We start from the raw sequence: 57206 nt of genomic DNA on the forward strand, positions 1-57206 counted from the left end.
GCGACGTCGTCTCGCCAGACAGATTTGCGCATCTGGAAAACCGCGAAGACGACAAAGATCGCAAAAGTCGGCAATGCGGCGACGATATTTATGTTGGCCCGCAGGCTGACATAGTAGCGCATCAGCACTTGCAGGAAGGCGCCGAGAAACTCGGGGAACCATAGATACACACTGACGAGATAGGCAGCGCAAACCGTGAAGATGACGACGTTTTCAGCCGTCAGGCACGCCATCAGCGAGCGTCTGCGCCAAGCGATAAAGAGGTACGGAAATATGATGCCGGTTGCCCAATGCGGTTTGACCAGAAGCAGCACGCTTCCAGCCAGGCCAACCGCTACGGCAAGGCCGAGAGGAACCGGCGCATGGGCACGGTTTTCAATCCGCCACATCATCAGGAACAGCATCGGCATGAACAACATCGTACCGATATGTTCGCGCTGGCCGAAAACATTCCCAGGCATGATGAGAAGCAAAACCGCCAGCGCGGGATAGATCCATTGCGTCTTCAGATCGACAAAGATTCGGCCGCGTTCGATGACCATCGCCGACAGCGCAATCGAAACGAAGAAGACCAGATAGATGAAGCACTCGATTGCCGATTCCGGCGAGATGCCGAGCCTGTGGGACAGCCACACCGGCCCAATATAGAGGGCCACGGAGAAAGGCGGGTTGGTTTCCAGAATGTCGACATAGAGCTTCTGGCCATCAAGGACCTTTTCGCAGATGACGATGAGCCAGCTGACGTCGGTATTGTCGCCGGCCGTCCACGGCATGAAAAAAGAGAACACCACCACGGCCGCGACAAGCCAGACCGGCGACAAGCTTCCAATCGAAGACGCAAAGCCGGTCGCGGTACTGATGTTTCGGACACTTCCCATGCTCATCGGACCGCCCCAGCAAAGATCATTTTTACGCAGTACGACGAAATCACGGGCGGGTGCACAGCTGCGCCTGCCTGACGTCGCAAGCTAGCCGGGATTGCCTAAAGTGCAGTTAATCGCGCCGTTACAGTCTGCGATGTTCGTCGGCATCGCGTCGAGAACTTGGTTGTCCGTGCAAGACTGTTGCACAGGCCGATCGATGCTTGGTGGGTGCTTCCGTCTTAGCGCAGCGGCGAAAAAATCGCCGAGATCAGATGGAAGGGCAGTGCGCCATAGGCTGCGACTGTCGCATCATCGTCCCATTGGCGGAATTGCCGGGAGGGTCGCGCCTCCAGCGTCACGGCGCGCCTTTCTCCATCAAGCGTCACCTTGCCGCGAAAATGCAGCACCCGTTCCCCGCCGGACCGGCTGATGGCCATGGCGCGCAGGCGCGCAATATGGTCGTCATCGACGTTGATCTCCATCTCGATGCGGCGGCGGACTGGTGGCACACGGATCTTGACTGTGATGTCCAGCATCATCTCGCCTGCCGTTGGCGGGCAAGGTATGGCCTGTGAGAATACCGATGGCGGCAGCGTTTGCGACGGCTCGTTGCGGGCTGGCCTGCCGCGCCAGGCCTTGGCTGGCGGCTCCTGCCGCAGCCGGCCGCTCTTGCGTCGCAGCCGCAACTGCTTGGCAAGGCCACGCGACAACCAGACCAGCCTGCCGAAATCGGTCCGCGGCTTGGCCTGCAGCACCGCCGACCAGCGCGAGAGACCGGTGCGGTCGGCCATGTCAAGCACGCGCCCCAGCACCTTGTCCGGCACCCCCACGCCTGTTTCAAGCGCCAAATAGGAGAGCGCTACAGCAGCGGCAACGGCAAGGCCGCGTCTGGCGACAACATCGAGGAACACATCCCAGTCTACATCGCCGCCGCGAATGGCCACCGCGCAATCGACCAGCCAGTCGCTGTGCGTGTGGGCATCGAGCCCGCCATGCGCGATGGCAAGCGCGATGCGGTCGGCCGGCGACGGCACCAGCACGCCGACGCCGCTGAATTCGGCGCTATCGGCCCGTTGCCAGATGGCCAGGTCGTCTTCCTCGCTTCGCTGCGAACCGTCATAGGCGAGCTGGTGCAGGTCGATGTCGCCGAGATTGCCCTTGAAGAAGTTCATCGAGCGCAGCGACGCCAGCCTTGTCCGCAGATATTGCGGGCTGACACCCGTGGCGATCTGCCAGTCGCCGTCGCGCAGCACGTCGAAGGCCGTTTGCATGTCCTGCGGCCGCACCAATATGTCGATGTCGTGCGCCACCCGGCCGCGCTGTGCCGAGGCGTTCAAGGCAATGCGGCTGGCGCCCTTGATGAGCATCACCTTGCATCCCGCATCGGTCATCGCCTTCAGCGCCGGTTCTGCTTCGCGCATCGCCATACGCGATTTGGTCCACAGCATCTTCTGCAGGCCGACAAGGCGCGGATAAGCGGAATGGCCGGCGAGCTTCCTGCCGAACCTATCGGAGATCGCGGCCAGCAGCCGGTGCTCGCGAAACGAGACATGATCGATATCGTTCTCGTCCAGCCAGCGGCCGGCGCAAGCGGCTGCGGCATCCTCGTCGGGAAGAAGTGCGGCCTTGAGCAACTGGTCTAGTCCGCCCGTCGGCCATGACCAGCCATAGTCCGGGAAGCGACGCTCGATACAGCGGATATCAGCCATCAGCCCGGGCCGGCTTTGTTGCGGGCCCGCCGCAGCATGGCGAGCCGTGCCACTTCGAGATAGCCGCGGTCGCGGGCCGCATCGCGTCCATAGGACAGGCTGCCCGGCCGTATGCGGCGCAGCGCCAGCGCCTCGTCCAGCATGTCGAGGGCAAGGCCCGCCTCGCGCGCCCGGGCGATCCAGTCGATCATTTCGCCACGGCCGCCCGGCGGATCGACGATCGGTCCAACCGTCTTGGCGACCTCGCGGCGGATCATCATGGTGGTCCGCGACCAGCCAGGCACGGCCGTGGCCTCGGGCGCGTCCGGCTGGTCGTTGCGGAAATTCCGCCAGTGACAGAAAACGCCCGCTGTCGCGGGACATCTCTTGAGATGCGCCAGCTGTCTCTCGATCTTGTCCGGCAGCCACAGATCGTCCGCATCGAGCGTCGCGATGAGCGGCGTCGACAACGCGGCGATACCCCTGGTCGTGGCGCTGCCAGGTCCGGCATTTGCCTGGCGCAGCAGCTGCACCGGCAGGTCTGTTCCGCCGATCGCTGAAGCCAGGTCGTCGGTCGAACCATCATCGACGATCACCACCAGGTCGGGCCGCACCGTCTGGGTGGCGACCGATCGCAGCGTCTCGCCAATCGTGCCGCTGGCGTTGAATGCCGGAATGACGACGCCGTATCCGCTCATCACATGAACTGCCAGTCAGCGAGATCCTTGAGTTCGAAGATGCCTTCGATCCGCCGCAAGGTCGGATCTGCCTTGCGGCGGGTCATCGACTTGTAGATTGCACGCATGAATTCACGGGACTGGACATCGGTCTGCCGGGTCATGTTGCCGGGATGGCGTCTATAGTAGAGGGCCACGGTCTCCGGCGTGACATATCTTGGTCCGCTTTCGAAGGTGCGCAAGAGGTAGTCGGTGTCCTCCGCCTGATGGAAGGCTTCGTCGAACACACCGATGCGCCCGACAAGCCGGCGCGTGAAGATCGCCGCCGACAAATGGATGCCGCGAACCGTGATACTGCGGCTGTCGGCGGCAGGCTCCAGGCGCTCGTCGTCGATCTTGTCGACCAGCATCATCCTTGAATAGGTGAGATCCAGATTCGGATCGTTGCGGAAGAGTTCGATATCGGCCGCAAAGCGTCCGACCGGCGAAATGTCGTCCGAATCGAGAAAGGAGACAAGGTCGGTCTCCGGCTTGAGCAATCCCAGCCCGGTGTTGCGCGTCCGGGTCACACCCATATTGGGTTGTTGAAACAGGCGGATGCAGGCGTTCTCCGCCATCAGCGAGCGCACCATTTCGGCCGATCCGTCGGTCGAGCCGTCATCGATGACGATGATGTCGAGATCGGCGGCATCACGCTGCCTGAGCAGCGAGCGTAGCGCCGGGCCCACAAAGGTCTCGCGGTTATGGACCGGCATGATCACGCTCAGCCTCATATCAGCCCCAAGCCTGGCCTCGATCCGACGACGTGCGGCATTACATCATCCGCCAATCAGCAGATGCGCTTTTCAGCTCGAAAATACCTTGAACCTCGCGCAGCGACGGGTCGGCCTTGCGTCGTCGCATCGACTTGTGGATTGCACGCAGATGATTGCGGACCCGGCTGTCATGTTCCTTGGTGACATTCCCGGCGTGGCGCCGGTAGTAGATCGCGACGGTGTCCAGCAACTCGTAGTTCGCACCCGTTTCGAAAACCCGCAGCAGATAGTCGGTGTCCTCGGCCTGTTCGAACTCCTCGTCGAATTGGCCCGTTCGCTCGACAAGGCTCCTGCGGAACAGGGCAATGCTCAGCGAAATTCCCCGCATCGTCATGGTGCGGCTGTCGACCGCAGGCTCCAGTCTCTCGTCGTCAATCCGGTCGGCCAGCGTCATCAGCGAATAGGTCAACTCCAAGCCGGGGCTCTCGCCGAAACGCGCAAGATCGGTCTTGAAGCGCCCGGCCAGCGAGATGTCGTCGGAATCCAGGAACGAAACGAACTCGGCGTCCGCAGGCAATTGCCTCAGCCCGGCATTGCGAGTCCTGGCGACACCCATATTCTCTTGCCGGAACAGCCGGATGCAGGGGTTCTCGACCATCATCGAACGCACGGCCTCCGCCGAACCGTCGGTCGAGCCGTCGTCGATGACGATGATGTCGAGATCGGCGGCATCGCGCTGGCGCACCAACGAGCGCAAGGCCGGAACGACATAGCGTTCGCGGTTGTAGACAGGCATGATCACGCTCAATTTCACGAAACAACTCGCGTCAGAAAATCCGCAAGAGTGCCGGCGATCTCCTCGGGATGCGTTCCCAGGGACAGACGGTAGCTTGGCAGCTGGCGGGTAAGATCGCCGAAGAAACGGAAGCCGCTTTCGCGCTCCCCCGGCATCTGCATGATGCCCGACGGTGCCAGTGCAATCATGGCGTCTCGACGCGACACTGGCACAATCGAACTCGTCTCGCCACCGCCGATATGTGGCACCACCAGCGCAACGATGTCCAGCGCTGCAGGCACCGGCCGGGGCGCGATGTCGGCAATGTGAAACGTGTGCTTGCCCTGCCAGTTCAAGGGGCTCTCGATCATCAGTCGCTGCTGCAGGCCCAGCCGTGCGAAACCTTGCGGGTCCTGCTTCAGTGTTGAAAACAGCGGCCGCGCGGTCACGCCGCCGGCGAGATCGATCAGCACATAGTCGTCGCCGACGCTGTCGAGCCCGTTGAGCAGGCCGGCGGCGACGGTGCCGGATTTGCCGGCGCCGCCCGCGCCGGCGAGCAGCACGCCCTTGCCATTGGCGCCGAGCGTGCCGGCATGGGTCAGCCGCATGCCGCGCGCCGCATATTCCCAGTGCAGGAAGGCACGCAGCGGTGCTGTCGGCTCCCAGGGCGGAAAAGCATCGGGCGAGGTCATCAGTTGGACGCCAATGCGGCGCTCCGGATCGTAGACCTGCCAGAAATCCAGATCGTGAAAATAGTGGCCACGCAGTTCGGCCCCGGCGAGCCGTTCGGCAAAGCCGTATTCGGTGAAATGCGCATCGCCCCATCGCGCCGGCTCAGGGATGCCGCCAATGCCGGGATGAACGGTGAAGATGCGGCATGTCGATGGCTCCGCCAGGTCGTCCTCGGCCTCCAAGAAGGCGTGGCCGAGCGCCTCGGCGAGCACACCGGGAGCGACATGCGCGATCAGCTCCAGCCGGGGCAGGCGGATCGTCCGCGCGGCCGGATAACATGCAGCGGCATCTTCAGCGGCGGTGATGAGATGCCGGGCGTAGTCCGGCAAGGTTTCGAGCGTGACGCGCGGCATCCTGCGCCCTCTATCTCAGACCCACCCGGCTCGTCAGGATGCCTGCTTGACCGCCGGCCAGCCGAGGGGTTCCTCGACCTCGTGGATGGGGTCCACGATGATCAAATCGGCGAGGTCGTCGTGAATGCTCACATCGAGCGGCTCGCTCGTGGCGGCAAGCTCGGCAGGCAACTCGCCCGGCAGCGGTTGCGCCGCCGTTTCCGAAGGCACCAGCAAACCCAGTTCGAGCAATTGCGATATGAAGTGTTCGAGTTCAGCCGCGCCGAGTGTCGAACCGCCGGCGGTCAGCCCGATCAGGGCCCGGGCATCGATCCCGGACGCGAGCGCCTGCCAGACCCTGCTGCCGGAATCGGAAAAGCCGAAATATTTGCCGTTGGCAAGGTTGAGCACCACGGCCTCGCCATCGAAGGATTCGAAGACGATGTCCCTGCTCGCAACCGCATAGGCGTCGCAATCACGTGTCATTGTTGCCCCGCTTCGCAATCCCCGCCCACCCGCAGGATCGCGTCCACTGACAACGCCTGTAAACGCTCGGTTCTTCGTTGGCAAGGTAAGCGGAGCCGGCAAGACTCCAGCCATTTGGGGGCCGGCTGGGAGCGCGAGCCGATCACGCCTCTATTTCGAGCGCCGACAGCGGCTTCGAGCAACAGGCGAGGATGAAGCCGTCATCGATCTCGTGATCGAGGATGCCGCCATTGTGGCTCATCTCGACAGCGCCGGAGACTTTCTTCACCTTGCAGGTTCCGCACAGGCCGAATTCGCAGGCTGCGGGGATCCGCACGCCCGAAGCGCGCGCCGTCTGCAGCACGGTCTGGCCGGCGACGCATTCCGCGTCGACGTCCGAAAGCGCGAAGCGGATCGGTGTTGCGGCTTCGACGGGAACAGCCACACTGTCCGGCGCAGCGAACGGCGCCGGGATTTCCTCCACCATCGGTGCGGCAAAGCTCTCCTGGTGGTATTTCGTCATGTCGAAGCCGGCGGCCTCCAGCATGCCGCGCACGGCGCGCATGAAAGGGTCCGGACCGCAGCAGAAGATTTCGCGTTCGCGGAAATCGGGCGCCAGCAGCGGCAGCCGGATGGCGTCGATGCGGCCCATATGGCCGTACCAGCCCTCGCGGCTCGACCGCTCCTCGATCATGAAGCCGAGCGACAGGCCGGGCATATGACCGCCGAGCAGTTCAAGCTCCTTGCGGAAGATGATCTCTTCGGCGCGCCGGGCGCAATTGACGAAGCCGACATCTGTCCACGGCGCGCAGTCGTTCAGCCAGCGCAGCATCGACATCATCGGCGTCACGCCGGAACCGGCCGAGATGAACAGATATTTGGCCGCCGGGTGGCTGTGCAGAGAAAAGTCGCCATTCGGCCCATAGGCCTTGACGTGCGAACCGGGCTTCAGGTGATCGAACATCCAGCGCGTGCCGATGCTGCCGGCCTGCGCCTTCACCGTCACCGCGATCGAGAACGGCCGCGACGGTGACGACGACAGCGTATAGGTGCGCATCAGCGGCCCGTCCGGCGTCGGCAGTTCCAGCGTCACGAACTGGCCCGGCTTGTAGCGGAACCAGGTCTGGTTGTCGGAGCGGAAGGTGAAGGTCTTGACGTCAGGCGCTTCGTCGCTGACGCCGATCACTTCCAGCACCTGCAGCCTGTCGTTCCAGGGCGCCATCTGGTCGAGATGGCGATAGAGGCCAAGATCCGTCATCGCATTCATCCCTCAACCTCTCAAGCAACGCTGCGCAGCGCCGGCCTGCCGTCGTCGGCAAGGCGCGGGCCGATGAAGCGCGCATACCAGTCGACAAACTGGATCACGCCGCCCTCGTGCAACTCGGAATAGGGGCCGGGCTCATAGGCCGGCGACAGGATGCCGAAGGCGTTCTCCTCGACGATGCGGCGATCCTGGTCGTTGGTCTCGGTCCAGACATGGGTGAGCTCGGCAAGATCGTAGTCGACACCTTCGACCGCATCCTTGTGGACCAGCCATTTGGTCGTCACCGCCGTTTCCGTCGCGCTGATCGGCAGCACGCGGAAGGTGACGGCATGGTCGATGAGGATATGGTTCCAGGTCGTCGGGTAGTGATAGTGCATCAACGTACCGATGCGGTCGGCCGACACGCTGTCGGAGAGGTTCTTCTTCACCGCCCGCTTGCCGGTCATCGTGTAGCTGACCGCGTCGCGCAGCAGCGGCGCCCTTGTGGCGCGGAATTGCCCGGCCGGGTCGATGCGGAACTTGCTCGGCAGGCCGGCCGCCTCGCATTTGGCCCAGTGCGCCAGCATCTCCGGATCGCTGTCGGCGCCTTGCACGCCGGTCACCGTCGGGGCTTCCGGGAAGGTCTTGCACAGTTCCGGGTGATTGCCGGCGCAATGGTAGCACTCGCGGTTGTTTTCCCAGACGAGCTTCCAGTTGCCCTTCTCGACGATCGTGCTCTCGAAGGCGATCTTTGCTTCGCTCAAGCGGTGCGGCTTGAGATAGGGTTCGATCATCGCCCGCATCGGCGCGAAGTCCGCCGCCTCCTTGGCCAGGCAGATGAAGATGTAGCCGGCCACGCTTTCGCAGGCGACCGGCTTCAGGCCGAACTGGCTCTTGTCGAAACCATCTGCCATCTGGCGGGCAAACAGTAACCTTCCGTCCAGCTCATAGGTCCACTGGTGATAGGGACAGACCAGCTTGGCGGCCATACCCTTGTCGGTGTTGCAGACGCGGCTGCCGCGATGGCGGCAGGAATTGTGGAAGGCATTGATCTTGCCCTGCTGATCGCGCACCAGCACGACCGGATAGTCGCCGATCTGCACGGTGATGAAACTGCCGGGCTTCGGCAGTTCGCAATCATGGCCGATGAACAGCCAGTCGCGATACCAGATCAGCTCCATGTCGAGCTTGAAGAAATCGGGATCCGTGTAGAAGGGCTGCTCGAGTGAGAAACCCTCTCTGCGGCTGTTCAAGAGCCTCAGCATATCGTTGCGCGCATCCATGTCCTGTCCTCTTCGTTCAAGGACTGACTATGGTGGTGATTGAGGAAGGATCGACCGCACGCCGGCTCGCGCCGGATATGCAGCATCCGCCTCTTGACCGCCCACCGCGATCAGTCGAGTTCAACTATCTCGGGCTGGTTTCCGGGCTCTGGAGTGTCCTTGCGGACGGTCGCGACACCTTCCCAGGCTTTCGCCCAGTGGTCTCCCGTTGCGACTTGAACTCCACCACCGTTGCGGGGGCAGCGCCGGACTTTGACCGGCTTCCCAATTCTCCGCCCCGTCGTCACGAAGCGGCACCTGAGATGGCCTGATCTAATCACGACAGCGGATGCGACATCGGCATGAAAGCGACATCGCATCCATGTGGCGCGACACGCATGCGAAACGATCGGGTCAAGGCGGCAGTCACGAAAATCGTCGCGGTCACGGCTGTACCTGCTGTCAGAATCGACCCGGAACGGGCGCTAAAAAGGTTAACGGTATCGAAAAGTAACTATTAGCAGATTCTAAAATCGAACCGAACGGTTCGTTTCTGTTGACGGTGCGTGCAGGACGGTGTGAACGCTGAGGCTCCGATACAGTTGGTGATCGCAGCGCTGGTTTGCCTAACAGTTTGATATCAAAAACAAAAATATATGGCCAGGAAGGCCTTGGCACAATTTCAAGTGGTGGATTCTTGGTCCACACGGAACAACTTCGTGATTGGAAACGGCTGGCTGGCTTTCCCACATCGGGGCTGTCCGAACGACGCGATTTTAATCCCAAGACACGCCGCTAGACGGACAGAAAAATACTGGAGTGCCCAAAATGAAAAAGATTGTTCTCACTGCCGCTGCCCTTCTGGCCATTTCCGGCAGCGCCTTCGCTGGTAGCGACCACTATGGTTCGAATGCCGCTGCAGCCGCGGCTGTCGACAGCCAGCACACCGCTTCGACCAAGAAGTCGGAACCGGCTGCTCAGGCGCCTGTTCAGGGTGCTGACCGCAACCTCTTCGGCAACAACTAACAGCCGATCCCGGCCAATGGCGGGTTTTTCGCCCGCCGCTCCGGCCGACCTCAAGAAATTCAGGAGACCTAACATGAACAAGTTCATCATTGCTGCCGCCGCCGTTCTGGCCATCTCCGGCAGCGCTTTCGCCGGCAGCGACAACTATGGCTCCACCGGCGCCAACCAGGCTGCCGCTGCTTCGAACGACAGTTCGTACACCGCTTCGATCAAGAAGTCGGCTCCGGCCACTCAGGCGCCTGCTCAGCAGGGCGCTGACCGCAACCTTTTCGGCAACAACTAACAACCGGTTCGCAGCGGGACGGCGGGCATACCCGCTGTCCCGGCGAAATCCAGAAATTCAGGAGACTTGAAATGAAGAAGATCATCCTTGCCGCCGCCGCCGTTCTGGCCATCTCCGGCAGTGCCTTCGCCGGCAGTGACAATTATGGCTCCAATGCCGCCAACCAGCCTGCGGCGACCTCGGTTGACAACTCGCGTACGGCTTCGATCCGCGGCAACGGCTCGCCCGTCTACAAGCTGCTCAATTCGTCGGGCGACGCGCAGAAGTCCGCGCCTCAGGGCAGCGACCGGAACCTCTTCGGCAACCACTAACAGCCGAAGCTAATTTTCCAAAAAGAGCGGCGGGCCTGGCCCGCCGCTCTTTTTTCGATCCGAAGCCTCAGGCCGCCTTTGCTTCCGGCTTTTGCAGCGCGAAGGAATGTCCGTCCGCATCGAAGATATGCAGGTCCTCGGCATTGGCGCTCAGCCGCAATGTCGAACCGCGCTTGACCTCGACATTGCCGGGCAGCTTGGTCACCAGCGGCAGGTCGGCACGGCCGATGTCGACATAGACCAGCTGGACCTCGCCGAGCTGCTCGACATAGTCGACCGTTCCCTCGAACAGATAGTCCGCGCCGGTGGCGACCATGAGGTCTTCCGGCCGCACGCCGAAGCTTACCGCCGCACCCTTCGCCGAGGCTGGCGTCGAGATCGGCACGGTCGCCTTGCGCCCGCCGACATGGCTGACGACAGTCGGGTTTCCGGTCTTGTCGATGGTCGCCGGCAGGATGTTCATGGCCGGCGAGCCGATGAACTGGGCAACGAACAGATTGCCGGGCTTCTTGTAGAGGTCCATCGGCGTGCCGACCTGTTCGATATGGCCGTCCTTAAGCACCACGATGCGGTCGGCCAGAGTCATTGCCTCGACCTGGTCGTGGGTGACGTAGATCATGGTCGTGGCGGGCATCGATTCCTTCAGCTTGGCGATCTCGATGCGGGTGGCAACGCGCAGGGCGGCGTCAAGGTTCGACAGCGGCTCGTCGAACAGGAACACTTTCGGATTGCGCACGATGGCGCGGCCGATGGCGACGCGCTGGCGCTGCCCGCCCGACATCGCCTTGGGCAGCCGGTCGAGATATTTGGTCAATTGCAGGATTTCCGCCGCCTGGCGCACACGCCGGTCGATCTCGGCCTTGTTCTCCTTGCCGATCTTCATCGAGAACGCCATGTTGTCGTAGACCGTCATGTGCGGATAGAGCGCATAGGACTGGAACACCATGGCGATGCCGCGCTTGGACGGCGGCACGTCGTTGACGACCTCACCGGCGATCTTGAGTTCGCCGGAGGTGATTTCCTCGAGCCCGGCGATCGACCGCAGCAAGGTCGACTTGCCGCAGCCCGACGGGCCGACGAAGACGATGAACTCGCCCGATTTGATATCGAGGTCGATGCCGTGGAGAATGTGCAGGTTGCCGTAGGATTTCTTCACTTGTCTCAGATTGACATCGGCCATTGGTTTCCTCCCAGTGATGTCTCAAAAACTCAGTCGATCCGTCCGAACCAGGCGCCGTAACCGCCGAGCTCGACCGAACCGGTGCTTGCCTGCCCGGAAAACCCGTGTCCCGGCAAAGGTTGCAGGGATCGGTTGCCAAGGTCAACCTTGGCCGGCTTGGCACCGAGGTTGAAGACACAGACGACCTGCTCATTGCCGGCGCGGCGCGTGAAGGCGACGGTGTCGCCCTCGCTTTCGATGAAGGTGATGTCGCCCTTGGCCAGAGCCGGATGGGCGCGGCGGAAGGTCAGGAAGCGCCGATAGTGCTCGAGCAGCGAAGCCTGGTCACCCTGCTGGACATTGACCGCCTGCGCCAGATGCTTGGCCGGCACCGGAAGCCAGGGCTTTGCCTGGGAGAAGCCGCCATTCTTGGCGTCGCCATCCCATACCATCGGCGTGCGGCAGCCGTCGCGGCCCTTGAATTCCGGCCAGAAGCGGATGCCATAGGGATCCTGCAGATCCTCGAAACGCAGTTCGGCTTCGCCGAGCCCGAGCTCTTCGCCCTGATAGATGCAGACCGAGCCGCGCAAGGACATCAGCAGCGCCGAGATGACCTTGAGATAGGCGATCAGGTCGGCTTCGCCGGCCGCCCAGCGCGAGGCCGGGCGCATCACGTCGTGGTTGGAAAACGCCCAGCACGACCAGCCGTCGCTGGCGACCTTGCCGAAGGCTTCCAGCACCGAGCGGACCTTGGCCGCGCTGATCTTTTCCGGCGCCAGGAAATCGAAGGAATAGCACATATGCACGCGCTTGCCTCCGGCGGTGTAGGCCGCCACGACTTCCAGCCCGCGCTGTGAATCGCCGACCTCGCCGACAGCGGCGGTCGCCGGATATTCGTCAAGCAGGGCGCGGAAGCGTTCGAGGAAACCGAGGTTTTCCGGTCGGCTCTTGTCGTAGATATGGTCCTGGTAATTGTAGGGATTGACCGCCGGCGCGGTCTGGTCGTTGCGCTCTTCCGGCGGCAGCGGCGGATTGTTCTCCAGGCACTGGCTGTGGAAATAGAAATTGATCGTGTCGAGGCGGAAGCCGTCGACGCCGCGTTCTAGCCAGAAGCGGGTGACATCGAGCAGCGCGTCCTGGACTTCGCGGTTGTGGAAGTTGAGGTCGGGCTGCTCGGCCAGGAAATTATGCAGATAATATTGCTGGCGGCTGGTGTCCCACTGCCAAGCCGAGCCGCCGAAGATCGACAGCCAGTTGTTGGGCGGCGTGCCGTCGGGCCTGGCGTCTGCCCAGACATACCAGTCCGCCTTGGGATTGCTGCGGCTTGACCGGCTTTCCTTGAACCAGGGATGGCTGTCGGCGGTATGCGACAGCACTTCGTCGATCATCACCTTGAGGCCGAGCCTGTGCGCCTCCGCCGTCAGCGCATCGAAATCCGCCAGCGTGCCGAACATCGGATCGACGTCGCAATAGTCCGAGACGTCGTAGCCGAAATCCTTCATAGGCGACTTGAAGAAGGGCGAGATCCAGATGGCGTCCGCGCCGAGTGCGGCGATGTAGGGAAGCCTGCCGATAATGCCCTTGAGGTCGCCGATGCCGTCGCCGTTCGAATCCTGGTAGCTGCGCGGATAGATCTGGTAGATCACCGCGCCTCGCCACCAGTCGCGGTCGATGGCGAGGTCAGGGTTCGAACTGGCTTTCAAAGCGGATTGCATTGTCTCAGCCTCCTTTCACCGAACCGGCAAGCAGCCCGCGGACGAAATAGCGCTGCAGCGAGAAGAACACGATCAGCGGCACGATGATGGTCACGAAGGCCGAGGTCGTCAGGATCTCCCAATCGCCGCCGCGTGAGCCAAGCAGTGCGTTGAGCTTGGCCGTCAGCACGATCTGGTCTGCTTCCGTACCAAGGAAAACCATCGCCACCAAGAGATCGTTCCATACCCACAGGAACTGGAAGATGGCGAAGGAGGCCAGCACCGGGAAGGACAGCGGCAGCACGATCTTGACGAAGATCTCGAAATCGCTGGCGCCGTCGATGCGCGCCGATTCCATGATTTCGCGCGGCAGGCCGGCGATGTAGCTCCTGAGCAGATAGATGGCGAAGGGCAGGCCGAAACCGGTATGCGCCAGCCAGATGCCGAGATAGGTTTTCGACGGTACGCCGAAGAACGTGCCGACGCCGTTGTAGAGTTTCAACAGCGGGATCAGCGACATCTGCAACGGCACCACCAGGAGGCCGATGATCACCGCGATCAGCAGCGCCCTGCCGGGGAAACGCATCCAGGCCAGTGCGTAGGCGGCAAAGGCGGCGATCAGGATCGGAATGACGGTCGCCGGAATGGTGACCGTCAGCGAATTCATGAACGAGCGGCCGATGCCTTCGGAAAACAGCACGGTCTTGTAGTTGTCGGGGGTGAATTTCGGCGGCGCCGACGAGGCATAGTAAACGCGCTGCCCGCGGTCGCCTTCGAACGCCTTGGGCGAAGCCATGACGAAGCTGCCGTCGGCGTTGAGCTGCAAGGTCACGCCGTCGCCGAGATCGGCCGACGTGCCGGCGGGATACTGGGTCGGTGCAGCCGACTTGACGCCGAAGGCGCTGATGTTGCGCTTGGCGCCGTCGCCGAAGATGTTGCCCTCGAGGACGAACTTGCCGTCCTTCTGGACTTGCGTCGAGGCGGCGGGCAGGCGGCCGGCTTCGGTCTGGGTGGAACTGGAGAAGGAGTTCCACCAGCCCGAGGCGATGATCTGGTCCTTGACGCGCAGCGAGGAGACCAGGATGCCCAGCGTTGGGATGGTCCAGATCGTAACGAAGACCAGCACCGCTATGTGGACGCCGAAGCGGCTGGCGAAGGACTTTCCGGTCGCGACGGCCATCTCAATGCCCTCCCGTTTCTTTGTTGGCCTGGCGGATGTTCCAGACCATGATCGGAATGACCGCGATCATGATGATGATGGCGATTGTCGCGCCGCGCCGAAATCGCCGCCGCCGCGGAACATCCAGTCGAACATCAGATTGGCCAGCACCTGGCTGTTCCACTGGCCGTTGGTCATGGTCAGCACGATGTCGAACACTTTCAGCACCAGGATGGTGATCGTGGTCCAGACCACGGCGATGGTGCCCCAGATCTGCGGCACCATGATCTTCCAGAAGATCTGGAACGGATTGGCGCCGTCGATGACGGCGGCTTCCAGCGTCTCTTCCGGAATGCCGCGCAGCGCCGAGGACAGGATGACCATGGCAAAGCCCGTCTGGATCCAGATCAGGATAATCATCAGGAAGAAATTGTTCCAGAACGGCAGCGATATCCAAACCTGCGGCTGACCGCCGAAATGCTGGATAACAGCATTCAGAATGCCGATCTGCGTCTGGCCGTCGCCGCGATACTCGTAGATGAATTTCCAGATCACGCTGGCGCCGACGAAGGAGATGGCCAGCGGCAGGAAGATCAGGCTCTTGGCGATCGTGCCCCACCAGATCTTGTCGGTGAGCACGGCAATGATCAGGCCGAGGAAGGTGCAGGCGGCGGGCACGACAGCCAGCCACAGCACGTTGTTGAGGATCGAGTTGCGGAACTCACGGTCGCCGAAGGCCCATTGATAGTTGGCCAGGCCGACGAAGTTGACGCCACCGCGATCGAGGAACGACAGCCGCAGCGTCTCGACCACGGGGTAGATGAGATAGATGGTCAGGATGATCATCGCCGGTCCGACGAACAGCCACGGCCGGACGAGTCCTTGCCGGCGCAGATTGTCGATGGCCGCGGCGCCGGCAACGCCGCGCGACGGGAATATCAGGTCGACCAGTTTGTTGGCGCCCCAGAAATAGGCGACGCAGCCGCCGACGCCGACGATGATGACAAATATGGCCGAGAAAATCTGAGACGCCATGCATTCCTCCCCTACGCATGACCCGGTGAGGCTTGATAACCTCGGGATCAGGCGCCGATTCAGTTGTCGGAGCGCAATCGGCCGCAAAAAAACTCACGTGCGGAAATGCGCTTCATGTCGATGCGCTCATGACGAAAAGCTGCGGCGTGGGCCGCTGTGGGATCCGGACGGCGAGGCCCGGATCCACTGCGAGAACTGTGCTCGTTCCCGAATTCGGCCAGCCGCCTACTTGATGGCGTCCCAGCTCTTCTGGATGTCAGTGGCGACATCTTGGGCGGACTTGCCGCCGACCAGGTCGATCATGCCGGTCCAGAACGAACCGGCGCCGATCTTGCCGGGCATCAAGTCGGAGCCGTCGAAGCGGAACGTCGAGGCGTTGGCCAGGATTTCGCCCTGTTTGCGCAGCGCGTCGCTGGCATAGGCATCCTTGTTGACCGACTTGAACGGCGTCACGAAACCGCCCTGGGCCATCCAGATTTCATGGGCAAGCGGCATCTTCAGGAATTCGATGAACGCGCGCGCACCCTTGGAGTCCTTGGTGATCATGGCCAGCGTACCGGCGCCGAGCACGGGCGTGCCGAGTTCGGGCTTGGAGGCATAGGGCGGGAAATAGAAGAAGTCCGCGTCCTGGCCAACCTTGGTGCCCTCCGGGAAGAAGGTCGGGATGAACGACGCCTGCTTGTGCAGATAGCATTTCGGCGGGACCGAGAAGAGGCCCTTCGGGCTGTCGCGGAAATCGGTCGCCGCGACCGCCTTGGCGCCGCCATCCACCATCTTGTCGTTGGTCGCGATCTTGCCGAAGATGTCGATGGCGTTGACCACCGCCGGATCGTTGAACGGAATCTCGTTCTTCACCCATTTGTCGTAGACTTCCGGCGGCTGCGTGCGCAGCATCAGGTCTTCGACCCAGTCGGTCGCCGGCCAGCCGGTGGCGCCGCCCGAACCGAGCCCGATGCACCATGGCGTGCCGCCATCGGCGATGATCTTCTTCTCGAGGTCGGCGAGTTCTTCCTGCGTCTTCGGAACCGTGTAGCCGGCTTCCTTGAAATTATCCGGCGAGTACCAGACCAGCGATTTCACGTCGGCCTTGTAGGGGAAGGCGAAGAAGCCGGGCTTGCCGTCCTTGTCCTTGAAGGTGCCGAGGTCGACCCAGGACTGGCCGGCGCCGTAATTATCCTTGACCCATTTGGCGGTATCGTCGCCGAGCGGCGTCAACAGGCCCTTCGACGCCAGGTCCTGGATCAGGCCAGGCTGTGGCAGCACGGCGATGTTGGGCGGGCTGCCGGCCTGGGTGTCGATGACGATCTGCTGTTCGTAATTCTCCGACGAGGAGTATTTGATCTCGGCGCCTGTCGCTTCCTGGAAATATTCAAGAACCGTGCGGATCAGACCCTCGTCCTCGCCGCGCCAGGGTCCGAAGATGGTCAGGGTCTCGCCCTTGAGATCGACTTTCTTGAGCTCTTCGTAATTTGCCCAGTTGAAGCGCTTGTCCTCGCCCGGCTTGAACTTCAGTTCGGCATGCGCGGGCGCGCTCAGGGCGAACGTGGCAAACGCAGCGCCCAGCAAAAGCATTTTCTTCATCGGTATTCCCTCCCAGTGGGTCACATACACCGGACGGAACCTCCATTCCGCCCGCCGACGCGGCAGGACTGTGACTCAGTCGCAAGGAAACCGCAACCTTTCGAAGAGTCTTCCAAAGCGCTTTGGCTTTTCCGATCACGCCATTGAATCGAGCGGAAGTCAAGAGGCTCGCTTTAGCTAATCGATTTAATTCTGCGGATTCTGACGCTGAAAAGTGCAGCGCAGCATGCTTTTTTGGCAACGCAACAGCAATTTTTTGTTTCAAACCGGTCCCAACCCTGACTATGGTCGTCCCGGTGCCGTCGCGCCCTAGTGGCGCTTGGGTCGATTCAATTTAAAAGCGCTTTGAGGGAATGGAGACCGTTGTGAACCTCAAGCAGCTCGCGCAAATGCTGGCGCTCTCCCAGACCACGGTAAGCCGGGCACTGAACGGCTACCCGGAGGTCAACGAGGAAACGCGCAGGCGTGTCATGGACGCGGCCAAGCGCCATGGTTATCGCCCCAATCCGAGCGCGCGGCGGCTGGCGACCGGCAAGTCCGGCATGATCGGCTATGTCCTGCCGACGGGCGCGGCCGTCGACATCGATCCGCATTTCGTCGAATTCCTGTCCGGCCTCGGCGACTATGCCCGCTCGCATGAGCTCGACCTCGTTCTGTCGCCGGCCGATGCCGACGACCAGGAGACGACTTACCGGCGCATCGTCGCCAACCGGCAGGTCGATGCCGTCTATATCTCTTCGCCGCGGCCGCAGGACAGTCGGGTGGCGCTGGTCAGCACGCTCGGCATTCCTTTCCTCGTCCATGGTCGCAGCGAAGGCTTCGATTTCGACTATCCCTATCTCGATATCGACAATGAGGGTGCCTTCCACGAGGCGGCGCGGCTGCTGGTGCAGCTCGGCCACCGGCGGCTGGCGCTGATCAATGGCGACGACCGTGAGACCTTCGCCATCCACCGCGAGCGCGGCGTGCGCCGGGCGCTTGCCGCAAGCGGGCTGACCTTGGGCGAACGCCACGTCTGCTCCGTGGTCATGACCGAGGAGAACGGCTATCGCGCCACCAGGCGTCTGCTCGAGGCGGGCGACGCGCCGACGGCGATCGCCTGCTCCAGCCTGATCATGGCGCTGGGCGTCGTGCGCGCGGTGCGCGACCTCGGCCTGACGATTCCCGGCGATGTCTCGCTGATCGCCCATGACGACGTCTTTCCCTGGCTGAAGCCGGAGAATTTTTCCGTGCCGCTGTCGACGACACGCTCGTCGATCCGTCTCGCCGGCGCCCGCGTCGCCGAACGGCTGGCGGCGCGGATATCGGGGCTGGAAGAAGGCGCCCGCGGCGAGGTCTGGCCGGTCGACCTGGTGGTGCGAGGCTCGGTCGCCGGAGCGCCGGGGTAGCTAGGCAGGCTGATAGCGGCAGACAACTACTTCGCCGCTTCCGCCGCCTTGAGGTCCAGCAGCCCATAGCCGAAATCATTGTCGCGCCCTTTCGGGCCGAGATCTTTCGCCGTTGCCGCCAACGCTTTCTCGATGTCGTTGGCCGAGCGGTCGGGCGAAGCATGGAGGAGATTGGCGATGGCGCCGCTCACGATCGCCGCGGCGAACGAGGTGCCGGTGACGACATCGGAGCCGGCGCCGCTCGGTGCCACCATCTCGACGCCGGGGGCCGAGATGAAGACATAGGCGCCGCGATTTGCCTGCGGCATCAGCCCGTCCTTGGCGTCGGTCGCGGTCACCGCGATGACGCCGTCGAAGGCCGCCGGATAGCCATAGGGCGCCTTCGGGCCGTTGTTGCCGGCGGCGGCGACCAGCACCATGCCGAGCGCGCGGGCATTGCGGCAGGCGGCGCCGAGCAGATCATTCTTCGGCCCGACGAAGCTCATATTGATGATGCTGACATTCTGCTCCGCCGCCCAGTCGAGCGCCGACAGGATGACGTCCATGGTCGACTTGCCGCCTTCGAAGGCGCGGGCGTGATAGATCCTGGCGCCGGGCGCCATGCCTTCCAGCGCGCCGACGCCGGCGATCAGCCCGTCGACCGAAGTGCCGTGATCGCGCTTTTCGATCGGCACGTCAGGCATGGCGTCGAACTGCGCGGCGATGACGCCGGCCAGCGCCGGATTGGCGTCGTCGATGCCGGTATCGATGACGGCAACCCTGACGTTCTCGCCGCTCGCCTGCTTGGAATCGAGTTCGATGCGGCCGAAGGCATAGTTCACGATGCCCGCGGCCTGCTGCAGTGTATAGATATGGTTGGGCTCGCGCCGCTGGGTGCGGCCATCGGCGGCAAGCTGCGCCAGCACGACGCCGACGGGACGGCCGTCGGGAATGCCGAAGCGCACCAATGTGGTGCCGAGCAGCCGGGACTGGCGCTGCGAGCGCACTTCGAGGCCGAAGGAAGCAGCGATCTGCTGCACGGCGCCGGCATCGCCGTCAACCGTCACCAGCACCTCGTCGGGTACGAACTCGCCGGCCACCGCGCGCGGCGGCAGAACGGCGATGAGATCGGTCGGTGAGATGATCGGTCCGCCGGCCGGCGGGCCGGCTTGATTGTTGCCGGGTGGCGTCGCCGGTTCCGGTCGTGGCGCCGGCACCGGTTCCGGAGGCGCGACCGGATTGGGAAACAGGTCGACGATCAGAGCGGGCAGAAAGACTGCGCCGGCTTGGGCAGGACCCGCACCACCGGCATTGTCGTTGGCGCCGCCGCCGTCCTTTGCGCAGTCGGCGCCGGCCGCATTGGTGCCGTTGCGGCAGTCTATTTTCGTCTGGTCGCTTGTGGCGGCATTGGTCTGTGCCGACGCAGGCACGGCGGCGATTGTCATCGCCGCCGCCAAAGCAATTCCAAGAAAAGTGCGTAGCGGTTTTCTCGGGAAAAGCGCAAAGCGCTTTCCCTTGGGAATTGCGTCAAAACAGGAACATTGAGCGGGTCGGTGTTTCCGTGAAACGCCGACCCGCTCAAGGATTGCCGCAAATCGAAGGGCCGCCTCAGCCGCCATCAGCCGGTTTCCTTCCCTCGATCACAGTGTCCGCGAAAGGCTGGGCAGCAATAAGGCTAAGCTGCTTGGCGTAGTCGGCGGCGTTGGTGGCGGGGATGGCCAGCCGGAAGACGCCGTCGGCGGTCGGTCCGCCGATGATTTTCAGCCCGTTGCTGCCGAGGAATGCCGAAATGTCCGACATCTTCGCATCCGGCTTGAACTTGACCAGGGCGAACGGCATTTTCGCCAGATCGTCTTGCGCACCGGCAATCTCGAAGTCCTTGCCCTTGCCGCCGGGCTGAACCAGGGACTGCACCGCGATCAGCGCCAGCAGGACCGCCGCCGCCGCCCAGGCGACGCCAACCGGCACCGCCATGAAGCGGCCCCAGGCCTGCGCCAGCCAGGATGAGCCGGCCGGCTTGCGTGCGGGGCCGGCCTCGGCATCGAGCGCTTTGGCGAAGCGGCTGAGCGCATCGGCGGGCGGGCGGATCGCTTCATTGGCGGCGGATGTGCCGGAGAATTCGGCCTCGGCCTCGCCAAGGGCTGCCATTGCCGCCGGATCGGTCGCCAGCCATTCCTCGACAGCTTCGAGGTCGGAGCCTTCCAGCGAGCCGTTCAGGTAGAACGGCAGCAGCGTTTCCATTTCGTCGCGGCGCGACATCTTTTCAGCGGCGCTCATGGCCACCCCCTGTCGTAACCGGCGGCCTTGAGGGCCTCGCCGAGTTTCTTGCGGGCGTAGAACATCCGGGTCTTGACCGTCGCGACCGGGATGGCGAGCACCTCGCCGATCTCGGTCACCGATTGTCCATGATAATAGGCAAGATCGATCACCGTGCGGTGTTCTTCGGGCAAGGCGTCGATGAAGCGGCGCAAGGCGGCGGCCTTGTCCTCTTTCATGGTGACGACCTCCGGCGTGTCGGCGCCGTCGGGCACCGCGGCGGCGGCCTCGTCGTCGATCCAGTCTTCCTTCTTTTTGCGCAGCAGCGACAGCGCCTTGAACCGGGCGATGCCGAGCAGCCATGTCGAGACTTCGGAGCGCCCTTCGAAGCCTGGCGCCTGGCGCCACAGTTCGAGAAACACTTCGTTCGCGATATCGTCAGCCATCATTTCCGATCCCGTCTGGCGCGCCACGAAGCGGTAGACCCGCGCGTGGTGACGCATAAACAGAAGCCGCACGGCGGCACGGTCGCCCTTCGCGACCCGGTCGACAAGCGCGCGATCGGTCTCCGTCGCTGCCGTCATGGCCGGTCGAGCCGCCTGGCTCCTGTCTGCTCTGTCGCTGATCGGTCCAAAAGGTTCATCCTCCGCCAAGGAATTTGCGGAGGCTAACTGAAGAAAGGGGAGGTTGCCAGTGGCGCGTCTTCCCTTCTCCCCTTGTGGGAGAAGGTGGCCTCGCGAAGCGAGGTCGGATGAGGGGTGTGCGAAGGATCTCTGCTTTACAGAATTAAGCGCTTCAGATCCTTCCATCTTTTCACGCCGCGCTCCGTCACCCACCCCTCAACCGTCTCGGCGCTACGCGCCGATCCACCTTCTCCCACAAGGGGAGAAGGAAGAGCCGCGCTCAACTCAAGAAAGACTTAGCCTTCATCGTCGCCGGCACCGGCACGCCGAGCCGGCTCAGCACCGTCGGCGCCAACTGCAACTGGTCGAGCAGCGTATCGTCCTCGGGACCTTTCGCAGGACCGAAATAATACAGCGCGAAATCCTGCATCTCGTCGTCATGGCCGCCATGGTGACCGCGGTCGGTCTGGCCGTGATCGGCGGTGACCATCACCTCGTAGCCTGCCGCGATCCAGCCCGGCAGGAAGGCGGCCAGCATGCCGTCCATCGCATAGACGGCATGGTCCATCTCATGGCAGTCATGGCCGAAGCGATGGCCCATCGAGTCCAGTGTGCAAGTGTGCAGGATGCCGTAGTCGATGCCGTGGCGTTTCGTCAGCATGGTCAGCGTCGCGAACAGGTCGACATCGCTCGGCGTCATCTGGTTGCGGGCGTTGTAGCCGGTCATGGTGTGGAACCGGCCATGCGTGATCGGCCCGCCGGGCTCGTCATATTCCATGTCCTCGACCAGATCGAACGGGTAGGACCGGAAGAATTCCGACCAGTAGGAATGGGTTACCGCCCCGGTCTTGCCGCCGGCCTTGCTGACTTCCGAGAAGATGTCGGGCTGCCCGACGCGAAAGCGGTTCTCGTTGGAAAGGATGCCGTGCACCTGCGGCGACACGCCGGTGTGGATCGAGGCGTAGCAGCAGGCCGAGGTCGACGGCAGCACCGAGCGCATCTTCCAGACCCGCGCTTCGCCCGATTGTACCCAACCCTCGAGATTGCCCATCAGCCGGCGCCAGTTCCGATAGGGCACGCCATCGAGGATGATCAGCAGAAGCTTGGATTTGAGCGCCACGGGCTACTCCATGATGTCTAGCAGTTAAAACGGGAACGCCGCATGCCGTTTCGGGCACACGGCGTTCTTACACGTGAATCAGACGGGCACGTGAATCAAACAGGCAGGGTTCGGCTAAGCGTTGAGCCAGCACTCAGCCAACGCATAGCCATCCATCATTTCGCCATTCGGGTTCTTGACGTAGCCGCTGATCTTGTTGGTGGCGGCGGCGTCGATGAACTGGTTGAAGAACGGCACGATCAGCCCGCCTTCGTCGCGCATCAGCACCGCCATGTCATGGTAGATCGCCTTGCGCTTGGCCTGGTCGAGTTCGGCGCGGGCGGTGAACAGCATCTTGTCGAATTCCGGCCGCTTGAAGCGGGTGTCGTTCCAGTCGGCGGTCGAGACATAGCCGGTGGAATACATCTGGTCCTGCGTCGGCCGGCCGCCCCAGTAGGAGAGCGAGAAGGGCTGCTTGTTCCAGACTTCCGACCAGTAGCCGTCGCCGGGCTCGCGCTTGATCTCGATCTTGATGCCGGCCTTGGCGGCGCTCTGCTGGTAAAGCTGGGCGGCATCGACGGCGCCCGGGAAAGCGACGTCCGAGGTGCGCAGCAGGATCGAACCGCTATGGCCAGACTTCTTGTAGGCCGCGGCCGCCTTTTCCGGATCGAACTTGCGTTGCTCGATATCGGTGGAAAACAGCGGGTAAGCTTCGTTGATCGGGAAGTCGTTGCCGACCGAACCATAGCCGCGCAGGATCTTCTCCAACAGCTCGTCGCGGTCCATGGCGAGCTTCAGCGCCATTCTGAGGTCATTGTTGTCGAACGGTGCCGTGTCGCAGAACATGTTGAACGGATAGTAGCCACGGCCCGAGACGTTCTCGATGCTGACGCCGGGGATGCGCTTGACCAGGTCGACGACCTTCGGCTCGACACGGTTGATCATCTGCACCTGGCCGCCCTGCAGCGCGGCCAGCCGCGCCGTCGCGTCATTGATGACGACGATCTCGATCTGGTCGGCATGGCCCGCCTTGTCGCCGCGCCAGTAATTTGCGAAGCGCTCGCCGCCATGACGCACACCGGGCTGGTTGACTGTGACCTTGTAGGGGCCGGCGCTGATGCCGGCATTCGGATTGTCCTTGCCGCCATTCGGCTGGATGACGAGATGGTAGTCGGCCATCAGATAGGGGAAGTCGGCATCGGCGTCGCCCAGCGTGACGACCACTTCCTCGCCATTCGGCTTGATGCCTTTGATGTTCTTCAGCACGCCCAGCGCGCCCGACTTCGACTTCTCGTCGGCGTGACGTTCGAGCGTCGCCGCGACGTCGTCGGCGGTCACGGTCTTGCCATTGTGGAATTCAATGCCGTCGCGCACCTTGATCGTCCAAGTCTTGGCGTCGGCGGAAGCGCCGATCTCCTCGGCGATGAGGTTCTCCACGCCACCATCCGGCTTGAGGCGAACCAGAAATTCGCCCCACTGCTTGCAGAAACTGAAAGTGACCTGGCTGAGGTTCAGCGCCGGGTCGAGGCTGTTGGTCGACTCGCCGCCCTGCAGGCCGGCCTTGAGGATGCCGCCCTTGACCGGCGTCTGTGCGAAGGCTTTCCCGGCCAGCGTCGTTGCCAGCGCCGCCGACACACCCAGTGCCGCGGTGCGGCCAAGGAAGTCGCGACGCGATATCCGGCCCTGGCCGGCGAGATCAGCGAGATGGTCGAGTTCAGTCTTCATGTCCTACCCCTTGTTGAAAACAACGTCACGCGCAGCGCCCGTCCGCAAGGACGTGTGGCGCTTTAGTGTTGCATACCGATGACGACAGTCGCCCCAGCCCGGCGGTTCGAGCTATTCCGTTGCCTGACGCAATTCCGGAAGGTTCGCACTTTCCCTGGAATTGCTCAGTTCCCCGCGCTGGCCATGCGCCGCCCCTTGATCGCCTTTTCCAGCCAGCCGATCTCCATCTCGGGAACCGAGGAAAGCAGAAGATCGGTATAGGCATCGAAGGGCGGGGTCAGTACCGTGCTCTTCGGCCCATAGCGCACCACCTCTCCGCGATACATCACCGCGATCGAATCGGCGATCGACTTCACCGTCGCCAGATCGTGGGTGATGAACAGATAGGCGACGTTCTCCTCTTTCTGCAACTCGAGCAGGAGCTCTAGGATGCCGTGAGCGACCAGCGGGTCGAGCGCCGACGTTACCTCGTCGCAGATGATCAGCTTGGGCTTGGCGGCGAGCGAACGGGCAATGCAGACACGCTGCTTCTGGCCGCCGGAAAGCTCGGCCGGGTAGCGGTCGAAAAAGCCCTTGCCCATCTCGATCTTGTCGAGCAGCTCGGCGACGCGCCGGTCGCGTTCCTTGCCGCGTATGCCGAAATAGAATTCGAGCGGCCGGCCGATGATGGTGCCGACCGTCTGGCGCGGGTTCATCGCCACGTCCGCCATCTGATAGATCATCTGCAACTGGCGCAGATCTTCTTTCGGCCGGTCGGCCAGCCGGTTGGCCAGCGGACGTCCGTCAAAGGTGACGGTGCCTTCCTCTGGCGGCAGCAAACCGGTGATGGCGCGCGCCAGCGTCGACTTTCCGGAGCCGGACTCACCCACCACGGCCAGCGTCTGGCCGGGATAGATGTCGACCGAAACGTTCTTCAGCACCTTGATGTGGCTGCGGCCATAGGCAGCGGTGACATTCTTGACCGACAGGAACGGCGTCGTGCCGGGTTTCTGTTCGGCGTGCTCGATCTCGTGCACCGAGACCAGCGCATTGGTGTATTCCTGGCGCGGTTCCTTGATGATCTGGCGGGTGCCGCCCCATTCGACCAGCCGGCCATGGCGCAGCACCATGATCTCGTCAGAGACCTGGGCGACAACGGCAAGGTCGTGGGTGATGTACAGCGCCGCCACATGCGTATCGCGGATGGCATCCTTGATCGCCGCCAGTACGTCGATCTGCGTCGTCACGTCGAGCGCCGTGGTCGGCTCGTCGAAGACGATCAGGTCCGGCTCCGAGCACAGCGCCATTGCCGTCATCACGCGCTGCAGCTGGCCGCCCGAGACCTGGTGCGGAAAGCGCTCGCCGATGGTTTCGGGGTTTGGCAGGCTGAGCTTCTTGAACAGCGCAACGGCGCGCTTCTCGGCCTCGGCGCGTGTCGCCGTGCCGTGCAGCAGAGTGGCTTCCACCACCTGATCCATCAGCCTGTGCGCCGGGTTGAAGGCCGCCGCCGCCGATTGCGCGACATAGCAGACCTCGCGGCCGCGCAGCTTGCGGAAACCTTCCTTCCCACCCTTGAGGATATCGCGGCCGTTTAGGATCACCTCACCACCGGTGATGCGCACGCCGCCGCGGCCATAGCCCATCGACGACAGGCCGATGGTCGACTTGCCGGCGCCGGATTCGCCGATCAGGCCCAGCACCTTGCCCTTTTCCAGCGTCAACGAGACGTCATGCACCAGCACGATGTTCTTCGGCGGCTCGCCGGGCGGGTAGACGGTGGCCTCGATGCGCAAATTGCGGATGTCGAGGAGCAGGCCAGGCTTCGCTTTGCTGTCGGCCATCACCCGCGTCCTCCCTTCAGGCTGGTCGTACGGTTAAGCACCCAGTCGGCGACGAGGTTGACCGAGATCGCCAGCATGGCGATCGCCGCCGCCGGGATCAGTGCCGCCCCGATGCCGAAGACGATGCCGTCCTTGTTTTCCTTGACCATGCCGCCCCAGTCGGCATCCGGTGGCTGCACGCCAAGACCGAGGAAGGACAGCGTCGACAGAAACAGCACCGCATAGATGAAGCGCAGGCCGAGTTCCGAAACCAGCGGCGACAGCGCATTGGGCAGGATTTCGCGGAAGATGATCCAGGCGCTGCCTTCGCCACGCAGCTTGGCGGCTTCGACATAGTCCATGACATTGATGTCGACGGCCACCGCTCGCGACAGGCGATAGACGCGTGTCGAATCGAGAATGCCCATCACCATAATCAGCGTCACCAGGTTGGTCGGAAGCACCGACAACACGACCAGGCCCATGATCAGCGTCGGGATCGACATCAGGAGGTCGACGAGGCGCGACAGGATCGTGTCGAACCAGCCGCCGAACACCGCCGCCGAGAAGCCCAGTATGGCACCGAGCGAGAATGACATCGCGGTGGCCAGCACCGCGATGAACAGGGTGATGCGTGCGCCGTAGATCATCCGCGACAACAGATCGCGGCCGAGATTGTCGGTGCCCAGCCAATGCGCCGCCGACATAGGCTCCCAGACATCGCCGACGATCTCAGCGTTGTCATGCGGTGAGATCCAGGGCGCGAAGACCGCCGCCAGCACGAACAGTGCGGTCAGGATTATGCCGATCAGCGCGGGGATGGGGATGCGTTTGATATCGAGCATGCCCGCCCCCTATTTCGGATGTCGGAGACGCGGATTGGCGATGATCGCCGCTATGTCCGCAATGATGTTGAGGCTGATGTAGACGGCGGCGAAGATCAGGCCGACGGCCTGCACCACCGGCACGTCACGCTTGGTGACGTGATCGACGAGATATTGTCCCATGCCGGGATAGACGAAGATCACCTCGACCACGACGACGCCGACGATCAGATAGGCGAGGTTGAGCATGACGACGTTGATGATCGGCGCGATCGCGTTCGGGAAGGCATGCTTGCGGATGACGTTGAAGGCCGACAGGCCTTTCAGTTCCGCCGTCTCGACATAGGCCGACTGCATGACGTTGAGGATCGCCGCGCGCGTCATGCGCATCATGTGGGCGAGCACCACCAGCGTCAGCGCCGTCGCCGGCAGCGCGATCGCCTGCATCCGCTCACCGAACGGCATGCCGTCATAGACGGTCGAGATGCCGGGAAAGATCTGCCACTTCACAGCGAAGAAGTAGACCAGCACATAGCCGATGAAGAATTCCGGGAAGGAGGTCGACGCGAGCGCCAGTCCGGAGATCAGCTTGTCGACCCAGCCATTGCGGTAACGCACCGCGATCAGGCCGAGGATGATCGCCAGCGGCACGGCCACGATCGCCGCCCAGAAGGCGAGGAACAGCGTGTTCCACAGCCGGCCCTTGATCGAGGTGGCGATATCCTGGCCGCTCGACATGGCCGTGCCAAGGTTGCCGGTCAGCACGCCGCCGAGCCAGTGGAAATACCTGACATAGGCCGGGTCGTTCAGCCCGAGCTGCTCGCGCAGATTGGCGAGCGACTCCGGCGTCGCCGATTGTCCCAGAATGGCTTGCGCGACGTCGCCGGGCAGGATTTGCGTGCCGGCGAAGATCAGGACCGAAATGGCCAACAAAAGGAGGACGCCCAGCGCGATGCGCTGGGCAATTAGCTTCAAGATGGGTGAAGACATCTCTGCAAAGCCGGACTCAGGCCTGCAGCCAGCACTTCGCCAGGGCGTAGCCGTTCATCAGTTCCTGGTGCGGATCGTCCACCCAGCCATCGACCTTGGCGCCGGTGGCGTCGATGAACTGGTTGAACATTGGCAGGATCAGGCCGCCTTCGTCGCGCACCATGACGGCCATGTCGTGGTACATCTGCTTGCGCTTGGCCTCGTCGAGTTCGGCGCGCGCTGCCAGCACCATCTTATCGAAGTCCGGGCGCTTGAAACGCGTGTCGTTCCAGTCGGCGGTCGACAGATAGGCTGTCGAGTACATCTGGTCCTGCGTCGAGCGGCCACCCCAATAGGAAGCGCAGAAGGGCTGCTTGTTCCAGACCTCGTTCCAGTAGCCGTCGCCGGGCTCGCGCTTGAGCTCGATCTTGATACCGGCCTTGGCCGCGCTCTGCTGGAAGAGCTGTGAGGCATCGACCGCGCCGGGGAAGGCGACGTCGGAGGTCCTGAGCAGCACGGTGCCGTCATGGCCGGACTTCTTGTAGTGGAACTTGGCCTTGTCGGGATCGTACTTGCGCTGCTCGATCTCGGTGAACAGCGGATAGGACGAGTTGATCGGGAAGTCGTTGCCGAGCGAGCCATAGCCGCGCAGCACCTTGGTCAGCATCTCCTCGCGGTCGATCGCGAGCTTCAGCGCCATGCGCAGGTCGTTGTTGTCGAAGGGTGCTGTGTTGCAATGCATGATGAAGACATAGTGGCCCGGACCCGCATGGTTGCGGATGGTGACGCCCGGCACGCGCTTGATCAGGTCGACGATCTTTGGCTCGACGCGGTTGATCATGTTGACCTGGCCGCCCTGCAGGGCCGCCGTGCGCGCCGTGGCGTCGTTGATGACGATGACTTCGATCTGGTCGGCATGGCCCATCTTGTCGCCCTGCCAGTAGTTGGCGAAACGCTCGCCGCCATGGCGTACGCCGGGCTCGTTGGTCTTGACCACGTACGGGCCGGCCGAAATGCCGGCATCGGGCTTGTCCTTGCCGCCATTCGGCTGGACGATCAGGTGATAGTCGCTGAGCAGGTAGGGAAGGTCGGCATTGGCCTCCTTCAGCGTCAGCACCACTTCCTTGCCGCTGGCCTTGATGGTCGCGATGCCCTTCATGTAGCCGAGCGCGCCGGATTTCGACTTCTCGTCCGAATGACGCTCAAGCGTGGCGGCCACGTCCTCGGCAGTCACGGTCTTGCCGTTGTGGAATTCGACCCCGTCGCGGATTTTCAGGGTCCAGGTCTTCGCATCGTCCGAGGAGCCGATCTCCTCGGCGATACGGTTCTCGAGCTTGCCGTCCGGCGACAGCTCGACGATCATTTCGCCCCAGCACTTGCCGAAGGCGAACGGCACCTGCGTCATCATCAGCGCCGGATCGAGGCTGTTGGTGGATTCACCGCCGACCAGGCCGGCCTTCAGCGTGCCGCCCTTGACCGGTCCTGCCGCCCGCGCCGCGCTTGAAAGCAGCGAGTTGGCGAAGGGCGCGGCGATGCCGAGCGCTGCCGCCCGACCGAGAAAATCACGACGGCTCAGCTTGCCGGCTGCAACATGCCGGCTAAGGAATTCCAGTTCGTTTGACATTTTGAGTTCCTCACTCTGTTGGTTCGACTCTGCGGTCGATTTTCTTGCTTCTTGTGAGGGGAATAATGACCGTAAGGGAAAGCGGTAAGCAAGACCGAATGCGACATGCCGTGGCGTAAATCGTACGTCGCATTTGGACCAACGGCGTCAGCACTCAAACAAGCGCGCGCGGAATCTTTTCCTCGAAATTGCGTTCGAAGACAATTTTTTCGCCCTCATAAGCCTCGATTCTGGCGCTGACGATGAAGTTTTGTTCGTCCGATCGCATCTCGGCCCATGTCTCGGTACGCACCGACCATCCATTTCGCGACAGTGTCTGTGTCCAATGGGTTTTTCCCGTGGCTGACAATGGATTGTCAGGGTGGATCGTCCAGGTCTCGCGGGCGATGCTGCCATTGACCAGGCCGTGGTCGAGATCGCGCACCGCGCCAAAATCATCCGCTATGGAAAGCGTGACGATTCCAGTCTTTTCATCGCGATCGACATGGCGTTCGGAATTGGCGGGCCGAACCGTCTCGGTGGCCCAGGGCGCAGCCCCTTCCGGCTCGGCGAACGTCGCTTCGTTGCCTTTTGCAAGCGGCCGTAGCGGCAAGGCCAGTGTCGCAGCCGACAAGGTCAGCCGCACCGGCTCCGGCGAGGGCCAGATCATTGGCCAATAGGCGTTCGACACGGCGACGCGCAGGCGGTGGCCGGCCGGCACGCGGTAGGCGCATTGATCGAGCACGACGCGCGCCGACACGGTCTCGCCCGGCACCAGCGCCTGCGGGAATTCATGCGAGTCGCGGTGCGTCAGGTTGAGCACGCCGTAGGAGATCAGTTCCGAAGCGCCGTCGGGATGCACGTCGCAGAGCCGCACCGCGATGTTGGCCTGCGGGCGATCGGACGAGAGCGTGACCTGAACTTCCGGCGCACCGACAATGTCGATGGCCTCGGCGAGTTCCGGCTGGTCGAAACACACCGACAGCGCATCGTCGGGACGCTGGTCGCCCGGCAGTTCCGGGCCGAAGGTGAACGGGAAATATTCGCCACCGGCGAGGCCACAATTCTGGGGCGAGGCGACAATGGCCGGCCTGCTGCCTGCGGAGATCAGTTCGACCGTTTGCGTCTTGATGGCCGGCGACGGCCATTGTTGCTCCGCCACCCAGCGACCGGGTCGCTCCGGATGCCAGCGGGCCGGGCGCACGCTGTCCATCACATAGGCGCGGTAAGCGGGATCGTTCTCGACGCCGGTCTTGGCATCCTTCAGCCAGCGGTCCCACCAGCGCAGAGCTTCCTGCAGGAAGCCAATGGCCGGCTGGGGTCCGGCATAATGCGGATATTTGTGGATCCAGGGGCCGACGATGCCCTTGACCGGCGCCTCGATGTTGGTGACGAGGTGCGAGATCGTGTTGCGGTAGCCGTCATGCCAGCCGCCGATCGACAGCACGGCCGCCTTGACGGCGGAAAAATCCTCGCAGATCGAGCCACGCTTCCAATAGGCGTCGCGATGCTGGTGCTTCAGCCACAGCGGCGCCAGGAAAGCCTGGTTCTCCAGCCGCGTCAGCCACAGATCGCGCCAGCGGTTGTCGCCGGCAATCAGCGGGTCCGGCGGCCGCGACGAGTAGGACAGCATCGTCGATGCCCAGCCGAAATTCTCGATCAGCAGGCAGCCGCCCTTGTAGTGGATGTCGTCGGCGTAGCGGTCGACGGTCGAGCACAGGCTGATCACGGCCTTCAGCGCCGGCGGCTGCTTGGCCGCGACCTGCAGGCAGTTGAAGCCGCCCCAGGAAATGCCCATCATGCCAACATTGCCATTGCACCAGGGTTGGCTGGCCGCCCAGGCGATGACGTCGCAGGCGTCCTGCAATTCCTGCTCGGAATATTCGTCGTCCATCAGCCCTTCGGAATCGCCATTGCCGCGCATGTCGACGCGGATCGAGGCATAACCGTGCCCGGCAAAATAGGGATGCGTCAGCTGATCGCGAAAAATGGTGCCGTCGCGCTTGCGGTAGGGCAAGTGCTCGAGGATCACAGGCACCGGATCGTCGCCGGCATCCTCCGGCATCCACACCCGCGCCGACAGCCGGCAGCCATCCGGCATGACGATGCCCATATCGGGGAATTCGACGACCTTGCGGGGAAATTCAGTGATGGTTTTCATGGGTGCGCATAACGCCCCGCGTCGCCGCAACTTTCAATCGCCATTCGCGACTGGCGTAGCGAATTATGCGACCTGTGCCGCTACCGCAATTCGTCCAGCAGTTCGGGATGTTTTTCCAGCAACGTCATCAGTTGGATGGTCGGGCCGCTTGGCTCGATCAGGCCTCGTTCATATTTGTCGAAAGCATTTTCGCCGACTTTGAACAGGGATCCTGCCTCGCGCTGTGACAGTTTGAGCTTTGTGCGCATACGGCGGATGGTTGCCGGAGCGGGAACGCCGTCGATCTTTTCCTTGAGGGCGCGAAGAGCCGCTTCGACAGCAATCATGTCGTCCCCAACATGCACCCCCTCGTTCCCGGTGGCCGGATAATAACCCGGAAGGTCGACAATTATGCTCTCGCCCTTATAGGTCACAGTGAATGGACGCACCTGACGCGTCAGGGTTTCTCCGGTTTCGGGGGAAATCATCGTCCTACTTTCATCCCTTGTCGCCATGGTCATTTCTCCTTGAACGACATGACCGTGAACTCGGTCACGACATCCGCCTGGAATTTCACATAGAGGAGCAGGTCACGCGCCGGCACATGGTAGACGTCCTGCCAAACCCGATGATCCGCGAAAGTCGTCATCGACTTCACGAACATCTTGCGTGTCATGTCGCCGATCACCTCGACAATGCCGGCGCGATCGAAACCAAGACCGAGAGCGTCTCGCAGCGCGGATGTTGTGATTGCCAGCGTGTCCACGGACCCCAACGCCGTCTTGATCGCGTCAAGATCGTAGGTGGGCCTGCGTTTCTCCAGACTGCAATATGCCACCATAAAGGTGGCAATTCAAGACGGCTGATCCTAGGGGCTGAAGGCTAGTCTAGCGGGATGTCGTTTTCGCTTTTGCTCGCCTGGTAGGCGCCGGACAGTTCATCGTAGCGTGCCGAGATCTTGCCGATGCGCGTCTCCAGCCGTTCGCGCTCGGCCTCGGGCAGCGCCCGCACCAGCCTGCGGATGGAAAAGCTCTTCCAATAGGCGTTCTCGGCATTGTAGCCGCCGGGGTCGAGGGTGAAGACCTCTTTCAGGATTTTCAGGTCGTGCGGGATGGCAAAACTGTCGCGCGAATCCTCGTGGCTGAAGAGGTAGTAGAAATTGTCGAAGCCGGTCCAGGTGATCGCCGAAAGGCAGAGCGAGCAGGGCTCGTGCGTGGCTATGAACAGCGCGTCCTTGGTGTCGACGCGCTCGGCTTTCGGCATCTCGTAAAACCGCTTCAGGCAATGCACCTCGCCATGCCAGAGCGGGTTTTCGATCTCGTTGTTGGTTTCGGCCAGAACCAGCGAGCGGTCGTCCTTGCGCAGGATCGCTGCGCCGAACAGCTTGTTGCCGTGGGCAACGCCGTCAGCCGTCTTCGGCACGATGTCGTGCTCGATGACGTCGAGCAGGCGGTCGATCAGCGAAATGTCGGTCATTGGAAAAGGGAACCCTTCAGGGAAGGTGGATCTCGTAGGCGTGCGAGAAATGGAACTCTTCGAGGTTCGAGCCGTCGCCGCCGCGGTCGACGATCAGGAAATCCTGGGGCTCGCCGAGCGGCGTCAGCACGCCATGCCAGAGATTGCGCGAATAGTTGATGCCTTGTCCGGGCGCGGTGATGAAGGCGTGCGGCTCGCCCGGCCCCTCCTTGCCGTCATGGCACACGACGACCAGGAACGGGCACGGCGACAACGGGATGAAAGCCTGGCTGCCGAGGGGGTGACGCTCGACCATGATCAGCTTCAACGGCATCTCATAAGGCGTGCCGCGCACCATCGAGATCAGCACGCGGGCGTTCAGTCCCGCCGCCTCGGCGGTGGCGAGATCGTGGTAGCGTTCGGCCTTGCCGCCATTGATCGGGTAGTGGTTGTCGCCGCCCATGTCGATGACATCGCCGAAGGGGGCAAAGGCCTCGCGGGTCAGCGGCCGCGCAACGATGCGGGTCACCGCGCGCGACTGCCAATGCCCGCCCCGCCGAGCTTGGCGTGCCGGTTGACGTCCTTGTAGAGCAGGTAGCGGAATTTGCCGGGGCCGCCGGCATAGCAGGCCTGCGGGCAGAAGGCGCGCAGCCACATATAGTCCCCGGCTTCGACCTCGACCCAGTCCTGGTTGAGGCGGTACACCGCCTTGCCTTCCAGCACGTAGAGCCCGTGTTCCATGACATGCGTCTCGGCGAAGGGAATGACAGCGCCGGGCTCGAGCGTGACGATGGTCATGTGCATGTCGTGGCGCAAATCGGCGGGATCGACGAAGCGTGTCGTCGCCCAGCGACCCTCTGTGCCGGGCATCGGCGTCGGCGCGATATCCTGTTCATTGGTGAAAAAGGCCTCCGGCGTGTCGAGACCGTCGACCACCTCGTAGGCCTTGCGAATCCAATGGAAGCGGACTGCCGCCTTGCTTTCGTTGCGAACCGTCCAGCCGCTGGCCGGCGGCAGGAAGGCAAAGCCTCCCGGCCGCAAAACATGCTTCTTGCCGGCGAGCAGAATCGTCAGTTCGCCTTCGACCACGAACAGGGCGCCCTCGGCGCCGGCATCGGGTTCCGGCCGGTCGCTGCCGCCGCCGGGCGCGACCTCGACAATGTATTGCGAAAACGTCTCGGCGAAGCCGGACAGCGGCCGCGACAGGATCCAGACGCGGGTCTTGTCCCAGAACGGCAAGGCGCTGGTGACGATGTCCTGCATCACGCCTTTGGGGATGACGGCGTAGGCCTCGGTGAAGACGGCACGGCCTGTCAGCAATTCAGATTGGCCGGGATGGCCGCCATGCGGTGCGTAGTAGGTGCGCTCTGGCATCCTGATCGTATCCATGGGTTCAAACCTATTGCGGTAGCATATCTCTGAGGCGGAGCAGCGCGATGCGCTCGACCTGTTTGCAGGCGGTTTCGAATTCGACGCCGCGGCTGTTGCCAATGCGCGCCTCGAATTCCGCCAGGATTTCCTCCTTGGTCTTGCCCTTCACCGCGATGATGAAGGGGAAGCCGAAAGTGGTGACGTAGGCGGCGTTGAGCTTGGAGAACAGTTCGCGCTCCTTGTCGGTCAGCGCGTCGAGGCCGGCCGAGGCTTGTTCCCGCGTAGACTCCGCCGTCAGCCGCTTGGCCTTGGCCAGCTTGCCGGCAAGGTCGGGATGAGCGTTGAGCACGCCGAGCCGCTCGGTCTCGCTGGCGGAACGGAAGATGCGGCAGAGCGCATTGTGCAGGCCGCCGGCCGTGTCGTGCGCCGGTCCGAGCTCCAGTTCGTAGGCGCGCTCTGCAATCCAAGGCGAATGCTCGAACACGCCGCCGAACGTGTGGACGAAGGTTTCGAATTCCATCTTCGAGGGGCGCAGCGCCGCGGGCTTGTAGGGATGGTTCTCATGCCAGTGTTTGGCGATGTCGATGCGCCGCGCCAGCCAGACCTTGTCGCGCGATTTGACATAGTCGACGAAGCGCTTCAGCGCCGCCACCCGGCCTGGCCGCCCGACGAGGCGGCAATGCAGGCCGATATTCATCATGCGCGGCCGCCCGGCCTGACCCTCGGCATAGAGCGTGTCGAAACTGTCTTTCAGATAGGCGAAGAACTGGTCGCCCGAATTGAAGCCCTGCGGCGTGGCGAAGCGCATGTCGTTGGCGTCGAGCGTATAGGGGATGATGAGCTGCGTGCCGCCGGCATGCTCGAACCAGTAGGGCAGTTCGTCGTCATAGGTGTCGGAGACGTAGTCGAAGCCGCCTTCTTCAGCCACCAGCCGCACCGTGTTGACCGAGGTGCGGCCCGTATACCAGCCGGTCGGGCGCTGGCCGGTCACCTCGTAATGCAGTTTGATCGCCGCTTCGAGGTCACTGCGCTCATCCTCGGCGCTGTGGTCGCGATAGTCGATCCACCGCAACCCGTGCGAGGCGATCTCCCAGCCGGCGTCCTGCATGGCCGTGACCTGGTCGGGTGAACGGGCGAGTGCTGTGGCGACGCCGTAGCAGGTCACCGGCACATGCGACTCGCTGAACAGGCGAAGCAAGCGCCAGAAGCCGGCCCGCGCGCCATATTCGTAGATCGATTCCATGTTCCAGTGGCGCTGCCCCACCCAGGGTGCCGCGCCGACGATCTCCGACAGGAAGGCTTCAGAAGCCTTGTCGCCGTGGAGCACGCAATTCTCGCCGCCCTCTTCGTAATTGACGACGAACTGCACGGCGACATGCGCACCGCCAGGCCATTTCGGATCAGGCGGATTGGCTCCATAGCCGCGCATGTCTCTGATGTAACGCATCGTCTCTCCCGCCGGGCGTCGCCCGAACCATGATCAGGATATCGAAAGGGTGCTTCTCGCATTCCCCCGAAATTTTTGAAAGTGTTTTTGTCGCACTCCGCTCGACCGGGACTTATGCATCGCCTTTAATTGGCGCACAATTCATCACTATTGTTCTGATGTACCTGGATGGGAGGCGGCCAATGGCAGAAACGTCGAAAGCCGATGGCGGGCGCCTGACGACCCACGTGCTGGACACGGCGACCGGCAAGCCGGCGGCCGGTTTGTCGATCGCGCTTTATCATCTCGACGGCGCCGCACGCACGCTTCTGAAGACGGTCGCAACCAATGCCGACGGCCGCTGCGACGCACCACTGCTGGCAGGTAGCGAATTCCGTACCGGCGAATATGAGCTGGTGTTCTCGGCCGGCGACTATCTGCGCGGCCAGGGCACAAAACTGCCCGAGCCGGCTTTCCTTGACAGCGTGCCGATCCGTTTCGGTATGGCCGAGGCGGTGCACTATCATGTACCATTGCTGATCTCGCCCTATGGCTATTCGACCTACAGGGGGAGCTGAGGCATGGCAAAGGTCACGATCCGCAACGAGATCCGCTTCATCCTGAATGGCAGGGATGTCGCGCTGTCCTCGGTGGCCCCAGACGCGACCCTGCTCGACTGGCTGCGGCTCGACCGTTCGCTGCGCGGCACCAAGGAAGGCTGCGCCGAGGGCGATTGCGGCGCCTGCACCGTGCTGGTCGGCAAGCTCTCTGCCGGCGGCCTGGTCTATGACAGTGTCAATGCCTGCATCCGCTTCCTCGGCTCGCTCGACGGCACGCATGTCGTGACCGTAGAACATTTGCGTGGCCAGCCCGGCCAGTTGCATCCCGTCCAGCAGGCGATGGTCGATTTCCATGGCTCGCAATGCGGCTTCTGCACGCCGGGCTTCGTCATGTCGCTCTATGGCCTGTGGATGAAGTCGCCGGACCCATCGAACGCGGCGATCGAAAAGGCCTTGCAAGGCAATCTCTGCCGCTGCACCGGTTACGAGGCGATCATGCGCGCCGCGCACGCTATCTCCAGCTACGGCAAGGCGGCGAAGGACCCGCTGGCCGTGGAGCGCAAGGCGATCACGGCGAGGCTGGAGGCCATGCGGGACGGCGCGCGGGTCGAGATCGGCGCTGGCAAGGCGCGGCTCATCGTGCCGGCCAATGTCGACGATTTCGCCGCCATACTGGACAAGGAGCCCGGCGCCACCATCGTTGCCGGCTCGACCGATGTCGGCCTGTGGGTGACCAAGCATATGCGCGACATCACGCCGGCGATCTTCATCGGTAGTCTCGGCGGGCTGTGCACCGTCGCCGAAGACAAAGGCGTCATCTCGATCGGCGCCGGCGTCACCTACACCGAAGCCTTCTCGACGCTGTCGAAACGCATCCCGGCGCTTGGACCGTTGTTCGACCGTATCGGCGGCGAACAGGTGCGCAACATGGGCACCATCGGCGGCAACATCGCCAACGGCTCGCCGATCGGCGACACGCCGCCGCCCCTGATCGCGCTCGGCGCGCGGCTGACGCTGCGCAGGGGCAAGAAGCGGCGCACGATCCCGCTGGAAACCTTCTTCATCGCCTATGGCAAGCAGGACCTGCAGCCGGGCGAATTCGTCGAGGCCGTACATGTGCCCATGCCGGCCAAGGGAGAAAAATTTGCGGTATACAAGATCACCAAGCGCCGCGACGAGGACATCACCGCCGCCCTCGGTGCCTTCTTCCTGACGCTGGCGAAGGACGGCACGGTCGCCGATGTGCGCATCGCCTATGGCGGCATGGCGGCGACGCCGAAGCGGGCGTCTCTTGTCGAAAAGGCCCTGCTCGGCAAACCCTGGACCGAGGAGACGGTCGAGACGGCGATGGCCGAATACGGCAGGGATTTCACCCCGCTCACCGACATGCGGGCGTCGGCAGAATACCGGGCTCTGTCGGCGAAAAACCTGTTGTTGCGCTTCTTTGTCGAAACCACCGGCACCAGGGCACCCTTCCAGGTGTCCCGCAACGAGGCGGCATGATGAACAAGCACGCCACATCAAATCTCAAGGCCGAGAAGATCGCCGGCGGTGTCGCCACGGATCAGCGGCATGATTCCGCCCACAAGCACGTCAGCGGCACCGCCATCTATATCGACGACATGCCGGAACCGACCGGCACGCTGCATGTCGGCCTAGGCCTATCCAAAGTCGCACATGGTACGCTGAAGAGCGTCGATCTCTCGGCGGTGCGGACAGCACCCGGCGTGGTCGATGTGCTGACCTATGCCGACGTGCCGGGCGAAAACGATGTCTCGCCCAGCAATATGCATGACGACCCGGTGTTCGCCGAAGGCAAGGTGCAGTTCTTCGGCCAGCCGATCTTCGCGGTCGTCGCCGAAACAAGGGACGCGGCGCGCCGTGCCGCGCGCCTGGCCAAGATCGAGTATGACGAAATTCCCGCCATCCTCGGCATCTGGCCGCTGGACCCGATCAAGGACAGGCTGGTTACCACCCCGTTGACCTTGCGCCGTGGCGACGCGGCTGCCGCTATCGCCGCGGCGCCCCGTCGGGTGAAGGGGCGCATGAAGCTTGGTGGACAGGACCACTTCTACCTCGAAGGACAGGTGTCGTTGGCGGTGCCGGGCGAAGACGACGAGGTCACGGTCTATTGCTCGACCCAGGGACCGAGCGAGACCCAGCACCTTGTCTCCCATGTGCTTGGCGTGCCCAGCCATGCGGTGACCGTTGAAGTCCGCCGCATGGGCGGCGGCTTCGGCGGCAAGGAAACACAGGCCAACCAGTGCGCGGCAATCGCAGCGATCGCGGCGAAGAAGCACAAACGGGCCGTGAAGGTCAGGCTCGACCGCGACGAGGATATGACCGCCACCGGCAAGCGGCACGACTTCGCCATCGACTATGAGGTCGGCTTCGACGATGATGGCAACATCCTCGGCGTCGACTTCATGTTCGCACTGAATGCCGGCTTCTCCGCCGACCTGTCAGGTCCGGTCGGCGACCGCGCGCTGTTCCATTGCGACAACGCCTATTTCTATCCGAATGTCCACGCCAAGTCGGCGCCGCTCTACACCAACACCGTCTCCAACACCGCCTTCCGCGGCTTCGGCGGCCCGCAAGGCATGATCGGCGCCGAGCGCGTCATCGACGAGGTCGCCTTCGCTGTCGGCAAGGATCCGCTCGCAATCCGCAAGCTGAATTTTTATGACCCGATGGAGGCGATCGGCTCGCGCTGCGTCACGCCCTACCACCAGAAGGTCGAGGACAACATCATCCAGCGCATCGTCGCCGAGCTCGAGGAAAGCGCCAATTATGCGCGGCGGCGGCGGGAAATATCGGCCTTCAACGCCAACAGCCGTTTCATCAAGCGCGGCCTGGCGCTGACGCCGGTCAAGTTCGGCATCTCCTTTACCAAGACCGAGTCCAACCAGGCCGGCGCGCTGGTGCATGTCTATGCCGACGGTTCGGTGCACATGAACCATGGCGGCACTGAAATGGGCCAGGGCCTGCATCTCAAGGTGGCGCAGGTCGTGGCGGAAGAATTCCAGATCGACCTCGAGCGGGTGAAGATCACCGCCACCACCACCGCCAAGGTGCCGAACACGGCACCGACGGCGGCATCCTCCGGCGCTGACCTCAACGGCATGGCGGCGCAGAACGCCGCGCGCCAGATCCGCAAGCGGCTGACCGATTTCGCCGCCGAAAAGTATCAGGTTCCGGTCGATCAGGTGGTGTTCCTGCCCAATCGCGTCCGCGTCGGCAACCAGGAGGTCAGCTTCAACGATCTGGTCAAGCAGGCCTACATCGCGCGCGTCCAGCTCTCGGCCGCCGGCTTCTACAAGACGCCGAAAATCCATTGGGACCGCAGCAAGGGCCAAGGCCACGCCTTCTACTACTACGCCTATGGCGCGGCCTGTTCGGAAGTGTCCGTCGACACATTGACCGGCGAATATGTCGTCGAGCGCGCCGACATCCTGCATGATTGCGGCCGTTCGCTGAATCGGGCGATCGACATCGGCCAGGTCGAGGGTGGCTTCATCCAGGGCATGGGCTGGCTGACGACGGAGGAACTGTGGTGGGACGACAAGGGCCGGCTGCGCACGCATGCGCCCTCGACCTACAAGATCCCGCTGGCGTCAGACCGCCCAAAAATCTTCAACGTGGCGCTGACCGACTGGTCGCAAGCCTATGAGCCGACCATTCATCGTTCCAAGGCGGTCGGCGAGCCGCCGCTACCGCACGGCATGTCCGTGCTGCATGCGCTGTCTGATGCGGTGGCCAGCGTCGCCGATCATAAGATCTGCCCGCGCCTCGATGCGCCGGCAACGCCGGAACGCGTGCTGATGGCGATCGAGCGGCTGAAGAAAGAGGTCAAGGCAGGCGCCTGAAACGCGCAAAACGTGCAATCCAGGCCGAAAAAGCCTATATTTCCCAATAGGGAATACGAGATATGAACTCGAAAGTGCAAGGCCTGAAAGCCTTTCTTGCCAGCGCCGGCCGGGTTGCCCTGGTCGAAGTCGCCGGCACCAAAGGCTCGACGCCGCGTGAGAAGGGCGCCTTCATGCTCGTCTCACGGGAGGCGATTTTCGGTACCATCGGCGGCGGCCAGCTCGAATATATGGCGATCGACAAGGCCAGGCAGATCCTAGTGTCCGACCCTCCCCACAAGGGGGAGGGTGAAGAGGCCCGCATCGAGGTCGATGAAGTCTGCGCCACGCTCGACGTGCCGCTCGGGCCGGAGATCGGCCAATGCTGTGGCGGGCGCGTCGAAGTCTTGATCCGGCTTGTCGATGCCGCGCTTGCTGCCGAACTGGTTACGACCGCGGAGGCTGAGGAAGCGCACCTGCCGCATGTCTATATCTTCGGTGGCGGCCATGTCGGCCAGGCGCTGGCCGCAACAATCGCGCTTCTGCCGGTGCACGGCATCGTCATCGAGACGCGGGCCGAGGCGCTGGAAGGCATGCCGGAAACCGTCGAGACGCGGCTGACGCCTATGCCCGAGGCCGAGGTTCGAAACGCGCCCGCCGGCACAGCCTTCGCCATCCTCACCCATGACCATGCGCTGGATTTCCTGATCGTCGCCGAAGCGCTGAAGCGCGACGACGCAGCCTATGTCGGCATGATCGGCTCGAAGACCAAGAAAGCGACGTTCAAGAACTGGTTCCTGAAGTCAGGGGACGGCAAGGAAGCGGAATTTGCCCGCCTCGTCTCGCCCATCGGTGGCGATGCCGTCAAGGACAAGCGCCCACAGGTGATCGCCGTACTTGCCGCAGCCGAGATCGTGACGGCGCTGGTCGTTCACAATGCGGCGTCAAATGCCGACCATCAGGTCCGGCAGCACAAGGTCATGGCTGACTAGCCAAGGCTGCCCGCCCGCTCGTCCATTTCAATCGCCCTAACCATGCATTTGCGGTATCCACCGGCATCGCGGCATGAGGTGTGGATACATGGACGTTCTGAAAATCGCGGCCTTTTCGGATGGCAACACCGGCGGCAATCCTGCCGGCGTCCTGATCGGCGATGTCTTGCCCGATTCGGCCGAGATGCAGCGCCTGGCGGCGGAGGTGGGCTTCTCGGAGACGGCCTTTGCCGCACCGGATGGAGACAGCTGGCGGGTCCGCTATTTCTCGCCGGAAACCGAGGTTCCCTTCTGTGGGCACGCGACGATCGCCTTGGGGGCTGCCCTTGTCCGGCGATTTGGCGACGGGATTTTCCCGCTGAAACTCAATCAGGCCAGCATCACCGTAGAAGGGTTCCGTGATGGCGCCAACGTTGCCGCCGCCTTGCAATCGCCGCCGACACGCAGCAAGCCGGCGCCGCCTGAGTTGATTGCCGAGGCGCTGGCGCTGTTCGACTATGCCGCGACCGATCTCGATCCTGCCATTCCGCCCGCGCTGATTCATGGCGGCGCCGACCATCTTGTGCTCGCCCTGAAGTCGCGCGAGGCACTGGCTGCCATGCGCTACGAGCTTAAAGCCGGGCAGTCCCTTATGCGGCGCGAAGGGCTGGTGACGATCCTGCTGGCCCATGCCGAAACGCCACGGCTCTTCCACACGCGCAACCCCTTTGCCTCGGGCGGCGTCTATGAGGATCCGGCGACGGGCGCCTCGACGGCTGCCTTTGCCGGTTATCTCAGAGACATCGGCTGGCCGCATGGCGGCGCGATCGATGTCGTGCAAGGCGAGGACATGGGCATGCGCTCGCGCCTGCATGCCGATATTCCGGCCGAGACCGGCAGCTCGATCAGGGTTTCAGGCACCGCCCGGATGATGGACGAAGCATAGAAGCTGCCGGCCTCAGGCCGGCCGTTTCAAGCCCAGATGGTCGCGCAGTGTGCGGCCCTCATAGTCCCGGCGAAACAGGCCGCGCCGCTGCAGTTCCGGCACGACAAGCGTGGCAAAGGCATCAAGCTCGCCGGGGAGATAGGACGGCATGACGTTGAAGCCGTCGGCCGCCCCGCCTTCGAACCGTGCCTGCAACTCGTCGGCGACCTGCGCCGCCGTGCCGACAATGCGCCAATGGCCGCGCGCCCCGGCGAAGTGGCGGGCAAGCTGGCGGATGGAGAGGCCGTCGCGGCGCGATTGCTCGACGACCAGCGCCTGCCGGCTTTTCATCCCCTCGCTCTCCGGCAGTTCGGGCAGTGGCCCGTCGATCGGATAGCGTCCGAGATCGGAGATGCTGAGATAGCTGGACAGCAGCGCCACACCGACATCGTCGGGGATCAGCGCCTGCAACTCCTCATGTTTCTCCCTGGCTTCGGCCTCGGTTTCCGCCACCACGGGTGAAACGCCCGGCATGATCTTGATGTCGTCAGGCTCACGACCATAGGCGGCCATGCGCCCCTTGAGGTCGTCGTAAAAGGCCTTCGCTTCCTCGAACGTTTGCGCCGCCGTGAACACCACATCGGCGGTGCGGGCGGCGAGGTCGCGGCCGACATCCGAAGCGCCGGCCTGGACCATGACCGGCGCGCCCTGCGGCGAACGCGGCAGGTCGAGCGGGTCGTGCACCGAAAAGCTTTGGCCGTCATGGCCAGGAGCCTTGCCCTGCCAAAGCCGGGTGACCACTTCGGCGAATTCGCGCGCCCGCTCGTAGCGGTCGGCATGCGGCTTGAGGCCGGTCGAGCCGAAATTGGCGGCTTCGATGGGGCTGGCCGAGGTCACCAGGTTCCAGCCGGCCCGGCCGCCGCTCAGATGGTCGAGCGACAGAAAAGTCCGCGCCAAGCCATAAGGCTCGTTGTAGCTTGTCGACGCTGTCGAAACGAGGCCGATATGGCTGGTCTGGACCGCCAGCGCCGACAGCAGGCTGATCGGCTCGAAGCCGATCGAGCGCGACGTCTGGCTGGCGATGCCGACATTGGCCTCGCGCAGGCCGGCGGCATCCTCGCAGAAGATCATGTCGAACTTCGCCGCTTCCGCCGTGCGCGCCAACTGGATGTAATGGTCGATATCGATGCCGGCGTTCACATGCGCCTTGGGGTGGCGCCAGGCGGCGATGTGATGGCCCGTCGCCCACAGGAAGGCGCCGAGCTTCATCCGCGCGGTCATTGGTCACCTCCGCCGGCAAGTCCGAGATGCGAGCGCAACGTCGTGCCGCGATAGCTCTCTCGAACCAGGCCACGCTGTCCCAACTCGGGCAGAATGCGATCGGCGAAATCGTCGATCGCCGAACGCTGCGCCGGCAGCTCTATGTTGAACCCGTCGCAGCTTCTCGCCCGGAATTGGGTTTCCAGCCTGTCTGCGGTGGCGGCCGGCTTGTCTTCGGCGGTGAGCGAGATATTCGTCAGCACCTTCACAGCGTCCGGATCGCGCCCAGCCGCCGTGGCGCGGCGCTTCAGATCATCAAAGCGTGCTTTCGCGCTCTCGACCGATCCGCTCTCCAACAAAATGACATCGGCGGTGCGGACGGCAATGTCGAAATCGGCTTCCGACAGGCCAGACAGCACCAGCACCGGCGTATCCTGCGGCGAGCGCGCGACGTTCAATGGCCCGCGTACGGAGAAGAACTCGCCCTTGTGGTCGAGCAGATGCATCTTTTCTGGGGCATGGAATCGGCCGCCGCTCTTGTCGAACAGCAACGCATCCGCATCCCAGCCCTGCCACAGGCCTTGAACGATGCCGATATATTCCTCGCTGCGGCGGCGAAAGTCGGTATCGGAAAACCCTTCCGGCCGGCTGAAATTGGCCGCCTCGCGCGGGCTTTGCGCCATCATCGCATTCCAGCCGGCACGGCCATGGCTGATGATGTCGAGCGAAGCAAAACGGCGCGCCAGATTGTAGGGCTGATGGGCAATGGTCGAGGCTGTGGCGACCAGCCCAATCCTGTTCGTCACTGTCGCCAGGGCGGCCAGCAGCGTCGTGGCCTCGAACGGGCTGCTCGACAGCCCGTCCGCGGTGTCGGAAATCGCGACCATGTCGACGCCAGCCGCTTCTGCCTGTCGCACGAATTTGCTGATCCGGCTGAAATCCAGCACGGCCTCTCCGGTGGCGGCAGCGATGTCGAGCGAAATGGCGAGATGCATGGCACCAACCTAAGTTCGCCGCTGCGCAAGGCAAGCCCGGCGAATGGACCAGAAGGCCGGCACTTGCCGGCCAGCCCCGGTTGCTGCCCGGCCCTACTTACCGGCCAGAATATCCTTGATCAGCCGCTGGCAGCGCTCGGCCATGAAGTCGAGCAAAAGCCGCACCTTGGGGTCCTGCAGCTTCTTGTGCGGATAGACAGCGGCGAACTGCACTGGTGTCGGCGGCGTGTTGGCCAGGATCACTTGCAGCCGCCGGTCGCGGATGAAGGGTTCGACCTCGAAGCGCGGCTTGTTGATGATACCGCGCCCCGACAGTGCCCAGCCGGTCAGCACGTCGCCGTCGTCGGTGTCGTAGGGCCCGTGCACCTCGAATTTCTGCGGCCCTGTGGGGGTCTGCAGCGTCCAGACATATTCGCGCGCGCCGGAATAGCGCAGCATCAGGCAGTCGTGTTTCTTGCCGATCAGCTCCTGCGGCTCGGCCGGTTCGCCGCGTGCCTCCAGATATTTCGGCGCCGCCACCAGCACGCGCTCGCATTCCATGATGCCGCGCATCCTGAGGCTGGAATCCTCGATGATGCCGAGCCTGAAGGCGACGTCGATGCCTTCCTTCATGATGTCGACATTGTGGTCCGAGAGTCTCAGCCGCACCTCGATATCGGGATATTTGTCGTGGAAGTCGGGAATGCCCGAGGCCACCAGCCGGCGACCGAGGCCGAGCGGTGCGGTCACGCGTATGGTGCCGCGCGGCTGGCCGGACAGCGCCGACACCGCGGCTTCCGCTTCGGTGATCGCCTCCAGCACCTGCTTGGCGCCCGCGTAAAACACCGTGCCATGCTCGGTCGGCATCAACTGCCGCGTCGTGCGGTTGAACAGCCGCACGCCCAGGTGCTTCTCCAGTTCCTTGATGCGGTTGGAGGCGACAGCTGGCGAAATGCGCATGTCACGGCCCGCCGCCGACAGATTGCCGAGTTCGACGACGCGGACGAAGACGGCGATGTTGTCGAGATAGGCCATGCGGATTTCGTGGCTCTCATGCGGCTGCGTATAGCCAGCCTAGTATTTTCCATTTTTTTTGAAAGTCATCGTACACCTCGCCTCTTTCCGTTTGCGTGCGACACCGTAAAGTCGCGTCATCGGCAGGGACGACTTCAATGATGGATTTCGCGATTTTCTGGGACTGGCTGAGCTTCGCCGTGCGGTGGCTGCATGTCATCACCGGCATCGCCTGGATCGGCTCGTCCTTCTATTTCGTCGCGCTCGATCTCGGCCTGCGCCAGCGTCCGGGCATGCCCGTCGGCGCCTTCGGCGAGGAATGGCAGGTGCATGGCGGCGGCTTCTACCACATCCAGAAATATCTGGTGGCGCCGGCCGAGATGCCCGAGCACCTGACCTGGTTCAAATGGGAATCCTACGCCACCTGGCTGTCGGGCTTCGCCATGCTGTGCGTGGTCTACTATGCCGGCGCCGATCTGTTCCTGATCGATCCCAATGTGCTGCCAATGTCGGTGCCGGTTGGCATCCTTTTGTCCATGGCCACGATCGGCGTCGGCTGGGTGGTCTATGATCTCTTGTGCCGCTCGCCGCTCGGCAAAAGCGACACAGGCCTGATGCTGGTGCTTTACTGCGTGCTGGTGTTCATCGCCTGGGGGCTGACGCATTTGTTCACCGGTCGCGCCGCCTTCCTGCATCTGGGCGCCATCACCGCCACGATCATGTCGGCCAATGTCTTCATGGTCATCATCCCCAACCAGAAGATCGTCGTCGCCGACCTCATCGCCGGCCGCAAGCCCGACCCGAAATACGGCAAGATCGCCAAGCAGCGCTCGCTCCACAACAACTATCTGACGCTGCCGGTGCTGTTCCTGATGCTGTCGAACCACTATCCGCTGGCGTTCGGCACCGAGTTCAACTGGGTCATCGCCTCGCTGGTGTTCATCATCGGCGTCTTGATCCGGCACTATTTCAACACCGTTCACAAGCGTGCCGGTAACCCGCACTGGACCTGGCTCGGCGCGCTTGTCCTGTTCATCATCATCATCTGGCTGTCGACCGTGCCAAAGGTGCTGACCGGTGAGCCCAAGGCGTCCGCCTCGGCGGACATCTATATCGCCTCCGCCCATTTCCCGGCGGTGCGCGACACCGTGCTTGGCCGCTGCTCGATGTGCCATGCGGCCGAGCCGGTCTATGAGGGCATCTATCATGCGCCCAAGGGTGTGATGCTAGACAGTGACGCGGCAATCGCCAACCACGCCCGCGAGATCTATCTGCAGGCCGGCCGCAGCCACGCCATGCCGCCCGCCAATGTCAGCCAAATCACCGACAAGGAACGGGCGCTGCTGGTGGCCTGGTTCGAAGGCGCGGGGAAATAGCATGACTTCGACACTTCTGCGCGGCCGCACACTGTCCTTCGTGCGCTGGCCCGAAACCATCGACGACCATTCGGCCTGGCGCTACGAGGAGGATGGCGGCCTTTTGATCCGCGACGGCAAGATCGTTGCATCGGGCGCCTACCGCGATGTCGAGAAACAGGCCGGTGAGGGTGCCAAAAAAATCGATCACCGGCCGCACCTTTTGCTGCCGGGCCTCATCGATACCCATGTGCATTTCCCGCAAATGCAGGTCATCGCCTCCTATGGCGCCGAACTGCTCGACTGGCTGAACACCTACACCTTCCCGGAAGAGACGAAGTTCGCCAACGCGCAGCATGGCCGCCGTATCGCGCGGCTGTTCCTCGACGAGATGGTGCGGCACGGAACCACAACAGTCACCGCCTACTGCTCGGTGCACAAGGCTTCCGCAGAAGCCTTTTTCGCCGAATCGCATGACCGCAACATGCTCAACATCGCCGGTAAGGTGATGATGGACCGCAACGCGCCCGAAGGCGTGCTCGACACGCCGCAATCCGGCTATGACGACACCAAGGCGCTGATCAAGGAGTGGCACGGCAAGGGCCGCCAGCACTACGCCATCACGCCCCGCTTCGCCATCACCTCCTCGCCGGAGCAGATGGAGATGGCCGGCGCGCTCTGCCGCGAGCATCCCGGCCTGCATATGCAGACGCATCTGTCGGAAAACCACTCCGAGATCGCCTTCACGCAACAGCTTTACCCCTGGTCGCGCGACTATACGGATGTCTACGAACATTACGGGCTGCTGAGAAAAAAGAGCCTGTTCGGCCACTGCATCCATCTGTCGGAGCGTGAGGCGGACGCGCTTTCGGAGAGCGGCTCGGTGGCGGTGTTCTGCCCGACCTCGAACCTGTTCCTCGGTTCCGGCCTGTTCGACTACCAGCGCTTCCGGCGTCGGGAAAAGCCGTTGCGCATAGCCGCCGCCACCGATGTCGGCGGCGGAACGAACTATTCCATGCTGCGCACCATGGACGAGGGCTACAAGGTGATCGCGCTGAACGGCGAGAAGCTGAACCCGTTCCAGTCCTTCTGGCAGATCACGCGCGGCAATGCCGAGGCGCTCTCGGTGGCCGACAAGATCGGCACGCTGGATCAGGACACCGATGCCGACATTGTCGTGCTCGACGCCAGGGCGACGCCGGCGATGCGGCTCAGGATGGAAACGGTGCAGACGCTGGCGCAGGAGTTGTTTCTCTTGCAGACGCTGGGCGACGACCGCGCCGTGCGCGAGGTCTATGTCGCGGGCCGGGCGGCCAAGAGCGACATGGCGATTTAGAGCGCCAGCTGCGTTCATTGCTTGACCCGGCGGCAGCCATCGGTCAAAGCGTGCGGCGAAGTTGACAGGGGAACGACATGGCCGTTGCTGACGACATCGCTCTGATCCGGAAACAGGAAGAGACGCTGGTCTTCCCGGCCTTCGATGAGGCCGTCGCCTTCAAGATCGGTTCGGCGATTCGCAAGCGCGCGATCGCCGAAAACCTGCCCATCATCGTCGATATCAGGCTGTGGGACCGGCCGCTGTTCTATGCGGCCTTTCCAGGGTCGAATGCTTCCAACCCCGACTGGGCACGGCGCAAGATCAATGTGGTCAGGCGGTTTCTCAGAAGCACCTACCGCATGGTCCTGGAGCAGCAGCGCCCCGACCGCGCCTTCAAGGTCGGCGAGGGCCTCGACATCTCGGACTACGTGCTGGCCGGCGGCGGCTTTCCGGTCACCGTCAAGGGTGCCGGCGTTATCGGCGTGATCGCGGTTTCCGGCCTGCCGGAGCGCGAGGATCACGGTGTTGTCGTCGATGCGCTGTGCGATTATCTCGGCATAGACAAGCACGGGCTGTCATTGTCCAGGGAAGCCGAATGACCGTGCTCGATCCCAGGGCCTTCCTTACCTCGATCTTCGACGCCGCCGTCACCGCCGCCGATCCGGAGCGGACGATCAGGGATCATCTGCCGGCCAAGCCGAAGGGTCGCACAATCGTCATTGGCGCCGGAAAAGGTTCGGCGCAGATGGCGGCGGCGTTCGAGAAGGTCTGGGACGGGCCGATCGAAGGGCTGGTCGTCACCCGCTACGGCTATGGCGCAACATGCGAGCGCATCGAGATCATCGAGGCCGCGCATCCGGTGCCGGACGCTGCCGGGCTCGAGGCCTCGCGCCGTCTGCTCGCCAAGGTCCAGGGTCTCACTGAAGACGATCTCGTCGTGGCGCTTATCTCCGGCGGCGGCTCGGCGCTGCTGCCCTCACCGGCCGCCGGCCTGACGCTGGCCGACGAGATCGCCGTCAACGAGGCGCTGCTTGCCTCCGGCGCGCCGATCGCGGCGATGAACACCATCCGCAAGCATCTTTCCACCATCAAGGGCGGCCGGCTGGCCGCCGCCTCATGGCCGGCCAAGGTGGTGTCGCTGGTTGTGTCAGACATTCCCGGCGACAACCCGGCCCTTGTCGCCTCCGGCCCGACCGTGCCAGATACCGGCAGCCGCGAAGACGCACTGGCCTCGATATCGGCCTATGGCATGAAGCTGCCGGCCTCGGTGATGGCGCATATCAATTCTCCGGCGGCCGATGCGCCAAATCCCGGAGATGAGCGCTTCTCGCGCAACGAGGTGCATCTGATCGCCTCCGCCGGCGTGTCGCTGGAAGCGGCGGCCGTCGAAGCGAAACGGCAAGGCATCGAGGCCGTCATCCTCTCCGATGCTATCGAGGGCGAAGCGCGCGAAGTCGGCGGTGTCCACGCTGCCATTGCGCGCGAAGTGGCGACGCGCAACCGGCCTTTTTCGAAGCCGGTGCTGATCCTGTCTGGCGGTGAAACGACTGTGACCTTGCGCGCCAAAGGCAAGGGCGGCCGCAACTCTGAATTCCTGCTTGCCTTCGCCATCGGCATCAACGGCGCGGAAAATATTCATGCGCTGGCCGCCGACACGGACGGCATCGACGGTTCGGAAAACAATGCCGGTGCCTTCGCCGATGGCTCGACCGTATCGCGCATGCGCGCGGCGGGTGTGGACGCCAAGGCGATGCTGGCCGGTAACAATGCATGGACGGCGTTCAACGCGGTTGGCGATCTGTTTGTGCCCGGACCTACGGGCACGAATGTGAATGATCTCAGGGCGATACTTATTCGCTAGGGCAGGTCACATTTCGCTGCCCAGGCGTTAGCGCTGCCCCTCATCCGGGGAGAAGGGGGCTAACCGCGCCTTCTTGCGACGCCGACGATTGGCGAAAGCGCCGAAGACAGCGTCTTTCTCCCCGTCGCTCTACGGGGAGAAATGTCCGGCAAGACAATGAGGGGGCGGCGCCGACCGACAACCAGATCAGGCAGCCATCAGCCGCTTCACCTCTCTCATGTCGTGTAGGAACCGCTCGCGCTCCGCTTCCTTCTCCGCAGGCTCCTGAATGCGCAGGATGAAGGACGGGTGGATGGTGATGAACACGTGCAGGCCATCCTCACGCTCGATCACTTGACCGCGCATCTTCGTCACCGGGATCGCCTTGCCGAGCAGCGACAGCGCAGCCGTTGCGCCGAGGGCCACGGCAAGCTCCGGCTTGATCAGCGCGAATTCCCTGTCGATCCACCAGCGGCAGGCCTGCACCTCGCCGGCATTCGGCTTGGAATGGATGCGTCGCTTGCCACGCGGCTCGAATTTGAAGTGTTTCACCGCGTTGGTGACGTAGACTTTCTGGCGATCGACGCCCGCATCGTCCAGTATCGCATCGAACACTTTGCCCGCAGGGCCGACGAAAGGTTTGCCGGCGAGGTCTTCCTGATCGCCGGGCTGTTCGCCGACGAAGATGACCTTGGCATTGTCAGGCCCTTCGCCGAACACGGTCTGCGTCGCATCGCGCCATAACGGGCAACGACGGCAACCTTTTGCGGCCTCGCGCAACTCGGAAATGCTGCCCGCGTCATCACCCTGCAGCGTCTCTGCGGGCTGCTTCGGCCAATGCCTGGCCTGCACCTTGGCGTGATGCGGAGCGGGCGTTGTCGGCATTCTGGCGATCATCTCCTTGGCGGCCTTATCAGCTCCTGCGATCAGCTCTGGAATGAGGGAGGCCTCGGGAAGGTTCCGCCAATATTTCTTCGGCATCTCCTTCTGCATGACCTTCACCTTCAGCCGTGCCGGATTGAAGATGTTCTCGAAATAGGTGCGCCACAGTGCCTCCGTGTCGTCCTGATCAGGCGCATCGGCCTTGGCGGCGCCGGGCCCGATCGCCAGCCTTTCGCCATCCCAGTCGGCGGAGGTGTGCGGCGTCAGGATCGTCCAGCGCATGCCGGTGAAGCGCCTGACGAAGAAATCGGCATTGCGCTCGACGATGAAATGATCGGGCTCGAACCAGGCGACATAGCGCTCCTCGCAGCCATCGCTGATTTTTCGGAAGCGGACGAAGGCATGCATCTTGTGGCTGTCGCGCCGTACCGCCTTTTCCATCGCCTCGAGCCGCCTGGTATCTGGATCCGACGCGATCGCCAGCAGCTTGGGCTCGCTGCGCAATCGCCACAGCAGCCGGTAGAGAAAGGCGAACCGGCTGGGGTCGGAATGGCAGAAAGCGGTTTCGGCGCGCTCGATGAAGTCGCGCGGCACCACGAGCTGCGCGCCCGCAGGCGCAGCCGGCAAATCGCTCGGCCGGCGGTCAGAACCGGCCGCGACATGCCAGCTAATGTCTTCTGGTCTGACCTCGTTCAGCACCAGCCGCCGCGCTGCATCACGCCAGCCGGCAAAATCGGTCTCGCTGTCGAGCATGACACTAAACCGGGCAAGATTGAGCTCAGCCGGCCGCATGGTCAAAACAATGACAGCTGTTCGCAGGAGCGCATGATCTTGTCGCGCAAGCCCTGCTTATCGGTGAGCGTTCCCGGCGACCAACCCTCCGCCACGATGAACGGCCTCAGCTTGGCGATCGACTGGCAAATCCGCCCGACATCTTCGAGCCGCAGCCGCCGGTGGCGGCGTGTCTCCAGGATTTTCGCCACCACCTTGGTGCCGAGACCGGGAACGCGCAGCAGGGATTCGCGGTCGGCGCGGTTGATGTCGACGGGAAACTGTCCCCTGTTGCGCAGCGCCCAGGCGAGTTTGGGGTCGATGGCAAGGTCGAGCATGCCATCGCCGCTACCCGCCAGGATCTCCGGTTGCGAAAATCCGTAAAACCGCATCAGCCAGTCGGCCTGATAAAGCCGGTGTTCGCGCATGAGCGGCGGCTTCTGCAGCGGCAGCGACGACGACGAATCCGGGATCGGGCTGAAGGCCGAATAATAGACGCGCCGCAGATGGTAGCTGCCATAGAGCCGCGCGCTGGTGTGCAATATGCCGTCGTCGGATGTCTTGTCGGCGCCGACGATCATCTGCGTCGACTGGCCACCCGGCGCAAAGCGTTCGCGCTTTTTGGTCCTCAGCGTCGGCTCGGCCTTTTCCTCCATCTTCTGGCGCAGCGTGGCCATGGAAAGACGGATCGTTTCCGGCTTCTTCTCCGGCGCCAGCTTTTTCACGCCTTCGTCGGTCGGCAGTTCGACATTGATCGACAGCCGGTCGGCATAGAGGCCGGCCTTTTCGACCAGTTCCGCCGAGCTTTCCGGAATGGTTTTCAGATGAATATAGCCGGAGAATTTTTCCTCCAGCCGCAGCCGCCGCGCCACCTCGACCATCTCGCCCATGGTTTCATCGGGCGAACGGATGACGCCTGACGACAGGAACAGGCCCTCAATATAGTTGCGCCGGTAGAAATCCATCGTCAGCTTCACCACCTCGTCGATGCTGAAGCGGGCGCGCCTTACATTCGAGGACGAGCGGTTGATGCAATAGCTGCAATCGTAGATGCAGAAATTGGTGAGCAGGATTTTCAAGAGCGAAATGCAGCGGCCGTCCGGTGCAGGAATGGCAGATGCCCATGCCTTCGGTGGAACCGATGCCGCCTGACATCAGCCAATCCTTCTTCGCCGAGCCGGATGAGGCGCAGGAGGCGTCATATTGCGGCGTCGGACAGGATCGCCAGCTTTTCACGGACGGTGAGAGCGCTCATTTGTTCATGATATGTTCTGAACAGCTGCCGCGCTACCTCATTTGGCATAGGCGGCGAAAAAAGTGATCGCCGCCTACCATAAGGTCGTCAAACCTCGTGCAGATAGAGATGATAATCCAGTTCGCTGACCGTGCGTGCCACGCGCAGATATTCAGACTGTTTGATCGCCACGAAGGTGCGGTGCAGGTCTTCGCCAAGCGCGCCTTTCAGGAAGCTGGACGCCTTGGCCGCCTCGATCGCCGCGCGCCAATCAGCCGGCATTGTCGTGCGCGTGACGGCAGCCTCATAGCCGTTGCCGGTCGTTTCGGGGCCAGGATCGAGCCCTTCATCGAGGCCTTTGATGATGCCGGCGAGCACTGTCGCGGCGATCAGATAGGGATTGGCGTCGACGCCCGACGGCCGATGCTCGATGCGACGGTTCTTCGCGTCGCCCGCCGGTACGCGCAGCGCCACCGAACGGTTGTTGACGCCCCAGGTCGGCGCCACCGGCGCATAGGACTGCGAGACGAAGCGCCGCCAGGAATTGGCGTGCGGCGCAAACACCAGCATCGATTCCGCCATCGTCTGGATCAGCCCGCCAAGCCCTTGCAACAGGGGTAGCGACCAGCTCTCGCCGCCGGCCTCGGCAAAGACGTTACGGCCGGCTCTGTCCTGCAGCGAGACGTGGAAATGCATGCCCGAGCCGGCATATTTCTCGATCGGTTTGGCCATGAAGCAGGCGGTGACGCCATGGCGGCGCGCCTGCGCCCGCACCAGCCGCTTCAGCATGACGAGGTCGTCGGCCGCCCGCATCACATCCTTGCGGTAGTTCAGCGTCAGCTCGTACTGGCCCGGCGCATATTCGGATATCACCGTCTCGGCCGGAATGCCTTGCGCCTTGGCCGCGGCATAGATGTCGGAGAACAGCGGCTCCATGCCGTGCAGGTGGTCGACGGAATAGACCTCCGTCTTGCCCGAGACACGGCCATCGAGCACCGCGCGCGCCGGCTGCACCTTGCCCTCGGCGTCGCGCTCATTGGCCAGCAGGAAAAATTCGAGTTCAAAGGCGCCGGCCGGGTAAAGCCCCTTGGCCGCCAATATCTCGACCTGCCGGGCCAGCGCCAGCCGCGGGTCCGACGACATGGGCTGGCCGTCGAGGTGATACATCGCCATCAGCACCTGGCCGCGCGGCGGGTTGGTGCCGTAGAGCGGCACCAATGTGCCGGGAATCGGCCATGCCCGGAGATCGCCGTCGCCGGTCGTCCAGATCAGACCGGTCTCGTGCACGTCCTCACCGGTGATGTCGAGGCCAAGGATCGAGATCGGCATATGCCGCCCGCCCTCGAAAATGCTCTTCAACTCGTGGCGGCGCACGATCTTACGCGGCCGACGCCATTGGCGTCGGTCAGCACGATATCGAAGGCCTCGATCTCGGGATGGGCGTCGAGAAAAGCTTGCGCCTCGGTGGGCGAAGACCCCGAAGGGGAGGTCACAATGGCATTGTCCATGGCCGCTTGTCTCATGCCGCAAGCTTTGCCGCAACCGCGGCGAAGGCGCTGATCAGCCGGTTGACCTGGGCGCCTGACGTCGCAGGCGAGATCAGCATCATGTTGTGGAAGGGCGCGATCAGCACGCCGCGATTGACCAGCGCGACATGGATGGCGGCTTCCAGTTCCGGCGCATGCGCGGTCTCGGCTTCGGCGCCGTTGCGCAACGGGCCGGGTGCGCAGATGAATTCGACGCGGGCGCCGACACGCGCGACATGCCAGGGCAGACGATAGCGGTCGATCACCCCGGTTAGCCCGGCATCCAGACGCCGCGCCAGATGGTCCATGCGGTCATAATTTTCCTCGGTCATCACCTCTTCGAGCGTGGCGCGCATGGTGGCGAATTGCAGCGGGTTGGCCGACAGTGTCGTGCCCATGCCGGAATAGCCGGGCTCCTTTGTCCTGTTGTAGTCGGCATAGCGCGAGGCGACCTCATCGCTCATCCCCCACACACTTGCCGGCACGCCGCCGGCGATCGGCTTGCCCAGCACGAAGAAGTCCGGGTCGAGCCCGTATTTCCTGGTGTAGCCGCCGGGGCCGGTCGAGATCGTGTGCGTCTCGTCGATCAGGAGCAGCGTGCCGGTCTCGCGCGTCAGTCTGCGCAGCGCGTCGTGGAAGCCCGGGTCGGCCAGCACCATGCAGGAATTGGTCAGCACCGGCTCGGCGATGACGCAAGCAACGTCCCCGTCCTTGAGCGCTGCTTCAAGCGCCGGGATGTCGTTGAACTCGATCACCTTGGCCGTGCGGGTCAGGTCGCGGAACTCGCCCGCCAGCCCGGGCCGGTTGACCGGCTTGCCGTCGATCAGCCGCACCATCGTCTCGTCGACCGAGCCGTGATAGCAGCCGTTGAAGACCAGGATCTTTTCCCTGCCCGTGACGGCACGTGCAACGCGCAGCGCAAAGCGGTTGGCGTCGGTCGCGGTGGTCGCGATCTGCCAGAACGGCAGGCCGAAGCGTTGTTGCAGCAGAGGTCCGATGGCAAGCGCGTCTTCCGAGGGCAGCATATAGGTCAGGCCACGTCCGGCCTGGCGGCGGATGGCGCGCGCCACCGGCGGCGGCGAGTGGCCGAACATCGAACCAGTGTCGCCAAGGCAGAAATCGTCGAGCCTGTTGCCGTCTATGTCGGTGATCGCAGCACCTTTGGCGCTGTCGACCAGGATCGGAAATGGCGTCGGCCAGTCGTTCATCCAGTGCATCGGCACGCCGCCGAAGAAGCCGGGCAGGCCGTTGCCGACCTTGGCCTGCGATTTCGGCCGTGCCTTGCGGAAGGCCGCCCCTTCGGTTTCGCGCAATTGTGCGATGCGGTCACGGCTGATGCCGCCGATGGTCTTTGAACTGTCGCTGCTGTGCATGGAAACCCCTCTCGTCCGTACCTCTTAGCCAATCCATGTCCGCAATCGCAATTGGCCGCGCGTCTGCCCTGCATTGGCTCAGCCTTTGGCGGCGGCGCTTGACCGTGCTGCCGAAGTCGGCGCCAATATGAGTGGGAATTGAGGAGGGGGACAAAAATGCGGACAATCATCTGTGTGGCAATGCTTCTGGTGTCGGCCAGCACCGCCTTCGCCTCGGGCGGCATCTGGTGCAATGTCGACGATACGGCGGTGACATTCGACGTCGGCGCCGGCGTCACCAGAGGCATGGGCGGCCCGACCTTCAACTTCCGCGGCGATCTCGAAATCAAGGCGAGGCCGGCTGGCGATGGACTGCGCAAAACGGTGTTCGAGAATTCCAACCTGACCCAGTACTGGCTGGACGACAAGGAGTTGCGGCTGAACATCTACCGCGAGCACGAGGTGGCAAACGCCTTCAATTCGGTCGAACTGACGATCCTGACAAAGGCCAGCGACGAAGGCGTCTATGACGGGCAGTACACGCTTGCCGTCTATGACAATGCGGCCGACACGGACAAGGATGGCAAGCCGGCGGAGTTGACGGGCAAGGTGTCGTGCGGGGCCGAGTAGGCTTGCCGGTCGTTGTGTCAGTCTGCCTGCATCGAGGCGATGGCGCGCCGCATCAGGTCGAGAAACACCAGCCGTTCGTCCTCGCTGAAGCCGGTCAGCGCCACCTCGTTCTGTGAACGCGCGGCCTGTGTCGCCGGCTCGCGCAGGCCAACGGCTTTCGCTGTGAGATGGATCGACTGCGAGCGTCCGTCTTCTGGATGCAGGCGTCGCTCGATCAAGCCGTCACGCTCCATGCGGATCAGCGTGTTGGCCATCGTCGCCTGTTCCACGTTGAGACGCTGCACGAGTTCGCGTTGCGTCAGGCCATCCTCATCCCACAGCGCCAGCAGCGTCATGAACTGGGCGGGTGCCAGGCCGAGTGGTCGGATACGGTGCTGCAGCCCGTTGGCAAACAAACGCGCCATGTGGTTGGCCAGGAATCCGGCGGATCGTTCCTTCTGAAATGTCATGCCTGCCAGATAACAGTTGAATAGCATGCTATGCAATGATATATAGCTTGCTATGGAGATGAAGATGAAAACCAGGATTCATGCAGCAGCGGGCGCCATCGCGCTCATCGCGGTTTCGGCCTTCTGGCTGTCGACGGCCACGGTTGAACTGCTCGGCGACACGACCGCGATCGCAATGGTCAAGAACTGCGTGCTGGCCGGCATGGCGGTGCTCATACCGGCGATGATCATCGCCGGCGCGTCGGGCTTTTCGCTTAGCAAGGGCTGGAAGAGCCCGGTCGTGGCACGCAAAGCGCGGCGCATGCGCATCATCGCCGCCAACGGATTGCTGGTGCTCGTGCCCTCGGCCTTCCTGCTCAGCAGCTTTGCCACGGCCGGTCGCTTCGACAGCCTTTTCATGATCGTCCAGGCGATCGAACTGGTAGCCGGCGCAACGAATATCGCATTGCTGTCGCTTAACATGCGCGATGGGCTGTCGCTGCGGCGCAAGCCTGTTCGGCTGGCCGCGCGGGCGCGGTGAGTTCAGGCCGTGATGTCGATGATGCCACAGTCGCCGGCGGCGCTGCCGAAGGCGATGCGGCGTTCTTCCTTGTCCCACATCAT

The 57206-nt window shown here is 63.2% G+C and carries 51 protein-coding genes, 3 pseudogenes and 1 riboswitch (2 of these 55 only partly in view); of the genes and pseudogenes, 15 read left to right on the forward strand and 39 right to left on the reverse strand.

All coding sequences use genetic code 11. The features are described 5' to 3' along the window. The 9 genes from HB778_RS17115 to HB778_RS17155 all read right to left on the reverse strand — a co-directional run. On the reverse strand, window positions 1-821 hold the 5' portion of the coding sequence (locus HB778_RS17115) for a hypothetical protein (RefSeq protein WP_183464871.1). 709 nt of this gene lie to the left of the window's left edge; 821 of the gene's 1530 nt are visible here — the first part of the coding sequence; the start codon lies at window positions 819-821; its stop codon lies beyond the left edge, outside the window. A gap of 281 nt (window positions 822-1102) precedes the next feature. After that, entirely contained in the window at window positions 1103-2572 is a 1470-nt protein-coding gene (locus HB778_RS17120; RefSeq protein WP_183464872.1) for a nucleotidyltransferase family protein, read from the reverse strand. After that, the gene (locus HB778_RS17125; protein ID WP_183464873.1) at window positions 2572-3249 is read right to left on the reverse strand and encodes a glycosyltransferase family 2 protein; all 678 of its coding nucleotides are present in this window, start codon (window positions 3247-3249) and stop codon (window positions 2572-2574) included. The genes HB778_RS17120 and HB778_RS17125 overlap by 1 nt, the downstream gene beginning before the upstream one ends. Further along, on the reverse strand, window positions 3249-4001 hold the full coding sequence (locus HB778_RS17130) for a glycosyltransferase family 2 protein (RefSeq protein ID WP_183464874.1): 753 nt from the start codon (window positions 3999-4001) through the stop codon (window positions 3249-3251). Before HB778_RS17130 ends, HB778_RS17125 begins: the two co-directional genes overlap by 1 nt. A 40-nt stretch (window positions 4002-4041) precedes the next feature. Further along, on the reverse strand, window positions 4042-4797 hold the full coding sequence (locus HB778_RS17135; RefSeq protein WP_183464875.1) for a glycosyltransferase family 2 protein: 756 nt from the start codon (window positions 4795-4797) through the stop codon (window positions 4042-4044). Beyond that, window positions 4794-5843, reverse strand: a complete 1050-nt coding sequence (locus tag HB778_RS17140; protein WP_183464876.1) for a serine kinase — start codon at window positions 5841-5843, stop codon at window positions 4794-4796. The genes HB778_RS17135 and HB778_RS17140 overlap by 4 nt, the downstream gene beginning before the upstream one ends. 33 nt (window positions 5844-5876) lie before the next feature. Further along, window positions 5877-6308 carry a PqqD family protein gene (locus HB778_RS17145; RefSeq protein WP_183464877.1) on the reverse strand — a complete coding sequence of 144 codons (432 nt, stop codon included), beginning with the start codon at window positions 6306-6308 and terminating at the stop codon, window positions 5877-5879. A 142-nt stretch (window positions 6309-6450) separates the two neighbouring features. Then, on the reverse strand, window positions 6451-7545 hold the full coding sequence (locus HB778_RS17150) for a hybrid-cluster NAD(P)-dependent oxidoreductase (protein ID WP_183464878.1): 1095 nt from the start codon (window positions 7543-7545) through the stop codon (window positions 6451-6453). Window positions 7546-7565: 20 nt separating this feature from the next. Continuing rightward, on the reverse strand, window positions 7566-8813 hold the full coding sequence (locus HB778_RS17155; RefSeq protein ID WP_183464879.1) for an aromatic ring-hydroxylating oxygenase subunit alpha: 1248 nt from the start codon (window positions 8811-8813) through the stop codon (window positions 7566-7568). Between the two features lie 115 nt (window positions 8814-8928). Beyond that, a riboswitch (cobalamin riboswitch) is annotated at window positions 8929-9129 on the reverse strand. A 491-nt stretch (window positions 9130-9620) separates the two neighbouring features. Between HB778_RS17155 and HB778_RS17160 the strand changes: the two genes are divergently transcribed. From HB778_RS17160 to HB778_RS17170, 3 genes are all read left to right on the forward strand, one after another. Beyond that, window positions 9621-9818, forward strand: coding sequence for a DUF680 domain-containing protein (locus tag HB778_RS17160; RefSeq protein WP_183464880.1), 198 nt, complete (start codon window positions 9621-9623; stop codon window positions 9816-9818). A gap of 73 nt (window positions 9819-9891) precedes the next feature. Continuing rightward, complete coding sequence (locus HB778_RS17165) at window positions 9892-10101, forward strand: DUF680 domain-containing protein (RefSeq protein ID WP_183464881.1); 210 nt, start codon at window positions 9892-9894, stop codon at window positions 10099-10101. A 71-nt stretch (window positions 10102-10172) separates the two neighbouring features. Next, window positions 10173-10412 (forward strand): DUF680 domain-containing protein, encoded by a 240-nt coding sequence (locus HB778_RS17170; protein WP_183464882.1) that lies wholly within the window; start codon window positions 10173-10175, stop codon window positions 10410-10412. 67 nt (window positions 10413-10479) lie between these two features. Here the strand turns inward: HB778_RS17170 and HB778_RS17175 are convergent, their stop codons facing one another. From HB778_RS17175 to HB778_RS17195, 5 genes and pseudogenes are all read right to left on the reverse strand, one after another. Next, complete coding sequence (locus HB778_RS17175; protein ID WP_183464883.1) at window positions 10480-11592, reverse strand: ABC transporter ATP-binding protein; 1113 nt, start codon at window positions 11590-11592, stop codon at window positions 10480-10482. A gap of 29 nt (window positions 11593-11621) precedes the next feature. After that, entirely contained in the window at window positions 11622-13286 is a 1665-nt protein-coding gene (locus HB778_RS17180) for an alpha-glucosidase family protein (RefSeq protein WP_183464884.1), read from the reverse strand. A gap of 4 nt (window positions 13287-13290) precedes the next feature. After that, entirely contained in the window at window positions 13291-14445 is a 1155-nt protein-coding gene (locus HB778_RS17185) for a carbohydrate ABC transporter permease (protein WP_183464885.1), read from the reverse strand. A gap of 1 nt (window position 14446) precedes the next feature. Continuing rightward, window positions 14447-15459, reverse strand: a pseudogene (locus HB778_RS17190) (carbohydrate ABC transporter permease). Window positions 15460-15684: 225 nt separating this feature from the next. Then, entirely contained in the window at window positions 15685-17040 is a 1356-nt protein-coding gene (locus HB778_RS17195; protein WP_183464886.1) for an ABC transporter substrate-binding protein, read from the reverse strand. 365 nt (window positions 17041-17405) lie between these two features. On the opposite strand from HB778_RS17195, the gene HB778_RS17200 reads away from it, so the two are divergent. Further along, the gene (locus tag HB778_RS17200) at window positions 17406-18428 is read left to right on the forward strand and encodes a substrate-binding domain-containing protein (protein WP_183464887.1); all 1023 of its coding nucleotides are present in this window, start codon (window positions 17406-17408) and stop codon (window positions 18426-18428) included. 26 nt (window positions 18429-18454) lie between these two features. Here HB778_RS17200 and HB778_RS17205 read toward each other — a convergent pair whose 3' ends face one another. The 16 genes from HB778_RS17205 to puuE form a co-directional block, all read right to left on the reverse strand. Further along, window positions 18455-19852: a S8 family serine peptidase gene (locus HB778_RS17205; RefSeq protein ID WP_183464888.1), complete on the reverse strand. Its 1398-nt coding sequence runs from the start codon at window positions 19850-19852 to the stop codon at window positions 18455-18457. Between the two features lie 163 nt (window positions 19853-20015). Then, window positions 20016-20684, reverse strand: a complete 669-nt coding sequence (locus tag HB778_RS17210) for an anti-sigma factor (protein ID WP_183464889.1) — start codon at window positions 20682-20684, stop codon at window positions 20016-20018. Beyond that, window positions 20681-21247 (reverse strand): sigma-70 family RNA polymerase sigma factor, encoded by a 567-nt coding sequence (locus HB778_RS17215; protein WP_032933953.1) that lies wholly within the window; start codon window positions 21245-21247, stop codon window positions 20681-20683. Before HB778_RS17215 ends, HB778_RS17210 begins: the two co-directional genes overlap by 4 nt. Before the next feature lie 319 nt (window positions 21248-21566). Beyond that, the gene (locus HB778_RS17220; protein ID WP_183464890.1) at window positions 21567-22406 is read right to left on the reverse strand and encodes an alkaline phosphatase family protein; all 840 of its coding nucleotides are present in this window, start codon (window positions 22404-22406) and stop codon (window positions 21567-21569) included. A 114-nt stretch (window positions 22407-22520) separates the two neighbouring features. Further along, the gene (locus tag HB778_RS17225) at window positions 22521-24110 is read right to left on the reverse strand and encodes an ABC transporter substrate-binding protein (RefSeq protein WP_183464891.1); all 1590 of its coding nucleotides are present in this window, start codon (window positions 24108-24110) and stop codon (window positions 22521-22523) included. A 164-nt stretch (window positions 24111-24274) separates the two neighbouring features. Beyond that, window positions 24275-25930, reverse strand: coding sequence for an ABC transporter ATP-binding protein (locus HB778_RS17230; protein ID WP_183464892.1), 1656 nt, complete (start codon window positions 25928-25930; stop codon window positions 24275-24277). Then, a complete protein-coding gene (locus HB778_RS17235) occupies window positions 25930-26754 on the reverse strand; it encodes an ABC transporter permease (RefSeq protein ID WP_183464893.1) in 825 nt (274 codons plus the stop codon). The genes HB778_RS17230 and HB778_RS17235 overlap by 1 nt, the downstream gene beginning before the upstream one ends. A gap of 9 nt (window positions 26755-26763) precedes the next feature. After that, entirely contained in the window at window positions 26764-27723 is a 960-nt protein-coding gene (locus tag HB778_RS17240) for an ABC transporter permease (RefSeq protein ID WP_183464894.1), read from the reverse strand. 16 nt (window positions 27724-27739) lie between these two features. Then, on the reverse strand, window positions 27740-29326 hold the full coding sequence (locus HB778_RS17245) for an ABC transporter substrate-binding protein (protein WP_183464895.1): 1587 nt from the start codon (window positions 29324-29326) through the stop codon (window positions 27740-27742). Between the two features lie 154 nt (window positions 29327-29480). Then, window positions 29481-31466, reverse strand: a complete 1986-nt coding sequence (locus HB778_RS17250) for a CocE/NonD family hydrolase (RefSeq protein ID WP_183464896.1) — start codon at window positions 31464-31466, stop codon at window positions 29481-29483. Between the two features lie 80 nt (window positions 31467-31546). Beyond that, the gene (locus HB778_RS17255; RefSeq protein WP_183464897.1) at window positions 31547-31960 is read right to left on the reverse strand and encodes a type II toxin-antitoxin system MqsA family antitoxin; all 414 of its coding nucleotides are present in this window, start codon (window positions 31958-31960) and stop codon (window positions 31547-31549) included. A gap of 2 nt (window positions 31961-31962) precedes the next feature. Beyond that, window positions 31963-32211 (reverse strand): type II toxin-antitoxin system MqsR family toxin, encoded by a 249-nt coding sequence (locus HB778_RS17260; protein WP_244661941.1) that lies wholly within the window; start codon window positions 32209-32211, stop codon window positions 31963-31965. Window positions 32212-32327: 116 nt separating this feature from the next. Beyond that, window positions 32328-32921, reverse strand: coding sequence for a nucleoside deaminase (locus tag HB778_RS17265; protein ID WP_183464898.1), 594 nt, complete (start codon window positions 32919-32921; stop codon window positions 32328-32330). A 16-nt stretch (window positions 32922-32937) separates the two neighbouring features. After that, complete coding sequence (locus HB778_RS17270) at window positions 32938-33429, reverse strand: ureidoglycolate lyase (RefSeq protein WP_183464899.1); 492 nt, start codon at window positions 33427-33429, stop codon at window positions 32938-32940. Beyond that, a complete protein-coding gene (locus tag HB778_RS17275) occupies window positions 33426-34289 on the reverse strand; it encodes a bifunctional allantoicase/(S)-ureidoglycine aminohydrolase (RefSeq protein ID WP_183464900.1) in 864 nt (287 codons plus the stop codon). Before HB778_RS17275 ends, HB778_RS17270 begins: the two co-directional genes overlap by 4 nt. A 10-nt stretch (window positions 34290-34299) precedes the next feature. Beyond that, window positions 34300-35718, reverse strand: a complete 1419-nt coding sequence (gene puuE, locus HB778_RS17280) for an allantoinase PuuE (protein WP_183464901.1) — start codon at window positions 35716-35718, stop codon at window positions 34300-34302. A gap of 182 nt (window positions 35719-35900) precedes the next feature. On the opposite strand from puuE, the gene uraH reads away from it, so the two are divergent. The 5 genes from uraH to HB778_RS17305 all read left to right on the forward strand — a co-directional run bounded on the left by uraH (window position 35901) and on the right by HB778_RS17305 (window position 42019). Beyond that, window positions 35901-36275 carry a hydroxyisourate hydrolase gene (gene uraH, locus HB778_RS17285; RefSeq protein ID WP_183464902.1) on the forward strand — a complete coding sequence of 125 codons (375 nt, stop codon included), beginning with the start codon at window positions 35901-35903 and terminating at the stop codon, window positions 36273-36275. Between the two features lie 3 nt (window positions 36276-36278). Then, window positions 36279-37760 carry a xanthine dehydrogenase small subunit gene (xdhA, locus tag HB778_RS17290; RefSeq protein ID WP_183464903.1) on the forward strand — a complete coding sequence of 494 codons (1482 nt, stop codon included), beginning with the start codon at window positions 36279-36281 and terminating at the stop codon, window positions 37758-37760. Beyond that, window positions 37760-40123 carry a xanthine dehydrogenase molybdopterin binding subunit gene (xdhB, locus tag HB778_RS17295; protein WP_183465124.1) on the forward strand — a complete coding sequence of 788 codons (2364 nt, stop codon included), beginning with the start codon at window positions 37760-37762 and terminating at the stop codon, window positions 40121-40123. Before xdhA ends, xdhB begins: the two co-directional genes overlap by 1 nt. Before the next feature lie 62 nt (window positions 40124-40185). Next, window positions 40186-41094 carry a xanthine dehydrogenase accessory protein XdhC gene (gene xdhC, locus HB778_RS17300; RefSeq protein WP_183464904.1) on the forward strand — a complete coding sequence of 303 codons (909 nt, stop codon included), beginning with the start codon at window positions 40186-40188 and terminating at the stop codon, window positions 41092-41094. An 88-nt stretch (window positions 41095-41182) separates the two neighbouring features. Continuing rightward, window positions 41183-42019, forward strand: a complete 837-nt coding sequence (locus HB778_RS17305) for a PhzF family phenazine biosynthesis protein (protein WP_183464905.1) — start codon at window positions 41183-41185, stop codon at window positions 42017-42019. A 12-nt stretch (window positions 42020-42031) separates the two neighbouring features. On the opposite strand, the gene HB778_RS17310 is transcribed toward HB778_RS17305, so the two are convergent. From HB778_RS17310 to HB778_RS17320, 3 genes are all read right to left on the reverse strand, one after another. Continuing rightward, window positions 42032-43279 (reverse strand): LLM class flavin-dependent oxidoreductase, encoded by a 1248-nt coding sequence (locus HB778_RS17310; RefSeq protein ID WP_183464906.1) that lies wholly within the window; start codon window positions 43277-43279, stop codon window positions 42032-42034. Further along, entirely contained in the window at window positions 43276-44253 is a 978-nt protein-coding gene (locus tag HB778_RS17315; RefSeq protein WP_183464907.1) for an LLM class flavin-dependent oxidoreductase, read from the reverse strand. The genes HB778_RS17310 and HB778_RS17315 overlap by 4 nt, the downstream gene beginning before the upstream one ends. Window positions 44254-44346: 93 nt before the next feature. Beyond that, entirely contained in the window at window positions 44347-45267 is a 921-nt protein-coding gene (locus tag HB778_RS17320; RefSeq protein ID WP_183464908.1) for a LysR family transcriptional regulator, read from the reverse strand. A gap of 137 nt (window positions 45268-45404) precedes the next feature. Between HB778_RS17320 and HB778_RS17325 the strand changes: the two genes are divergently transcribed. From HB778_RS17325 to HB778_RS17340, 4 genes are all read left to right on the forward strand, one after another. Beyond that, window positions 45405-46622: a urate hydroxylase PuuD gene (locus HB778_RS17325; protein WP_183464909.1), complete on the forward strand. Its 1218-nt coding sequence runs from the start codon at window positions 45405-45407 to the stop codon at window positions 46620-46622. Between the two features lies 1 nt (window position 46623). Beyond that, window positions 46624-47937, forward strand: coding sequence for a guanine deaminase (guaD, locus tag HB778_RS17330; RefSeq protein ID WP_183464910.1), 1314 nt, complete (start codon window positions 46624-46626; stop codon window positions 47935-47937). Between the two features lie 77 nt (window positions 47938-48014). Beyond that, the gene (locus HB778_RS17335) at window positions 48015-48518 is read left to right on the forward strand and encodes a heme-degrading domain-containing protein (RefSeq protein WP_183464911.1); all 504 of its coding nucleotides are present in this window, start codon (window positions 48015-48017) and stop codon (window positions 48516-48518) included. After that, complete coding sequence (locus tag HB778_RS17340; protein ID WP_183464912.1) at window positions 48515-49780, forward strand: glycerate kinase type-2 family protein; 1266 nt, start codon at window positions 48515-48517, stop codon at window positions 49778-49780. The genes HB778_RS17335 and HB778_RS17340 overlap by 4 nt, the downstream gene beginning before the upstream one ends. A gap of 186 nt (window positions 49781-49966) precedes the next feature. On the opposite strand, the gene HB778_RS17345 is transcribed toward HB778_RS17340, so the two are convergent. The 4 genes and pseudogenes from HB778_RS17345 to HB778_RS17360 all read right to left on the reverse strand — a co-directional run bounded on the left by HB778_RS17345 (window position 49967) and on the right by HB778_RS17360 (window position 55545). Next, window positions 49967-51433, reverse strand: a complete 1467-nt coding sequence (locus HB778_RS17345; RefSeq protein ID WP_183464913.1) for a UdgX family uracil-DNA binding protein — start codon at window positions 51431-51433, stop codon at window positions 49967-49969. Window positions 51434-51435: 2 nt separating this feature from the next. Beyond that, window positions 51436-52667: pseudogene (locus HB778_RS17350) on the reverse strand (putative DNA modification/repair radical SAM protein). 87 nt (window positions 52668-52754) lie between these two features. Further along, a pseudogene (locus HB778_RS17355) lies at window positions 52755-54154 on the reverse strand (glutamine synthetase family protein). 11 nt (window positions 54155-54165) lie between these two features. Continuing rightward, entirely contained in the window at window positions 54166-55545 is a 1380-nt protein-coding gene (locus tag HB778_RS17360; RefSeq protein WP_183464914.1) for an aspartate aminotransferase family protein, read from the reverse strand. Between the two features lie 156 nt (window positions 55546-55701). On the opposite strand from HB778_RS17360, the gene HB778_RS17365 reads away from it, so the two are divergent. Beyond that, on the forward strand, window positions 55702-56154 hold the full coding sequence (locus HB778_RS17365) for a hypothetical protein (protein ID WP_183464915.1): 453 nt from the start codon (window positions 55702-55704) through the stop codon (window positions 56152-56154). Between the two features lie 17 nt (window positions 56155-56171). On the opposite strand, the gene HB778_RS17370 is transcribed toward HB778_RS17365, so the two are convergent. Next, entirely contained in the window at window positions 56172-56603 is a 432-nt protein-coding gene (locus tag HB778_RS17370; protein WP_183464916.1) for a MarR family winged helix-turn-helix transcriptional regulator, read from the reverse strand. A gap of 64 nt (window positions 56604-56667) precedes the next feature. On the opposite strand from HB778_RS17370, the gene HB778_RS17375 reads away from it, so the two are divergent. After that, complete coding sequence (locus tag HB778_RS17375; protein WP_183464917.1) at window positions 56668-57123, forward strand: hypothetical protein; 456 nt, start codon at window positions 56668-56670, stop codon at window positions 57121-57123. 2 nt (window positions 57124-57125) lie between these two features. Here the strand turns inward: HB778_RS17375 and HB778_RS17380 are convergent, their stop codons facing one another. Next, window positions 57126-57206: the end of a WD40 repeat domain-containing protein gene (locus tag HB778_RS17380; RefSeq protein ID WP_183464918.1), read on the reverse strand. The gene runs 894 nt beyond the window's last position; only the last 81 of its 975 coding nucleotides appear in the window; its start codon lies off the right edge, out of view; its stop codon occupies window positions 57126-57128.

It is taken from the genome of Mesorhizobium huakuii (assembly GCF_014189455.1).
In the GTDB taxonomy this organism is placed as follows: domain Bacteria; phylum Pseudomonadota; class Alphaproteobacteria; order Rhizobiales; family Rhizobiaceae; genus Mesorhizobium; species Mesorhizobium huakuii_A.

Coding starts and splice junctions, on each gene's coding strand:
- HB778_RS17180 (WP_183464884.1), bottom strand. CDS start 13,286: ATGCAATCCGCTTTGAAAGCCAGTTCGAACCCTGACCTCGCCATCGAC.
- HB778_RS17195 (WP_183464886.1), bottom strand. CDS start 17,040: ATGAAGAAAATGCTTTTGCTGGGCGCTGCGTTTGCCACGTTCGCCCTG.
- HB778_RS17305 (WP_183464905.1), top strand. CDS start 41,183: ATGGACGTTCTGAAAATCGCGGCCTTTTCGGATGGCAACACCGGCGGC.
- HB778_RS17335 (WP_183464911.1), top strand. CDS start 48,015: ATGGCCGTTGCTGACGACATCGCTCTGATCCGGAAACAGGAAGAGACG.
- HB778_RS17230 (WP_183464892.1), bottom strand. CDS start 25,930: ATGGCCGACAGCAAAGCGAAGCCTGGCCTGCTCCTCGACATCCGCAAT.
- HB778_RS17140 (WP_183464876.1), bottom strand. CDS start 5,843: ATGCCGCGCGTCACGCTCGAAACCTTGCCGGACTACGCCCGGCATCTC.
- HB778_RS17250 (WP_183464896.1), bottom strand. CDS start 31,466: ATGAAAACCATCACTGAATTTCCCCGCAAGGTCGTCGAATTCCCCGAT.
- HB778_RS17125 (WP_183464873.1), bottom strand. CDS start 3,249: ATGAGCGGATACGGCGTCGTCATTCCGGCATTCAACGCCAGCGGCACG.
- HB778_RS17345 (WP_183464913.1), bottom strand. CDS start 51,433: ATGCGGCCGGCTGAGCTCAATCTTGCCCGGTTTAGTGTCATGCTCGAC.
- HB778_RS17325 (WP_183464909.1), top strand. CDS start 45,405: ATGATGGATTTCGCGATTTTCTGGGACTGGCTGAGCTTCGCCGTGCGG.
- HB778_RS17255 (WP_183464897.1), bottom strand. CDS start 31,960: ATGGCGACAAGGGATGAAAGTAGGACGATGATTTCCCCCGAAACCGGA.
- HB778_RS17120 (WP_183464872.1), bottom strand. CDS start 2,572: ATGGCTGATATCCGCTGTATCGAGCGTCGCTTCCCGGACTATGGCTGG.
- HB778_RS17375 (WP_183464917.1), top strand. CDS start 56,668: ATGAAAACCAGGATTCATGCAGCAGCGGGCGCCATCGCGCTCATCGCG.
- HB778_RS17165 (WP_183464881.1), top strand. CDS start 9,892: ATGAACAAGTTCATCATTGCTGCCGCCGCCGTTCTGGCCATCTCCGGC.
- HB778_RS17210 (WP_183464889.1), bottom strand. CDS start 20,684: ATGAGCGCCGCTGAAAAGATGTCGCGCCGCGACGAAATGGAAACGCTG.
- xdhB (WP_183465124.1), top strand. CDS start 37,760: ATGAACAAGCACGCCACATCAAATCTCAAGGCCGAGAAGATCGCCGGC.
- HB778_RS17340 (WP_183464912.1), top strand. CDS start 48,515: ATGACCGTGCTCGATCCCAGGGCCTTCCTTACCTCGATCTTCGACGCC.
- HB778_RS17225 (WP_183464891.1), bottom strand. CDS start 24,110: ATGAAGACTGAACTCGACCATCTCGCTGATCTCGCCGGCCAGGGCCGG.
- xdhA (WP_183464903.1), top strand. CDS start 36,279: ATGGCAAAGGTCACGATCCGCAACGAGATCCGCTTCATCCTGAATGGC.
- HB778_RS17215 (WP_032933953.1), bottom strand. CDS start 21,247: ATGACGGCAGCGACGGAGACCGATCGCGCGCTTGTCGACCGGGTCGCG.
- xdhC (WP_183464904.1), top strand. CDS start 40,186: ATGAACTCGAAAGTGCAAGGCCTGAAAGCCTTTCTTGCCAGCGCCGGC.
- HB778_RS17155 (WP_183464879.1), bottom strand. CDS start 8,813: ATGGATGCGCGCAACGATATGCTGAGGCTCTTGAACAGCCGCAGAGAG.
- HB778_RS17235 (WP_183464893.1), bottom strand. CDS start 26,754: ATGCTCGATATCAAACGCATCCCCATCCCCGCGCTGATCGGCATAATC.
- HB778_RS17320 (WP_183464908.1), bottom strand. CDS start 45,267: ATGGCCTATCTCGACAACATCGCCGTCTTCGTCCGCGTCGTCGAACTC.
- HB778_RS17265 (WP_183464898.1), bottom strand. CDS start 32,921: ATGACCGACATTTCGCTGATCGACCGCCTGCTCGACGTCATCGAGCAC.
- HB778_RS17130 (WP_183464874.1), bottom strand. CDS start 4,001: ATGAGGCTGAGCGTGATCATGCCGGTCCATAACCGCGAGACCTTTGTG.
- HB778_RS17145 (WP_183464877.1), bottom strand. CDS start 6,308: ATGACACGTGATTGCGACGCCTATGCGGTTGCGAGCAGGGACATCGTC.
- HB778_RS17170 (WP_183464882.1), top strand. CDS start 10,173: ATGAAGAAGATCATCCTTGCCGCCGCCGCCGTTCTGGCCATCTCCGGC.
- guaD (WP_183464910.1), top strand. CDS start 46,624: ATGACTTCGACACTTCTGCGCGGCCGCACACTGTCCTTCGTGCGCTGG.
- puuE (WP_183464901.1), bottom strand. CDS start 35,718: ATGCGTTACATCAGAGACATGCGCGGCTATGGAGCCAATCCGCCTGAT.
- HB778_RS17175 (WP_183464883.1), bottom strand. CDS start 11,592: ATGGCCGATGTCAATCTGAGACAAGTGAAGAAATCCTACGGCAACCTG.
- HB778_RS17205 (WP_183464888.1), bottom strand. CDS start 19,852: ATGACAATCGCCGCCGTGCCTGCGTCGGCACAGACCAATGCCGCCACA.
- HB778_RS17310 (WP_183464906.1), bottom strand. CDS start 43,279: ATGACCGCGCGGATGAAGCTCGGCGCCTTCCTGTGGGCGACGGGCCAT.
- uraH (WP_183464902.1), top strand. CDS start 35,901: ATGGCAGAAACGTCGAAAGCCGATGGCGGGCGCCTGACGACCCACGTG.
- HB778_RS17275 (WP_183464900.1), bottom strand. CDS start 34,289: ATGGATACGATCAGGATGCCAGAGCGCACCTACTACGCACCGCATGGC.
- HB778_RS17160 (WP_183464880.1), top strand. CDS start 9,621: ATGAAAAAGATTGTTCTCACTGCCGCTGCCCTTCTGGCCATTTCCGGC.
- HB778_RS17360 (WP_183464914.1), bottom strand. CDS start 55,545: ATGCACAGCAGCGACAGTTCAAAGACCATCGGCGGCATCAGCCGTGAC.
- HB778_RS17150 (WP_183464878.1), bottom strand. CDS start 7,545: ATGACGGATCTTGGCCTCTATCGCCATCTCGACCAGATGGCGCCCTGG.
- HB778_RS17315 (WP_183464907.1), bottom strand. CDS start 44,253: ATGCATCTCGCCATTTCGCTCGACATCGCTGCCGCCACCGGAGAGGCC.
- HB778_RS17365 (WP_183464915.1), top strand. CDS start 55,702: ATGCGGACAATCATCTGTGTGGCAATGCTTCTGGTGTCGGCCAGCACC.
- HB778_RS17370 (WP_183464916.1), bottom strand. CDS start 56,603: ATGACATTTCAGAAGGAACGATCCGCCGGATTCCTGGCCAACCACATG.
- HB778_RS17245 (WP_183464895.1), bottom strand. CDS start 29,326: ATGTCAAACGAACTGGAATTCCTTAGCCGGCATGTTGCAGCCGGCAAG.
- HB778_RS17185 (WP_183464885.1), bottom strand. CDS start 14,445: ATGGCCGTCGCGACCGGAAAGTCCTTCGCCAGCCGCTTCGGCGTCCAC.
- HB778_RS17240 (WP_183464894.1), bottom strand. CDS start 27,723: ATGTCTTCACCCATCTTGAAGCTAATTGCCCAGCGCATCGCGCTGGGC.